Origin of the sequence: Mycobacterium sp. E1214 (assembly GCF_001666755.1) — a bacterium.
GTDB lineage: Bacteria > Actinomycetota > Actinomycetes > Mycobacteriales > Mycobacteriaceae > Mycobacterium.
Map to the genome: position 1 here is coordinate 1 of NZ_LZJC01000114.1, position 42,389 is coordinate 42,389.

Sequence of the window (42,389 nt, forward strand, 5' to 3'; positions counted from 1 at the left end):
AGGTCGTGCAGCCCCAGCACCGCGGTGATGCGTCCCGGCGCGGCGTCGACGTCGTCGACCGTGCTGACCGCGGAGTTGATGCCGGCGTCCGCCCGGGCGACCGCCACGGCGGCGCCGCCGGTCGACGAGCCGTCCCGCCCGGCGAGCAGGACCCCCGAGCCGTGCGGCGCCAGCGCCGCGGTGAAACGCGCCACGCTGGCGCCCTGGTTGCCGGCGTCCGGGGCCAGCGCGCCGCCGGTGACGACGAGCGCGGCGTTGGCCGGCCCCAGGTGCTCGGTCGGCTGATAGGTGATGAACCCGGTGTCGCGCAGCGCCGCGAGCACGGTGGCCCGCTGCGTGTCGTCCACGGGCGGCACCGCCGGATTCGGGTTGGCCAGCAGGGCGATGCCCAACAGGTCACCGGCCTGCGAACCCTGGTCGACGAGCTTGGTGCTCAACTGCTGCCCGGCGGGCAGGATCGACGAGTTCACCACGGTCAGCAATTTCTCCGCCGAGTTGGCCTCGACGAACTCCGCGGTCAGCACGGTCGACGACGTCGACGCCGCGCCGGGACGCATCACCGCGGTGCTGGGGCTGCACGACCTGCTCAACGGCGGTCACGTGGGGCAATACGGCACCGGCCACGGTGCCGCCTCGCTCACAGTCGCCCAATAACCGTGCCGTAGCGGGCGTGTTCGCCGCGGCTTGGCGCCGCTGATGTTAGGGTGGGTTTCCGTGGGTCGGCAGGCCCAACTAGTTATTCGCTAGATGAATCGACGCCCTGCCCGTCTTCACGGAGGTCGCCAGTGCGCAAGCACCCGCAATCCGCTACCAAGCACCTCTTCGTCAGCGGCGGCGTCGCGTCCTCGCTGGGCAAGGGGCTCACGGCGAGCAGCCTCGGTCAGCTCCTGACCGCCCGCGGGTTGCATGTCACGATGCAGAAATTGGACCCGTACCTCAACGTCGACCCGGGCACCATGAACCCGTTCCAGCACGGGGAGGTGTTCGTCACCGAGGACGGCGCCGAAACCGACCTCGACGTCGGCCATTACGAGCGGTTCCTGGACCGCGACCTGTCCGGCTCGGCGAATGTCACTACCGGACAGGTGTATTCGACGGTCATCGCGAAGGAGCGCCGCGGCGAGTACCTCGGCGACACCGTCCAGGTCATCCCGCACATCACCGACGAGATCAAGCGGCGCATCGTGGCGATGGCCGAGCCGGACGCCGACGGTCACCGCCCCGACGTCGTCATCACCGAGATCGGTGGCACCGTCGGCGATATCGAATCCCAACCGTTCCTGGAGGCCGCGCGGCAGGTCCGCCACGACCTGGGCCGGGAGAACGTCTTCTTCCTGCACGTGTCGCTGGTGCCCTACCTGGCGCCCTCGGGCGAGCTCAAGACCAAACCCACGCAGCACTCGGTGGCCGCGCTGCGCAGCATCGGTATCACGCCCGACGCGCTGATCCTGCGCAGCGACCGCAACGTTCCCGAGGCGCTGAAGGACAAGATCGCGCTGATGTGTGACGTCGACATCGACGGCGTCATCTCCACGCCGGACGCGCCGTCCATCTACGACATCCCGAAGGTGTTGCACCGCGAGGAGCTGGACGCGTACGTGGTGCGCCGGTTGAACCTGCCGTTCCGCGACGTCGACTGGACCGAGTGGGACGACCTGCTGCGCCGCGTGCACGAGCCGCACGAGACGGTCCGAATCGCGTTGGTGGGCAAGTACGTTGAGCTGTCCGACGCGTACCTGTCGGTCACCGAGGCGCTGCGCGCCGGCGGCTTCTCGCACCACGCCAAGGTCGAGATGGTGTGGGTGGCCTCCGACGACTGCGGGACAACCGCCGGCGCGGCCGCCGCGCTGGGCGACGTGCACGGCGTGCTGATTCCCGGCGGGTTCGGCATTCGCGGCATCGAGGGCAAGATCGGCGCCATCCGGCACGCCCGCGCCCGCGGGCTACCGGTGCTGGGGCTGTGCCTGGGCCTGCAGTGCATCGTGATCGAGGCCGCGCGCTCGGTGGGGCTCACCGAGGCCAACTCCGCGGAGTTCGAACCGGACACCCCCGACCCTGTCATCTCCACGATGGCCGACCAGGAGCACATCGTGGCCGGGGAGGCCGACCTGGGCGGCACCATGCGGTTGGGCGCCTATCCCGCGGTGCTCGAGCCGGATTCCCTTGTGGCCAAGGCGTATCAGGCCACCGAGGTGTCCGAGCGGCACCGGCACCGCTACGAGGTCAACAACAGCTATCGCGACAAGATCGCCGAGAGCGGCCTGCGCTTCTCGGGCACCTCGCCCGACGGTCACCTGGTGGAGTTCGTCGAATATCCGCCCGAGGTGCACCCATTCATCGTCGGCACCCAGGCGCACCCGGAGCTCAAGAGCCGGCCCACCCGCCCGCACCCGCTGTTCGCCGCGTTCATCGGTGCGGCCCTGGACTACCAGTCGGGCGAGCTGCTGCCGGTCGAATTCGCCGAGCACGCGTCCAACGGCACCCCGCATCGAGACAACGCGCAGCGGCAGCTATCCGAGCCCGCGGCCCGTGGCTGATCACGTCTTCGAGACGACGGCGTCCGAAACGCTCTACACCGGAGCCATTTTCGCGTTGCGCCGCGATAGGGTCCGGATGCCCGGCGGGAACGTCGCCACCCGCGAGGTGCTCGAGCACTTCGGCGCCGTGGGCGTGGTCGCCCGCAACGACGACGGCGAGATCCCGATGGTCTACCAATACCGCCACGCGCTGGGCCGGCGCCTGTGGGAGCTGCCCGCCGGCCTGCTCGACGTGGGCGGCGAGCCGGCGCACCTGACCGCGGCGCGCGAGCTCGAAGAGGAGGTCGGGCTGCGGGCACGCACCTGGCAGGTGCTCGTCGACCTCGACACCGCCCCGGGTTGCAGCGACGAGTCGGTGCGCATCTACCTGGCCACCGACCTGACGGAGGTGGACCGTCCCGCCGCGCACGACGAAGAAGCCGACATGACGCTGCGCTGGGTGCGCCTCGACGAGGCGGTGCGCATGGTGTTCGCGGGTGAGGTCGTCAATTCCCTTGCGGTGTCGGGCATTCTGGCCGCCCACGCCGTGCAGACCGGCGTCGCGCAACCCCGTCCGGTGGACACCGTCTGGCGGGACAAGCCCACCCGGTTCGGCGCCCGCAAGGCCGCGCAGTGACGACGGTGGAGCTGGACCACCAACTCCAGGGCTACCTCGACCACCTGACCATCGAGCGGGGCGTGGCGGCCAACACCCTGAGCTCCTACCGCCGCGACTTGCGGCGCTATAGCAAGCACCTGGTGGATCGCGGCATTTACGACCTGGCCAAGGTGGGCGAGAACGACGTCAGCGACTTCCTGGTGGCGCTGCGGCGGGGCGACCCGGACACCGGCGTCGCGGCCCTGTCTGCGGTGTCGGCGGCGCGGGCACTGATCGCGGTGCGCGGTTTGCATCGGTTCGCGGCGGCCGAAGGGCTGGCCGAGCTCGACGTGGCGCGGGGGGTCCGGCCGCCGACGCCGGGGCGTCGGCTGCCGAAAAGCCTGACCCTCGACCAGGTGTTGGCCCTGCTGGAGGCGGCCGGCGGCGAGAGCCCCGCCGACGGGCCGCTGACCCTGCGCAACCGCGCGCTGCTGGAGCTGCTGTACTCCACGGGCGCCCGGATCTCCGAGGCCGTCGGCCTCGACGTCGACGACGTCGACACGCAGGCCAGATCCGTGCTGCTGCAAGGCAAGGGCGGCAAGCAGCGGCTGGTGCCCGTCGGGCGCCCGGCGGTGCACGCGCTGGACGCCTACCTGGTGCGCGGCCGCACCGAGCTGGCCCGCCGCGGCCGGGGCACGCCCGCGATCTTCCTCAACGCGCGCGGCGGGCGGTTGTCGCGGCAGAGCGCGTGGCAGGTGTTGCAGGACGCCGCCGACCGCGCCGGCATTACCTCCGGGGTCTCGCCGCACATGCTGCGACACTCCTTCGCCACCCACCTGCTCGAGGGCGGGGCCGACGTGCGTGTCGTGCAGGAATTGCTGGGCCACGCCTCGGTGACCACCACGCAGATCTACACCATGGTGACGGTGCACGCGCTGCGCGAGGTGTGGGCCGGGGCGCACCCCCGCGCGCAGTAGACGTCGCCGGGCGGTGCGATGGGCCGCTCAGCCTAGGTATTCCGACTCCAGCACCAGGTCGGAGACCAGCGACTGGTATTCCAGGTGCGCCTTGTGCTCGACGGTGTTCCATGACGTGCCCTGCTGGCGGCGCATGTATTCGCGATACTTCGGCGCCCCGGGCACCCGGACGTTGTCGGCGACGACCAGCGACCCCGGATGCAGCCAACCCCGCGCCAGGATGCTCGACAGGTCGTCCAGATAGGCGTCCTTATCGTGGTCGAGGAACACGAAATCCAGTGCGCCGGAAGCGAAGCCGTGATTGGTAGCCAGCTCGTCGAGGGTCCGGCCGCCGTCGCCGATGGTGCCCACCACGCAGGTCACCCGATCGGCGACGCCGGCGTGCGCCCAGATCTGGCGGGCGTTGGCCGCGTTGGCCTCGGCGAGCTCGACCGACACCACCTGTGCGTCCGGTGCGGCCCGGGCGATGCGCAGCGCGCCGTAGCCGCAGTAGGTGCCCAGCTCCAGCGCGAGACGCGGATCGGCGCGGCGCACGGCCGCGTCCAAGATCTGCCCCTTCTCGTCGCCGACGTTGATCAGCAGCGACTCCTCGTAGGCGAACTTGTCGATGGTGGCGAGGGTGTCGTCGACGTCACCCGGCCGGGCGTGACGCAGGACGTAGTCGACCGCGGCGGCCTCGCGGCCGTCGCCGATCTGGCCGGTCGTGGTGATGTTGCGCGAGCCGAGGGCCATCCGCCAGAACGACCACCGCAGCAGGGGAACCCGTCGCTTGAGATCCATAGGCCCAACCCTAGGCCTCACCAGCCGGCCGCCGGCAGCCGCGACTGGTGCTGTTGTGACGGGTGTGAAAGCTCTGCCGGAAACTGCGTCGAAAAGGCTTTTTGTGCGCATATCAGCTGGTCGATTGCCTGCGGGTCGCCCGGTTTCGTCGCGTCGACCCGTTAGACTTTCCTGCGATGTTCACCTTCCGAACACCCCCGCCATGACCGATCAGCCGGACAGCGGCGTCGAGCTCGGGCTGACCGGGCGGCCGCCTCGGGCGATCCCCGAGCCGCAGCCGCGCACCTCGCACGGCCCGGCCAAAGTCGTCGCGATGTGCAACCAGAAGGGCGGGGTCGGGAAGACCACCTCGACGATCAACCTCGGCGCCGCGCTCGCCGAATACGGGCGCCGGGTGCTGCTGGTGGACATGGATCCGCAGGGCGCGCTGTCCGCGGGTCTCGGCGTCCCGCACTACGAGCTGGAAAAGACGATCCACAACGTGCTGGTGGAGCCGCGCGTGTCGATCGATGACGTGCTGATCCAGAGCCGAGTCCGCTACATGGACCTGGTGCCCAGCAACATCGACCTGTCGGCCGCGGAGATCCAGCTGGTCAACGAGGTGGGGCGCGAGCAGACGCTGGGCCGGGCGCTGCACCCGGTGCTGGACCGCTACGACTACGTGCTGATCGACTGCCAGCCGTCACTGGGGCTGCTCACGGTCAACGGCCTGGCCTGCGCCGACGGCGTGGTGATCCCCACCGAGTGCGAGTTCTTCTCGTTGCGCGGCCTGGCGCTGTTGACCGACACCGTGGACAAGGTCCGCGACCGCCTCAACCCCAAGCTGGAGATCAGCGGCATCCTGCTCACCCGGTACGACCCGCGCACGGTCAACGCCCGCGAGGTGATGGCCCGCGTCGTGGAACGCTTCGGCGACCTGGTCTTCGACACGGTCATTACCCGGACGGTCCGATTTCCGGAGACCAGCGTGGCCGGCGAGCCGATCACCACCTGGGCGCCGAAGTCGGCCGGCGCCGCCGCCTACCGCGCACTGGCGCGCGAGTTCATCGACCGTTTCGGCGCGTGACGGGCGGCTCAGCCGCCGGCGAGGCGCCTCCCCAGACCGGCTTTCAGGTCCGCCTCACCAATTTCGAGGGGCCGTTCGACCTGCTGCTGCAGCTGATCTTCGCGCATCGGCTCGACGTCACCGAGGTCGCGCTACACCAGGTCACCGACGACTTCATCGCCTACACCCGCGAGATCGGCGCCCGGCTGGACCTGGAGGAGACGACCGCGTTTCTGGTGGTCGCGGCCACGCTGCTGGACCTCAAGGCCGCCCGGCTGCTACCCGCCGGGCAGGTCGACGACGAGGAGGACCTGGCGCTGCTGGAGGTGCGCGACCTGCTCTTCGCGCGGCTGCTGCAGTACCGGGCGTTCAAGCACGTCGCGGAGATGTTCGCCGAGCTGGAGGCGACCGCGCTGCGCAGTTACCCGCGCGCGGTGTCGCTGGAGGACCGGTTCACCGAGCTGCTGCCCGAGGTGATGCTGGGCGTCGACGCCGAACGGTTCGCCCAGATCGCCGCGATCGCGTTCAGTCCGCGGCCCGCGCCCACCGTCGGCCTGGGGCACCTGCACGAGGTCGCGGTGTCGGTGCCCGAGCAGGCCCGCAAGCTGCTCGAGTTCCTCGAAGCGCGGGGCAGCGGCCAGTGGGCCACGTTCTCCGAGCTGGTCGCCGACTGCGGCGCACCCATGGAGGTGGTCGGCCGGTTCCTGGCGCTGCTCGAACTGTATCGCTCGCGGGCGGTAGCATTCGACCAGTCGGAGCCGCTGGGCGTGCTCCAGATTTCGTGGACCGGTGAGCGTCCGATGAGCGAAGCCTTGGTAGAAGTGCGGGACGAATAGATGAGTGAAGAGCTGTCCGACGTCGATCTCGACTCGGATCTCGCCGGCATCCCCGACATCGCCGAGGCGGCGCCCATGGACGCCGAGGAGCTCGGGTCGGTGCTGGAGGCGCTGCTGCTGGTCGTGGACACCCCGGTCGGCGTCGAGACGCTGGGCGCGGTCACCGGGCAGCCGGTGTACCGCATCGCGGCCCGGCTGCAGCAGATGGCCGAGGAACTCGCGGGCCGCGACAGCGGCATCGACCTGCGGCAGACGGGCGAGGGCTGGCGCCTGTACACCCGCGCGCGGTTCGCGCCGTACGTCGAGAAGCTGTTGCTGGACGGCGCGCGCTCCAAGCTCACCCGGGCCGCGCTCGAGACGCTGGCCGTGGTCGCCTACCGCCAGCCGGTCACCCGCGCTCGGGTGAGCGCCGTGCGCGGCGTCAACGTGGACGCCGTGATGCGCACGCTGCTCGCCCGCGGGTTGATCACCGAGGCGGGGGTCGACGACGACACCGGGGCGGTCACCTTCGCCACCACCGAATTGTTCCTGGAGCGCTTGGGATTGACGTCGCTGGCCGATCTGCCCGACATCGCGCCGCTGCTGCCCGACGTCGACACGATCGAAGACCTCAGCGAATCCCTGGACAGCGAACCGCGTTTCGTCAAGCTGTCCCGCGGTCGGGCGTCCGACGACGCGCCGACCTTCGACGTGGATCGGGATTGATGGTCGACGAAGCGCAGGGCGTGCGGCTGCAGAAGGTGTTGTCCCAAGCCGGGATTGCCTCGCGACGTGCCGCCGAGAAGATGATCATCGACGGCCGCGTGGAGGTCGACGGGCAGGTGGTGACCGAGCTGGGCACCCGCGTCGACCCGGACGTCGCGGTGATCCGCGTCGACGGCGCCCGGGTGGCGCTCGACGAGTCACTGGTCTACCTGGCGCTGAACAAGCCACGCGGCATGCACTCCACGATGTCCGACGACCGGGGGCGGCCGTGCATCGGCGACCTGGTCGAGCGGCGGGTTCGCGGCACCAAGAACCTGTTCCACGTCGGGCGGTTGGACGCCGACACCGAGGGGTTGATCCTGTTGACCAACGACGGTGAGCTGGCGCACCGGCTGATGCACCCGTCGCACGAGGTGGCCAAGACGTACCTGGCGACGGTGACCGGCACGGTCCCGCGCGGGGTCGGCAAAAAGCTGCGCGCCGGAATCGAATTGGACGACGGGCTGGCCCGGGTCGACGACTTCGCGCTCGTGGACGCGATTCCGGGCAAGACGCTGGTGCGGGTGACCTTGCACGAGGGGCGTAACCGCATCGTGCGGCGGCTGTTGGCGGCGGCGGGCTTTCCCGTGGAGGCGTTGGTGCGCACCGACATCGGGCCGGTGGCGCTGGGCAAGCAGCGCCCGGGCAGCCTGCGGGCCCTGAGCCAGGGCGAGGTCGGCCAGCTGTACAAGGCGGTGGGACTGTGAGCGACGACGTGGTGATCGCCATCGACGGGCCCGCCGGTACCGGAAAGTCTTCCGTGTCAAGGGGATTGGCCGCCGAGCTGGGCGCCCGGTACCTCGACACCGGGGCGATGTACCGGATGGTGACGCTGGCGGTGTTGCGGGCGGGGGCCGACCCGGCGGACGCTGAGGCCGTCGGGCGGATCGGGTCGGCGGCGCGGATGTCGGTCGACTACGACCCGACCGGAGACCGGTATTTGCTTGAGGGTGAGGATGTTTCGGCCGAGATCCGCGGTGACGATGTCACCCGGGCCGTCTCTGCGGTGTCGTCGGTTCCCGCGGTGCGCACCCGGCTCGTCGGGCTGCAGCGGTCGATGGCCGAGGGGCCGGGCACCGTCGTCGTCGAGGGCCGCGACATCGGCACCGTCGTGTTGCCCGACGCCCCCGTGAAGATCTTTTTGACCGCGTCGGCCGAGACCCGCGCCCGGCGCCGCAACGACCAGAACGTGGCGGCGGGGTTGGCCGACGACTACGAGGCCGTGCTGGCCGATGTCCGCCGCCGCGACCACCTGGACTCCACCCGGGCGGTGTCGCCGCTGCGCGCCGCCGACGACGCGGTCGTGGTCGACACCAGCGAGATGACCGAGCAGCAGGTGATCGCCCACGCGGTCGAGCTGGTGCAGCAACGAAGCGGAGCGATGCGGTGAGCCAGGACGGCACCTGGAGCGACGAAAGCGACTGGGAGTACGGCGAATCCGGCGGCGACGAGCTGCCGGAGGCGGGGCCCGCGCCGGTGGTGGCCGTGGTGGGCCGGCCCAACGTCGGCAAGTCGACGTTGGTGAACCGGATCCTGGGCCGGCGCGAGGCGGTGGTGCAGGACGTTCCCGGGGTGACGCGCGACCGGGTGTCCTACGAGGCGCTGTGGACCGGGCGCCGGTTCATGGTGCAGGACACCGGCGGCTGGGAACCCGACGCGAAGGGCCTGCAGCAGTTGGTGGCCGAACAGGCGTCGGTGGCCATGCGCACGGCCGACGCGGTGATCCTAGTGGTCGACGCGACTGTCGGTGCGACGTCGGCCGACGAGGCCGCCGCGCGGATTCTGTTGCGGTCGGGCAAGCCGGTCTTCCTGGCCGCCAACAAGGTCGACAACGATAAGGCGGAGGCCGACGCCGCGGCGCTGTGGTCGCTGGGGCTGGGGGAGCCGCACGCCATCAGCGCGATGCACGGCCGCGGCGTGGCCGATCTGCTCGACGAGGTGCTGGCCGCGCTGCCGGAGGTCTCCGAGGTGGCGCCCGCGCCGGGCGGTCCGCGGCGGGTGGCGCTGGTCGGCAAGCCCAATGTCGGCAAGAGCTCGCTGCTGAACAAGCTTGCGGGGGACCAGCGTTCGGTGGTGCACGACGTCGCCGGGACGACGGTGGACCCGGTGGACTCGCTGATCGAGCTGGGGGACCGGGTGTGGCGGTTCGTCGACACCGCGGGCCTGCGGCGCAAGGTGGGGCAGGCCAGCGGGCACGAGTTCTACGCCTCGGTGCGCACCCACTCGGCCATCGACGCGGCCGAGGTGGTGGTGGTGCTGATCGACGGCTCGCAGCCGCTGACCGAACAGGACCAGCGGGTGCTGACCATGGTCATCGAGGCCGGGCGGGCGCTGGTGTTGGCGTTCAACAAGTGGGACCTGGTCGACGAGGACCGGCGCGAGCTGCTGGAGCGCGAGATCGACCGCGAGCTGGTGCAGCTGCGCTGGGCGCCGCGGGTCAACATCTCCGCCAAGACCGGCCGCGCCGTGCAGAAGCTGGTGCCGGCCATGGAGACCGCGCTGGCGTCGTGGGACGCCCGGATCGCGACCGGGCCGCTGAACGCCTGGCTCAAGGAGGTGGTGGCGGCGACGCCGCCGCCGGTGCGGGGCGGCAAGCAGCCGCGCATCCTGTTCGCCACGCAGGCCACCGCCCGCCCGCCGACGTTCGTGTTGTTCACCACCGGGTTCCTGGAGGCCGGGTATCGGCGGTTCCTGGAGCGACGGCTGCGCGAGGCGTTCGGCTTCGAGGGGTCGCCGATCCGGATCAACGTACGGGTGCGGGAGAAGCGCGGGGCGCGGCGGCGCTGAATCGGGTGTGCCTTGCGGGGCCGGCGTCTTCCCGGGGGCCGGTCGTATGTCTGTCTCCCCGGCGTGTGGGCGTCTGTCTCCCCGGCCCCCGGGCGCCTCTTTCCCGGGCCCTGGGCGCCTGCCCCCGGCCCCCGGCCGCCTCTCTGCCAGGACAGGACCGAAGTGCCCGCCTCATAGCGACAACGCGTGCCGGTGCCACCCGTCGCTGCCCGTCCGCCGCGGTTGTCGCTGTGAGGCGGGCACCCGACATGCCAGATGCGGAGCCGGGGCCGCGGAGGTGAAGCGGCCTCGCGCGCATGCGGTAGGCTTTCGACCTGCTGCCGGTGATGCTGGCGGCTGCGGGCTGTGGCGCAGTTTGGTAGCGCACTTGACTGGGGGTCAAGTGGTCGCAGGTTCAAATCCTGTCAGCCCGACAAGACAACGTGGACAGCGACGTCGAGCGCGCCCCATTGGTCATACGAACCCTTCATCCACGAGTATCGCGCCCTCGTGCGTGATGACATGGGCTTGTCCTGATCCACCGGCGACGCGGCACCAACTCAGCGTTTCGACGTATCCCTGGCGCAATCTCATGTCGAAGCCTCCGTACATCCCCGGTATCGCGAACCAGACCCGCTGGTCGGGGGCTTCATGAAAGACCTCCACAGAGGGATAGCGCAGAATCTTTCGGAGGTCGCGGTCGGGGTAAAGCTCCTGTACGCGGCCATCAATGACCTGAGCCAGGTTTGTGTCGAGTGCGCGGATGCGTGCGGTTGTCAGCGGTGATGGAGGCGGAAGCAGAAGCTGACGGAGATCGTCGGGGTGATCGTGCTCCACTGCGATGTCGTACGCGGTACGTCCGTGTGCTTCTTTCAGCGATCGCAGCGCGCCGCGTTCGATCAGCTCGGAGACGACGTCCGTCGGTGCTCCATGCCAGGCCGCTTGATGCAGAACCGTGAATAGGGATTTGCCGCCGGGCCGCCATTGGTTCGCGTCGACCTGATGGTTCGTGTTGGGCGGGTGGCTGGGCTCGTCGAGCATGTTGAGGACCGTCGACCAGTCACCGACCTTCGCCGCATCGGCCAGACGGTTCCACGATTGAACCACCGGACCATCTACTAAGGACTGGTCCAGGATGCCGTGCCACGCCAATGACTCCTGCATGGAGCGAGATTACGTTTGGGCGGACGTCAGCATCTGCTGTTCGACGACGCAGGGCGGCAACGGGAATAGGCCGCACCGAGCCACGGACTCCGGTCGCCACTTGGGAAGGCGCGCTTCGCCACTCGCACATGCAGCTCGCCAAGTTTGGCGACAACTCGCGGCGATGAACACCACCGACGTTCCCGGCCGGTCAGCGGTCGTCGGGCGGGTTTATTTGAATCAGGCGTTGCGCGTCGTCGAAGAGTGACTCTTCTGCGACGCGGGTCGCTACGAGCGCTGCCAGCGCGCTGGCGGCGAGCTGCATGTACATCACCACGATTTGATAGCGGATCGCGGTCAGCGGATTGATGCCTGCCAGGATCAGTCCGGTCATGGCCCCGGGCAAGCTGATCAGCCCAACGACCTTCGTCGAGTCGATGGCGGGAATCAACACGGTGCGCAGGGCGGAGCGTTGGTAGGGCAGGATCGCCTGTCGCCCGGATTGGCCTAGGGATAGACGGGCTTCGATGGCTGGCTGCGAGTGGTGAATTTCTTGGTCGAGCCGCCCCAACGCGCTTCCCGCCGCCAGCATGGCCGACGAGACAATCATGCCGCCAACCGGAACAATCACGCGCGTCTCGGCGGCGATGACCCGTCCGGCCAACAGCGTCCCGAGGGTGAAGGCTGTGCTGGTGGCGACGCCGCTAGTGGCGGCGACCCTGGCCTGGGGCAGTTCCGGAGCGCGGCGGCCGGCGACCTGCCCGGCGATCACCACCATCCCCGTCACCCATCCGGCCGCGCCGAGCAGCCGCGTCTGCTGAAACAAGACCCGAAGAAGTGCGCCGGCTGCGACCAGCTGCACCGCGGCGCGGGCGGCAGCGACGACGATCTCCCGCGTCAGACCCAGCCGCCGCCGATAGGCGATAGTTCCGGCGACCGTGACCAACAGCAGCGATACGACCACGCCGCCCCAGGTCGGGACGGCCGGCGCCGAAGTGGCCAGCACGACAAGGGCGGACGCGGGCCGCCGAAATCGCAGGCGACGAGATCCACCCGGCTGACGACTCACCCCCGCCGCCCACAGTTTCATCGAATGAAGGCCCACACCGGTCACTTTGACCGCTACCAGCCCAAGCGGCAGAGCCACCCAGGTCCACCGCCGGCGGGGTCGGAGTGCGCAGCGCTTGACCTCGTTATCAAGCCGCCGGGGGCCGCCGGGTAGCGCGACGTCATAGCCGAGACGGTCCAGCGCCGCACGTAGCCTCTGGATCTCCGGCGGCGCCTCTGTCGCGCCGCGCTGTGGATTCAATAGCGTGTGCGTAAGCCCGCCGAGGATCTTGTTCACCACGCCGTTCTGAACGCGAGCAGAACCAGCGCGTGAAGCATGCGAGCCGCCCGGAACGTTCTGGGCCCTGGCAATCGCTGACAGAACGGCCTCGGTATCGCATTCTCGGGGCGCGTACCAGATCACTACAGATGCGGTACGCGGATATGCGCGCACCGCACGCACACCGGTCACCGTGGCGACCATCTCCTCGATGCTTGCGGCCAGGCCGAATCGTGCTGAAATCCCATGGCCTGCACCCGCATCCGCCCCGCCGCAGCGGAGACAACCGTCGGTCTGAGGCGAGGTTCAGTGCTCTGCATCGGCAGCCTCCGCGAGCCTGAATTCCGGTTGAGCCGCCGTCGGTGAACTTTGGTTATCGATGCGCTCCGCGGCCTCGGCGACGACGTCGGCGACCGCTAGTCGCGCCCGCGCGGCGCTTACCTCGGCCTCGCGCGCAACGCGCAGACCCCAAGCCGTCACGGAAACGGATGCCGCGCGTAGCGGGTTCTTCGCCGCCACCTTGCGTAACCCTTCGTAGGCCACCGCTCCGACCACCCCGGTGACCACGGTGGGTGCCGCCTTCGCTAAGACCCCTTGCCATACCATCGCGCTCGCTCCTTCCCATCGTTCCCTCGACCATTTCCGGATTCTCTACGGCGTTGCCAGCCAGCGGTCCTCGGCCGCCACTTCGCAAAGGGCGCCTCCTGCGACTAGTCGCCACCGGTTGGCGTCTCGATCATGAGGTCGTACACAGATCCAGATCGTCGGGGCAGTGGTGAGTGTCAAGGCGACCTTCGGTCAAGACCAGGATGTGCGCGGCGACGCTCTCGATGAGCGAGTGGTCATGGCTGACCAGCACCACGGTTCCGCCCGCGCAGACTTGGTTGCGTATCAGCGCGGCAATGATTCGGGTTGAGGCGTCGTCGAGCGCCGACGTCGGCTCGTCGAGCAGCAGGATGTCCGGCTCAACCGCCAGCGCCCGCGCGAGACAGACCCGTTGCGCCTCCCCACCGGAGAGTTCCGCGGTTGCGCGCTCGGCGAATTCCGGTGCCAGCCCCACGCGCTCGAGCAATTCGACCGCACCTGCCTCAGGCAAGTCGGGACGTCCGACGCGGACCTCGTCGAGCACTCGGTGGGTCAACAACACCGCGGCTTGCGCCACCAGGCCAATACGCCGCCGCAACGCCAGGACGTCCATCTCGGCGATGGGCACACCGCCGAGCGTCACGCGTCCGGCCGTGGGTTCGATGAGCCGGTTCATCAGTCGGAGCAGTGTCGATTTTCCGGCTCCGCTGGCACCCGTCACCGCGGTGCACCGGCCTGCAGGAATGCTGGCACTCACCTCCGCCAGGAGCGTAGCCGAGCCGCGGGTCACTGTGACCTGCTCGAGCCGAAGACCCTCCATGCGCATCAGCTGTGCTCTAGTTCTGCGTAACCACGGAAACAACGACCAGCCCGCAACCGCCTCTGACGGTTAACGATTCACCTTCGGTCAGGTGTCGCCGGCGCTGCCGCCCAGTGGTCCGAAGCTCAGTGGTCACCTCAAGCCTTGACGTTGTATCCGCGCGGTGATGCCCGCTGACAGCGGCCTCGTGCGAATGGGGGGCGAGTGTGCGCATATGCACGACAGCGTAGAAACGGGCCGCTGAGAAGTCGTTGAGAAAGCCGCGCTCGTTCGGTGCCGCCAATCGACCGATCACAACGCCGACGCCAACGTCGGAAACCGCGGTCATCATGCGGGGCACGCCGCTTGGAGGGCTTGGCCGGCTTTGTGGGTCTGAGCGGCGTAGTCAATGTAGGCGCGCTGGAAGTCCTGGCTCGCTGCCGAGCTGTCGCCCGATCCGTTCTGTGACTGTCCCGAAATGGTCTGGCGCCACACGGCGAGCATTCCTTCATCGAGATTGATCACAGCGTAGGCCTTTTCGCGCAAACCAGAATCGTGGATCTGGTCAGCGTATTGGCGCAGGCGGATTACGCGAGTCTGGTACGCATCCACGAGCTTCTGCGGGTCCTCGACGCCGGTTGGGATGAGATCGCGCATCCGCGCGCTCTCGGCTCTCGAGTACTTGAGCATGTCGTTGACGACCGCGCAATCAGGCTTCGGACTCGGCCTCAGGTACAGCCACACCGAAAGGCCGGCCACGGCCAGGACCAGCACGCCAGCGGCCGCCGCGGTGAGCAAGCTGCGCCTCGTCGCCACGAGTCATCGCCACAGGCTCGGGGAAACGCGTGGCGGGCTGTCGCTATCGAGGTCGAAGACGGTGTCTATGTTTTGATCCTATTCCTCACTCGCTTTGACAGCGCGCACGGTGGCAGCCAGCAGCACGGGCGGTGTGTCACCCTGGAACCAGTACTCGTCGCGCGGCGCTGGCGATGACGACGAATCCGCGCACTTGGGTCATTCACCTGGCAAATCGCGGAAGCAGCAACTCTCAATAGCGGAACGCCCGCGCGCCGGTGACCGACCAGATCGGGTGCACGTCGCCGTCGCGGACGGCCAGCAGATCCACGCCACCTGCACCGTCGGAAGTGTTGCGCAACAGCGCGATTCGACCGCATGACTCGTCGACGATCAGTCGCCGATGCACGACGTAACCCATCGCCGCAGCCCACCGCGACGCCAAGGTGGTCAGCTTCTCTCGGTCCAGGAGGTCACCGGGCGGCGGGTCCGGCGCATCCCGACGCGGACCCAGGAACGTCCAGTTTTCCCTAATGCGCTTGCCCTGCATCACGTTAACGTCGATCCCGGTCAACACGGTCGCATCGGGGAACGTGACGTCCCACAGGTAGGCGAATGCGTCGCCGTCGACCACATACAGGCGCGGGACGAAGACGTTCACTTGGCGGCCTCGATACGCGGTGACGAACGCTTCCTGTTGAGCCGGGCCGATGACGGAATCGAGGTCCGGGGCGTTGGCGAACCACTGCACGCAGTCGTCGGTCATCAACTCGTAAGCCAGCGCGGGCTTTTCGTTCCACATGCGGCACCAGCTCGTGGCCAGTTCGGTTGCTTCTGCGATATCCATGCCCATCACTGTGGCAACCGTTGGCGACAACGTCGTGTCGGTGTTTGAGGTCACATTCTCCCGACGGTCAGCCGTGCAGCGGCGCCGCCCCGATCCGGTCGAGCTCCGCGCCGAATTCCACCTCGCGCACCGGGGCGTGCTCATCGGTCAGCCTCGCCCCGACGATCCGGTCGAGCCGAAAGCCTCGCACACCGGCGCGTAGCCGGCACCAGCCGACCAGACCCCCCCGGCCGGGGCCCACAGCAGGCCCAGCGGTTCGACGTCGCGGCATGTGCGGGCGCCGTCGCGGCTCTCGTAGTCGAGGTGCAAGACCCGATCCGCCGCGATCGCCTGCGCCACGGCGTCGTTGATCGCGACCCGAACCCGTGGCGACTCCTCGCCGACCGTGTGCACGCGCGCCGCCAGCGACTCCTCGCGACGGCGCACGTCAGCGGGCAGCACCGCGAGAACCTTGTGCGCAGCGACGCGTGCCGACGCCGCGAACGGCGAATCGGTGACCGAGCGCAACGCCACACTGATCGCCAACGCCTCGGTCGCGGTGAGCGTCACCGGCGGCAGCGTGCGATCGCGGTCCAGGAAATAACCGCCGGCGCGGCCCACGCCGCCGCGGATCGCGACACCCGACTCGCGCAGCGCCGTCAGGTCACGCTCGATGGTGCGAGTGCTGATCTCGAACCGCTTGGCGAGCCAGGCGGCTGTTCGCGGCCGTGGCGACACCGCCCGCAGTTCCTCGACGATCGCGTACAACCGGTCCGCACGGTTCACCGCCCGAGCGTATTACCCCCGAAACGAACCGGCGTCAGGGCTGGGGCGGTGGGGGTGGCGGCGCCGGCGGGTTGTCCCAACTCCCTGGAGTGCCGGCGGGCACCTGCATCCCGAGCCAATTGCACGGCATCATCGACCGCCACGCGATGAACGCGCACTGTTGCTCGGGTGTCAACGGGCTGGGGCCCGCACAGGGCGGTGTTCCCGGCGTCCCGCAGATCGGGTCGGCCAATGCCGTTGGCGCGGAGGCGAAACCGGCGGCCGCGACCATCAGCGCGCCGGCGGACAGAGTGCTGGTGGTCAGACGACGGATGCGGTCCATGGTCCCTCGAATCGGTAGCCCCTGGGCGAATAGTAAGCCCAGCTCAGGCCCCGTGGTGGCGGTTTGAACGAGGGCAGCCACAACCCAGCTAGCTAATGGTGCGGCGGCCGCTCGTCGTGAAGGCGGCCCTCGTCCGACGCCGCGCGCATCTGGTCCTCGTCGCCGAACCTCTCCAAGTCCTCGGCCGTCACGCGCGGCGGCTTGGGAGCAGGCCGGGAGGGCGGGGGATCGGACGGCACGGCCGCAAGCCTACGGCTGGAAGGCCGGCAACACCGTGCCGGAATCGCGGATCTCCCAGATGCTGGCCTTGCTGATGCCGTCGAAGTTGATCTTGTCGAGCGTCGCCCGCGAATAGGTGAGGTCGATCGCCACCTGCGTCGAGGTGTTGCCGTACGGGTCGGTCATGGGGAAGGTGCCCTGCACGTTGACGGCGGACGCGTCGGGATAGGTCGCCCGCGCGTACTTGAGGATGTCGATGGTGTCCGTCCGGGCGCCGTCCCTGATCAGCTGCTCGGTGTAGTTGTCGCGGATGGCGAACCGGGCGTCGACCACATCGCCGTTCGGGCCGGGCGCGGCCGTGAAGGTGACCCCGTCCGGCTTCTTGGGGCCGGCCGGCGTCGGGGGTGCCGCCTCGGTGGGCGTCGCCGGCGCGGCCGCGCTGGGACCGACCGACGACGGCATCTGGTCGTCCTTCTTGTCGTTGAAGCCCCAGCTTCGACCGACGATGACGAGCAGCACGAGCACGCCGAGCACGGCCAGGGCCAACGCCGCCTTGCCGGGAACGCCCTTCTTCGGGGGATCGGTGGAAAAGGCCCACTCGCTGGTCCAGCTGGTGCCGTCGAAATACCGCTGCAGACCGTGGCCCACGCCCGCGGGGTCGGGGTACCAGCCCGGCGCCGACTTCGGCGGAGGCGGCGCCTGTTCAGATGGCATCTCTCTATTTTCGTCGTGACGGAGACATCGTTGCTACCCGCGTGCGGCGAAGCTCGCCTCGTGAGCCGCCATTGCTCGTGCCCTTTCAGTCCTCGCGATCCGGCTCGGTCAGTTCCGGCGCGTTCTCGCGGGTCGCCATTCCACCTTCGCGGCCGTGATCCGCGGGGCCGGGGCGACCACCCTTGGGCTCGTCCTCGTCTGACTCTGAATGCTTACCCATCGCCATTCCCCTCGATCGAAAGGTGTACCCGCGGCGGCACCATCGAAGATTCCGAGCCAGAACGCTGGGATCCCGAGCACCCGCGGCATCCAGCCTAGGCGCCGAACGCGGGCGACGGCGGCGGGCTCGACCTTGGCGAGGGCGCGCCGGCGCTACTGCGCGGCGCCGGACTCCCGTGCACGGGAACGCTGCCGCCGTGCGACGTGCAGGATCGAGTCGGCGGTCAGGTACACGGCCTTGGTTCGGTCGGCGGCTTCGACGTGCAGGCCCGCGGCGCACCGCAGCACCATCAGTGCCAGCCCGCTATGGGTCGCGTAGGAAACGACGAGCAGGTTCACCCGCTCCGCTGAGCCGTCGAAGGTCATCACATGTTGCGGGCGTTGCTCCCACCCGGGCCAATTGAAGTCGGGCGGTCGCTGCAGCGGCGACCAGTTGACGCTGATCGCGGAGATCTCGCCGAGGCGAGGAGTCAAACCGGCGATGAGCCCCGGCAGTTCGTTGGCGATGCGGTCGGCGCGGGGCCACCAGGCGCCGTCGATGTCGCCGCCCAACTCGCGGGCGAGGGAGAACCGCACAGGGTTGGCCGGATGCCAACCGCGCAGGGGAATGGTCATCGCCCGGCAACGTGTCGGGAGCGGGAAATGCGGGCGGGCTGCACGGGCGATTCCTTCGGTTGAGGCGCTCGCCGCGCGGACGCGCAGCGTGCGGAGGAATCGCGTTGCCGTGTGGTCATGGTTCGCGCGCCTGCGGTGCGCCCACCGTCGACAACGAAGTCGACAACGAAAAGGCTCACCCACCACGTTACGCCAACAGCATCGGTCCATGCGCCAGGTGGTTCGCAGCGTAGGGTGGCGTCAACAGACAGGGTGGACAACATGGCAATCGACAGCTGGTCCGACGCGTCAGAGATCCATCCGTCGAAGATCCGAGTCGGCGATGTCATCGGGACGCGGCGCCCCACCGGGGCACGCCTCACGGTCAAGATGATCAGCAGTCCGCAGGCGGGCACCCGGTTGTGGACGTTCTTCAGCCAAGACGCCAACGGCCAACAGCGAACCAGCACATTCGGCGAGGACGACATGGTGCGCAGGTACGCCGCAGCGTCGTGACGAGGTGATTCGGCGGCCGACTCCCGCTGGATTTCACGCCGATCGCTCGGCCGTGGCTCGGGGTGCGGACCGCGCCGCACCTGCATCGCGGTACCGTTTGGTTCAACCTGCGGCCAGCGGCGCCATGCCGGCCGACGCACTCAGCCCGAGTATCAACGATTAGGTTTGTATCTATGGCCGACGACGGGGGCGACTCCGCCTTCACCTGGCAGGGCCGGCGTGACCAGGTGAGCCGGGTGCACGAGCAGCTCGACGAGCTGGTCGCTGCGCGCGACCAAATGGAGCAGCTGGTCCGGGTGATCGTCCAAATCGGCTCGGACCTGGACCTGGACGTGACGCTGCACCGCATCGTCGACGCGGCCCTGGAGCTCACCGGCGCCCGCTACGGCGCGTTGGGCATCCGCGCGGCCGACGGCAGCCTGGTCTCGTTCGCGCACGTGGGCATCGACGACGACACCGCGCGCCGCCTGGGCGCGCTGCCCGTCGGCGAGGGCGTCCGGTTCAACGACGTCACCGAGCATCCGCAGGTCGCCGACCTCGTGTCGCACGGCGCACCGTTCCGGGCGCTGCTCGGCATCCCGATCACCGTGCGGGCGGCCGACTTCGGCAGCCTGTATCTCGCCGACGACCGGCCCGGCCGAATCTTCTCCGACATCCAGGAGGCCGCGGTCAGGGCGATGGCGACGGCGGCGGCGGCCGCCATCGACAACGCGCGGCTGTTCGAGCGGGAACGCGAAGCGGCCAAGTGGACCAAGGCCAGCCGCGAGATCACCACCGCGCTGCTCTCCGGCGCCCCGCAGACCGGGCCGTTGCAACTGATCGTCAACCGAGCGCTCGACCTGGCCGACGCCGAGCAGGCCATCCTGCTGGTGCCGCGGGAATCGGACCTGCCCGCCAACCACGTCGACACCCTGGTGGTGGCCGCTACCGCGGGCCGCTACAGCTCCGAGGTCATCGGCCGCGAGGTGCCCATGGACGGTTCGACCACCGGCGGCGTCGCGCGCCGCGGCCTGCCGTTGATCACCGACTCGTTCCAGTACCCGATCGAGGGCTTCACCGACGTCGGCGAGCGCTCGGCGATCGTCATGCCGCTGATCGCCGATGAGCGGGTGCTCGGCGTCATCGCCGTCGCGCGCCACCCGCTCCAACCGCCATTCGGGGACGACTACCTCGAGTTGGTCAGCGACTTCGCCCGGCACGCCGCGCTCGCCCTCGCGCTGGCGGCCAGCCGTGAGCACGCCCTCAACCAGCAACTCGCACAGGCCGATACCCTCGACGACGCGTTGCGCGCCGCGGCCGAGGAATTACGCCGCCTGTGGCGGGCGCGGCGCGTGCTGGCCGTGACCTTCCCGACCCGCAGCTCGTCGAGCGAAAACTCCTACGGAGCACCGCAAGTCGTATCCGTGGGGGAGTTCGCCCAATGGGCCGACCTGTCGGCGGAAACGCAGCGGGTGCTGGGCGTGCTGCGCGACGGGGACCTGCTCACGCCGAACGCGACGCGGCCGGGGACGGCGGGCATCGCCTTGCAACACCCCGAGGGGGTGCTGGTCGTCTTGATCGACCTCGCCGAGCAGCGCCCCTTCACCCTCGAGGACCAGACGCTGCTGACGGTGCTGGCGGGGCGGCTCGGGCAGGGTCTGCAGCGGGTCCATCAGGTGGACCAGCAGCGCGAGACCGCCCTGGCGTTGCAGCACGCCATCCTCGGGCCCGCCGAGCTGCCCAACGGGTTCGCGGTGCGTTACCAGGCCGCGAGCCGGCCCCTGCAGGTGGGCGGCGACTGGTACGACGTCGTCGACCTCGAGGACGGGCGCATCGCGATGGTGGTCGGTGACTGCGTCGGTCACGGGCTGGCCGCCGCGACCGTGATGGGCCAGGTGCGCAGCGCCTGTCGCGCGCTGCTGTTCGAAAACCCCAGTCCGGGAGCAGCGTTGGCGGGCATGGACCGTTTCGCGGCGCGGCTGCCGGGCGCCCAGTGCACCACCGCGGTGTGTGCGGTGCTCAACCCCGAAACCGGTGAACTGGTGTACTCCAGCGCGGGCCACCCGCCGCCCATCCTCGTGCACGCCGACGGCGCCACCCGCAAGCTCGACGAGGGCCACACCATCGCGCTCGGGGTGCGGGCCGACTGGCCGCGCCCGGAAGCCCGCGTCATCATGCCGCCGCGCTCGACGTTGCTGTTCTACACCGACGGCCTGGTCGAACGCCGGCGCAGCGCCCTCGAGCAGGGCATCTCGCGAGCCACCGAGTTCGTGCAGGAAGGCCGCGCCTCCCGGCTGGACCAGCTGGCCGACCAGATCATGTCCGGCCTTGCGCCCGACGGCGGCTACCAAGACGACGTCGTCCTCTTGCTCTACCGCCACCCGGCCCCGCTGGAGCTGGAGTTCCCCGCGGACGTCAGCCATCTCGCGCCGGCGCGCTCGGCGCTGCGCAGCTGGCTGACCCGCGCCCGGATCAGCCCGGACGAGACGATGAACGTGCTCGTCGCCGCGGGGGAGGCCGTCGCCAACGCGATCGAACACGGGCACCGCAACCATCCGGAGGGCATGATCTGCCTGCGCGGCACGCTCCTGGTCGACCACGTGGAGCTGACCATCAGCGACACCGGTTCCTGGAAGCCGCCGCAGCCGGCCACCAGCCAGCACCGCGGCCGCGGCATCGCGCTGATGCGCGGGCTCATGCAGGACGTCACCATCGACCCCGACACCGACGGAACCACCGTCCACCTATCCGCGAGGATCAGCTGATGGCCACGACGCTCACCCTGGACACCGCGCGCCGCAACACCGGGGAACTCGTCCTGGTCGCGGCGGGGGAGATCGACCTGAGCAACATCGACGCGTTCAACAACGCGCTGGCCTCCGCGAGCGCCGCGGCGGTCGGCACCGGCGAACCGCTGGTCGTCGACCTCAGTGCGGTCGAGTACCTCGACAGCGCCGCCATCAACGCGTTGTTCTTGCGCGCCGACCACATCCAGCTCATCGCCCACCCGCTGTTGATGTCCACGTTCACCATCAGTGGCCTGAGCGAATTGGTGTCCATCAGCGCTGCGCAGCCCAACGGCTAACCCGCCGAACAATTTTGACGGTGTTGGCGTGGGCCGCCCGGCCACCACGGCCAGGCGCCGCATCCCTACCGGCCGCCCAGGCCCTCGGCCAGCTGCGAGACGCCGACCACCGCGAACATGACCAGCAGAATCTGTAGGTGGTGGGCGCGCACCCAGTCGTGCAGCACCTGCAGCAGCGCATGGGTCTTCGCCGGCCTCGCCAGGTAGCCGACGAGGATGACCTCGACGACCGCGTACATCAGCGCGATGAACGCGAGCGCGGCCCCGGCCTGCGCCGCCAGGGACGCGCCCGAGGCCGCGATGATCGCGACGATGAACAGCACGCCGTCGACCGGCACGGAGATCATCCCGATCACCCAGGCGACCCACGAGGAACCGTCATCCCACGCGGCGCGGATGCGCCGCAGCAGGCGGCGCAGCGGCGACCCGGCCCCGTCACCGCCGTCGGCGTCCGCGGCGCGGGTCAGCAGTCGGGGGATGGGGATCGCGGTGGGCGCCGGGTCCGCGCCGCCGGTCACCGCAACGGGCGCGCGTCGACGCTGCACCAGGCGCACCGCCACCGCGGCGGCGATCAACAGCCCCACCACACCGAGGCCGATCTGGATATGCCCGAGCGTGGAGCCGCTGCCCCGCGACGCCGACCGGTGCCCGGTCGACCCGAACAGTGATGTGAAGTTGAGCACTGCCAGCGGCAGCAAGAGCTCGGGCACGCAGACCGTGAGACCGCCGGCCCAGTAGGCCAGCAGGCTCGGGCCGGGGCGGGGGCGCGAGATCATCAGGAGGGCGAGTCCGAGCCGGATCGGATTGAGCGCCGCCAGGATGCCCAGACCCAGCACTGACCCCCACATGGCCGCGACTTTACCCGCGCCCGGCGCGGGCGAAGGCTGCCGGCAGTCCGACCCTTGCTGCGGCGCGCCGGCGGACGCGTTGTGCTCGCCTGGATTCTGGACGCGCGAATTGGCATCGTGTGCAATTGGTTTCGGACACACTGCGTGACCTGACTCACACCGGCGGCGGCGCGGGGTCCAAGGTCAGCGATCGGTGTGGCACGGGCGTGGAGACGTCGACGAAAGCCACGACGGAAGCTCGGCGATGCTTCGGCTACTGTGCGACGCGCGACTGCGACCGCAGTCGCCCATGGGATGGCACGCCGGCGGCGGCCGATGCGGCCAATGTAGGCATTGTCGTAGTCGTCAATTCAAGACCGGGACAATGAGCCATTTCCGGGGAGCCGGAAGGGGCCCCGAGATGAATTCATTGGGTGTCTCGGCTATTCGTGGCGGTGTGCGGTGGCTGGACTGCCGACGCGGCGCGCGCCGGGATCGCGCGGCGGTCTCGTGCGGTGTCTAGCAAAGCGGGCCCTGGGCGCCGCCGCGCTCGTCGGAGCCCCGCCGCGGTCGCTTTCTCGCCCGTTAAGCACAGCGGTTAGCCGGCCGGCTCGTCGCCTCGGGGGCACGAAGAGCGTAGGGACGTGCGTACAATAGCTAACCCTCTGCAATCCGTTTTGCCAGAACGAATTTCGCATGTTTCAATGACAAAGATGCGGGTAACCGTCGGCCGTGGATCACGCCTTGGCCAACCGCATGGCCAGCCCAAATCGGGTGCGCTGGTCCGCCAACGGCAACACGGGCCGAAAGTGGAACGCCTGTAGCGCTTTTGACGTCGTAGTTAATTGTGCGATCCAAGGTAGGTCAAGGACGGCTTCGGTGCAGATCACCTCACGAGGTCCAGTCCCACGACCGCGCTCGCATTCGTCGTCACCGGCCCGGCGGCCGTCTCGACGTACGTGCCGAGCCTAAGCGGCTCAATCCACAGCTCTGGCAAGGCCACCCGTGCCGCGCACAGCTCACTCTCATCTTGTGTCGGTATGAAGGGGTCGTACGTTGCAGGTCCATCCGTTCGACGACGGCAGCGATCAATTTGTCGTCATGGTCAATAACGAGGTACAGCACGGTGATTGGTACGTCCCTGCCGCGGTTGCGGACGCGCATCCGATGACTCCCGGTGATCGCCCGCTGGAACGGATTTGGCCCGATGTCCGGCGGCAAAGTGTGACCGACTCGCTGGTCGTGACCGTTTTGCCTGAGTAGACCGATGTCGGTAAGAAGGATCCGGTGAAACGTGGGGGGACGCAGTGACGCTTGATGACCGGGCACTTCCGCTGACGCGGGGCCAGCTGGATATCTGGCTGGCGCAGCAAACCGGCCAGTTCGATGTGGCTTGGCAGCTGGGCGTGCTGGTGCGGATCGAGGGCGCGATCGAACCCACGCTGCTGCATCAGGCGATGCGCCAGGTGGTGGCCGAGGCCGAGTCGCTTCGGGCCTCCTTCTTCGAAGTCGACGGCCAGGTGTTCCAGAAGGCCGCGGAGCCCAACGACGTCGACCTGCTCTTCTACGACCTCACCGAGTCCGCCGACCCCGAGCGAGAGGTCCGCGAAACCGCGGCCGCGATCCAGCGCACGCCGATGCCGCTGACCGGCCCGATGATCAAGTTCTCGCTGTTCCGGACGCGCGCCGACGAGTACTACTGGTTCACGGTCTGTCACCACATCGCCATGGACGGCATGGGCATCGCGCTCATCGGCCGGCGCATCGCCGCCATCTACTCCGCCCTCGTCGCCGGCGAACCCGCCTCTCCCGCCTTCTTCGGTTCGCTGCGCGACTTGGTCGGCAGCGAGCTGGACTACGAGGCATCCCCGAAATTCGTTGACGACCAACAGTATTGGTCTGCACACCGGCCTTCGGGAAGCGGGCCCGATTACCCGGTGACCGCGGTCGACGACGGGCGCGACCCGTACATGCCTTCTCCACCAGTGCAATTGGACGAGTCGATCATCGGCAAGGTCAAGGAGCTGTCGAAGTCGCTGCGGATCCGGCGGTCGTCGGTGCTCACGGCGGCCTGCGCGCTGCTGGTGCGGGGGTGGAGCGCCGGAGGCGGTGACGAGGTCGTCCTCGACTTCCCCGTCAGCCGGCGGACGGACCCCGACGCCAAGACCCACCCCGGCATGCTCGCCGGGGTGGTGCCCCTGGTGCTCGACGCGGCGCCGCGGACTACCTTTGCCGATTTCTGCCGGCAGGTCGACCAGCGCTCGCGAGAAGCGTTGCGGCATCAGCTTTTTCCCACGCGGACGCTGGAGGGCGAGGGTGGATTCGCCGGCCCGCGACAGGCGCCCAATCGCGTCGTCGTCAACTTCGTGCCCGCCCGTCTGACCCTGAGCCTGGGCGATGTGCCGGCGACCGCGACGTACACCAGCTTCGGCCCGGTGGGCCACTTCGGGCTGTTCTTCCTGGGCTTCGGCGATCAGCAATACCTGAGCACGGTCGGCACCGGGCAACCGTTCGCGAACTTCGACGCCGCCGATCTCGGGTCGCGGCTGCAACGGGTGTTGGCGGCCATGGTGGCCGACCCGCAGCGGCGGTTGTCGTCGTTGGACGTCCTCGACGCCGACGAGCGCGCCGGGCTGGACGGCATCGGTAACCGCGCGGTCCTGGGCGGCGGATCCGGCGCGCCGGTGTCGGTGGCGGAGTTGTTCGCCATGCACGCGGCGCGCACCCCCGAGGCGGTCGCGCTGGTGCACGAGGACCGACGCCTGACCTACCGGGAGCTCGACGAAGCGTCGAACCGCCTGGCGCGCACGCTGATCGAGCGCGGCGTGGCGGCGGGGGACTACGTCGCGCTGCTGTTGCCGCGCTCGCCCGAGGCGATCGTGTCGATCCTCGCGGTGCTCAAGACCGGCGCGGCGTATCTGCCGATCGAACCGGCCTCGCCGGACTCCCGCATCGCCTTCATGCTCGCCGACGCCGCGCCCGTGGCCGCGGTCAGTACGGCCGCCCTGGCCGACCGGGTCGACGGCCACGACATCGCGATCATCGACGTCGCCGACCCGCGCGTCGACGCCCAGCCCGGCACGGCGCTGCCCCCGCCCGACCCGGCGAACGTCGCCTACCTGATCTACACCTCGGGCACCACCGGGACCCCCAAGGGCGTGGCCGTCACCAACCACAACGTCACCCAGCTGATGACGTCGTTGGGCGCCGGCCTGCCCGCCGCGGGCGTCTGGTCGCAGTGCCACTCCTATGCGTTCGACGTTTCGGTGTGGGAGATCTTCGGCGCGCTGCTGCGCGGCGGCCGCGTCGTGGTGGTCTCCGAAGACGTGGCGCGCTCGCCCGAGGACCTGCACGAGGTGCTGGTCGCCGAAGAGGTCGACATGCTCACGCAGACCCCGTCGGCCGTCGCGATGCTCGCCCCCTTGGGGCTCGACGCGGTGACCCTGGCCGTGGTTGGTGAGGCCTGCCCGGCGGAGGTCGTGGACCAGTGGGCGCCCGGCCGCGTGATGGTGAACGCCTACGGCCCGACCGAGACGACGATGTGCGTGGCGATCAGCGCCCCGCTGGCACCGGGATCCGGCACGCCCCCCATCGGTCAGCCGGTGCCGCAGGCCGCGCTGTTCGCGCTCGACCCCTGGCTGCGGCCGGTGCCGCAGGGCGTCGCCGGCGAGCTGTACGTCGCCGGTGACGGCGTGACGGCCGGCTACGTGGGACGGGCCGGACTGACCGGTTCGCGCTTCGTGGCGTGCCCGTTCGGTGAACCCGGGGCGCGGATGTACCGCACGGGTGACCTGGTGAGCTGGGGCGCCGACGGTCAGCTGCGCTACCTGGGCCGCGCCGACGAGCAGGTCAAGATCCGCGGTTACCGCATCGAACTGGGCGAGATCCAGGCCGCGCTAGCCGCGCTCGAGGGCGTCGAGCAGGCGGTCGTCATCGCCCGCGAGGACCGGCCCGGCGATAAGCGGCTGGTCGGTTACGTCACCGGCACCGTCGACCCGGCGCAGGCGCGCGCGGCGCTCGCCGAGCGCCTCCCGGCCTACATGGTGCCGACCGCGGTGGTCGGCCTCGACGCGTTCCCCCTCACCGTCAACGGCAAGCTCGACACCCGCGCCCTGCCCGCCCCCGAGTACACCGCGCGGGAATACCGGGCGCCCGGCAACGCGGTCGAGGAGATCCTGGCCGGCATCTACGCCGAGGTGCTCGGCGTCGACCGGGTCGGTGTCGACGAATCGTTCTTCGAGCTCGGCGGCGACAGCATCCTGTCGTTGCAGGTGGTCGCCCGGGCGCGCGCCGCCGGGCTGACGTGCCGACCGCGCGACGTCTTCGTCGAGCAGACGGTCGCCCGGCTGGCCCGGGTCGCCGCCGTCACCGGCGGCGCCGACGGCGTCGTCGACGAGGGCGTCGGGCCGGTGCTCGCCACCCCGATCATGCGGTGGCTGCAAACCACGCCCGGCCCCATCGACGAGTTCAACCAGACGGTGATGGTGCAGGCGCCCGCCGGCGTGACCGAGGCCGAGGTGGCGGTCGTTCTGCAGGCGTTGATCGACCGGCACCCCATGCTGCGGCTGCGGGTCGACGCCGACGACGCCGGCGGCTGGTCGCTGCAGGCGCCCGAGGCCGGCGCGGTGCGCGCGCAGGACTGCCTGCGATCGGTCGCGGAGTTGTCCGACGCGGCGCTGCTGCAGGCGCGATCGCGGCTGAACCCGGCCGCCGGGGCGATGCTGTCCGCGGTGTGGGTCGAGTCCACCGGTCAACTGGCCGTCATCATCCACCACCTGGCCGTCGACGCGGTGTCGTGGTGGATTCTGTTGGAAGACTTGAACATCGCGTGGGCGCTGCACCGCGCCGGGCAGCCGGTCGAGCTGCCCGCGGCGGGCACGTCGTTCGCCCGGTGGGCCACGCTGCTCGACGAGCACGCGCGCCGGCCCGAGGTCGTCCGGCAGCTCGGCGCGTGGAAGAAGGTGGCGGCGACCCCCGCCGCCCTGCCCGCCGCGCGGCCCGAGGCCGATACCTACGCGACCGCCGGGCGGTTGTCGGTGGAGCTGGACGCCGAGACCACCGCCATCCTGCTCGGCGAGGTGCCGACGGCGTTCCACGCCGGCATCCAGGACATCCTGTTGATCGCGTTCGCGCTGGCGTGGGCGGAGTTCCTCGGTGACGTGGCCGCGCCGATCGGCATCGACGTCGAGGGTCACGGCCGCCACGAGGAACTCGCCGCCGACGTCGACCTGTCGCGCACGGTCGGGTGGTTCACCACCAAATACCCGGTGTCGCTGAACGTCGCGGGCGCCCTGGCGGGGCTGGACTGGGCGCAGATCGCCGGCGGCGACCCCGCGCTCGGCGCCGTCGTCAAATACGCCAAGGAGCAGCTGCGGGCGCTGCCGGAGCCGGTGACCTACGGGCTGCTGCGTTACCTCAACGGCGAGGTCGACCTCGCCGGGCCGGACCCGACCATCGCCTTCAACTACCTCGGGCGCCAGGGCGCGGCCGGCGAGGCGCCGGCCGCCGGCTGGACGATCAGCCAGGACGGCCTTTCGCACATCGGCGTCGCCGCCGCGGTGCCGATGCCGCTGATGCACACCGTCGAACTCAACGCCGGCACCATCGACACCGGCGCCGGACCACACCTGCACGCCGAATGGACTTGGGCGCCTTCGGTTCTCGATGCCGCGCAAGTGACCGTGTTGAGCCGGCTGTGGTTCGAGGCGCTGACCGGCGTGTGCGCTCACGTGCGCGCCGGCGGCGGCGGGCTGACCCCGTCGGACATCGCGCCGGCCCGGTTGAGCCAGCAGGAGATCGACGAGCTGCAACGCCAGCACCACATCGCCGACATCCTGCCGCTGACCCCGCTGCAGCAGGGGCTGCTGTTCCACTCCAGCACCGCCCAGGACAGCGACGACATGTACGCGGTGCAGCTGGACTTCACGCTCACCGGACCGCTGGACCCCGACCGGCTGCACGACGCCGTCCGCACGGTCGTCAACCGCCACCCGCACCTGGCCGCGCTGTTCTGCGAGCGCTACGACGAGCCGGTGCAGATCATCCCCGCGGACCCGGCGGTCGGGTGGCGCTACCTCGACCTCGACGGCACCGCGCCGGCCGAGGCCGACCAGCTGATCGACGAGCTCTCGGCGTCCGAGCGGGCCGCCGTGCGCGACCTGACGGGCCAGGCGGCGTTTCGTGTCGCCCTGATCCGCACCGCCGACCGCGCGCACCGGTTCCTGCTGACCAACCACCACATCCTGCTCGACGGCTGGTCGCTGCCGATCCTGCTGCGCGAGATCTTCACCAGCTACTACGGGGAGCGGCTGCCGGCCGCCGGTTCCTACCGGACGTTCTTGACGTGGCTGGCCGACCGGGACCTCGACGCCGCCCGCGACGCCTGGGGACAGGTGCTGTCCGGCTTCGACACGCCCACCCTGGTCGGGCCGCAGGACCGGTTGGGCCAGGGGCGGCGGGGCTTCGAGAAGTCCCGGGTGCCCGAGCACATCACGCGGGCCCTCGGCGAGCTGGCCCGCTCGTGCCACACCACCGTCAGCACCGTCCTGCAGGCGGCCTGGGCCGTGGTGTTGACCTCGCTGACCGGCCAGCACGACGTCGTCTTCGGGACCCCGCGGTCGCGCGTCGGCCAGGAGGTCGACGACGCCGAATCGATGGTGGGGCTGCTGATCAACACGGTGCCGGTGCGCGCCGACATCCGCGCGACCACCACCACGGTCGAACTGCTCGCCCAGATGCAGGCCAACCACAACGACGCGCTCGAGCACCAACACCTGGCCCTCAGCGAGATCCACCGGGTCACCGGCCACGACCAGCTCTTCGACACGCTGTTCGTCTACGAGAACTACCCGGTCGAGGACGGCATGACGCTGGGCGCCGACGGGCTGGCCATCGCCGACATCACCAACCGCGAGTACAACCACTACCCGCTGACCGTGGAGGCCCTGCCCGGCGCCGAGCTCGGCCTGCACGTGGAATACGACGCCGACGTGTTCGACACCGCCGGTATCGCGTCGCTGCTCGCGCGCTTCCAGCGCGTCCTGGAGGCGATGACGAGCGATCCGGGCCGCCGGCTCTCCACGGTCGAGCTGCTCGACCGCGACGAGCGGGAGCTGGTGCTCTCGCGGCTGTCCGGCGCCGGCACCACCGGGCCGGTCGGGGTGGCGCCGGAGCTGCTCGCGGAGGCGCTGACGATCGCCCCGGACGCGCCGGCGGTCATCGACGGTGGGCGCGAGCTGTCCTACCGCGACCTCGACGAGTGGTCGACGCGGTTGGCGCGGGTGCTGATCGACGCGGGCGTGGGCCCCGAACGCGCCGTGGGCGTGGCGGTGGGTCGCAGCGCCGAACTGGTGGTCGCCTGGTGGGCCGTGGTCAAGGCCGGCGGCATCCACGCGCCGGTGGACCTCGACCACCCGGTGGAGCGGGTCGCCGCGGTGCTCAACGCCGTCGACGCGGTGTGCGTGCTGGCGCGCGGCACCGACGAGGTCGCCGGCGCCGGGACCCGCCCGGTCGTGCGGATCGACGGGCTGGACCTGTCCGCGCGGGCCGCGGGGGAGCTCACCGACGCCGACCGCCTGGCGCCGCTGACCCCGCGCAACACCGCCTATGTGATCTTCACGTCGGGTTCGACCGGCACCCCGAAGGGCGTCATGGTCAGCCACCTGGGTCTGCGGGGATGGGCTGCGGCGCAATGCAAGTCATGCGAGTTGACCTCCGACACGCGGGTGCTGATGGTGGCCTCGCCGACCTTCGACGCCTCGGTCGGCGAGATGTTGCTCGCCGCCGCGTCCGGCGCCGCGCTGGTCGTGGCCCCGCCGCAGGTGTACGCCGGTGAGCCGCTGACCGCCCTGCTGCAAAGCCAGCGGGTCAACGCGGCCTTCATGACCCCCACGGTGCTGTCGTCGCTGGACCGCGCCCGGCTCGCCGACTTCGACAAGCTGATGGTCGGCGGCGAGGCGTGCCCCAAGGAGCTGGTGGCCGCGTGGGCGCCCGGTCGGCGGCTGTTCAACGTCTACGGCCCGAGCGAGGCGACGGTATGGGTCACCTCCAGCGCGCCGCTGTCGGCCGACAGCCCGGTCCGCATCGGCACCCCGCTGCCCGGGGTGTGCGCGGTCGTGCTGGACGCCTGGTTGAAGCCGGTCCCGGTGGGCGTGGTGGGCGAGCTGTACCTGAGCGGCCCGGCGCTGGCGCACGGCTACATGGGCCGGGTGGACCTGACCGCGGAACGCTTCGTGGCCAACCCCTTCGCCGATCCCTCCAGCGGTGCCGGGACCCGCATGTACCGCACCGGCGACTTGGTGCGCTGGACCCGCGACGGCGACCTGGACTTCGTTGGCCGCGCCGACAGCCAGATCAAGCTGCGCGGTCAGCGCATCGAGTTGGGCGAGATCGAGAACACGTTGCTGGCCTGCCCGCAGGTCACCCAGGCCGCCGTCACCGTGCTCGACGGCGCCACCGGCTCCCACTTGGTCGCCTACGTGACGCTCGACCACACCCTCGGCGCCGACCACGACGAGGGCAACGTCGAGGAGTGGCAACACCTTTACGACGACCTCTACGGCGCGGACCTCGAGTCCGGTTTCGGGATGGACTTCCGCGGTTGGAACAGCAGCTACAGCGGTGACCCGATCCCGCTCGAGGAGATGGTCGAGTGGCGTGCCGCCACCGTGGAGCGGATCACCGCCCTGCGGCCGCGGCGCGTCCTCGAGATCGGCGCCGGCTCGGGCCTGCTGCTGTCACAGGTCGCCCCGCTCGCGGAAGAATATGTGGCGACGGACTTTTCGCCGGTGGCGATCGACAACCTGGCCCGCTCGATGGAGCGGCTGCAGCTGCCCTGGCGTGACCGGGTCCAGTTGCACACGCAACCCGCGCACGTCATCGACGGGCTGCCGCGCGGCCACTTCGACACCATCATCGTCAACTCGGTCGTCCAGTACTTCCCGAACGCCGGTTACCTTGCCGAGGTCATCGACAACGCCATGGAGTTGCTCGCGCCGGGCGGAGCGCTGTTCATCGGTGACGTTCGCAACCACACCCTGCAGGGTGCGTTCCAGACGGCCATCGCGCTGGCCCGGGGCGGCAGCGCCGCCACCGAGGCGGCCGACCTGCGCCAACGGGTCCGCCACGCGATGCTCGGTGAGACCGAATTGCTCTTGGCGCCAGAGTTTTTTACCACCTGGGCGGTCAGCTGCCCGGTGGCCGGCGGCGTCGACATTCAGGTCAAGCGCGGGTTCTCCGACAACGAGCTGAACCGGTATCGCTACGACGTCGTCATCCGCAAAGCGCCCGCGGCCGTGCGGTCCGTGGCGGACGCGCCCACCTGGTCGTGGACCGAATGCGGGGGCCGCGACGGCCTGCGCGACGTGCTGGCGTCCCAGCGTCCCCCCGTCGTCCGCGTCACCGACATCCCGCAGGCCGGGGTCGCCGCGGACGTGCGCATCGAAAAGGCGCTCGCCGCAGGGCAACCCGTGGCCGAAGCGCTCGCCGAGGCGGACGCCGTCACCGACGCCGCCGTGGCCGAGGAATTGCACCGCATCGGCGAATCCGTCGGATACCGCGTCGCGGTGACGTGGGGCGCCGATGCGGGCACGCTGAGCGCGGTCTTCGTCGGCGCCGACGACACCGCCGCGCTGACCGACCTGTACCTGCCGCCCACCGGTCACCGGCGGCGCACCAGCCACGCCAACGACCCGCGCACCAACACCAAGATCGGTGAGATCCGCGAGCGCCTGAGCGCGTGGCTGCCGGAGTACATGGTGCCGACGCACATCGTGGCGCTCGAGGAATTCCCGATGACCACGTCGGGCAAGCTCGACCGAAAAGCGTTGCCGGAGCCGGAATATCAAGACGTGGACCGGTACCGCGCCCCGTCCACGGCGGCCGAGGAAATTCTGGTGGGCATCTACGCCCAGGTGCTCGGGCTGGAGCGCGTCGGCGTCGACGACTCGTTCTTCGATCTCGGCGGTGACTCGCTGTCGGCGATGCGCCTGATCGCCGCCGTCAACACCAGCCTGAGCTCCGACCTGGGGGTGCGGGCCGTATTCGAGGCGCCGACCCCCGCTCAGTTGGCGCTGCTGGCCGGCGTGGACGCCGATCGGCCCGAGCCGTTGGTGGCGGGGGAGCGGCCCGCGGTGATCCCGCTGTCGTTCGCCCAGACCCGGCTGTGGTTCATCGACCAATTCCAAGGCCCCTCACCGATTTACAACGTCACCGTCGCGTTGCGGCTGCGCGGGCACCTCGACGCCGCCGCGCTGGCCGCGGCGCTGGCCGACGTCGTGGGCCGCCACGAGAGCCTGCGCACCGTGTTCGCCGCCTCCGACGGCGTCCCGCAGCAGGTGGTGATTCCCGCAGAGCGGATCGGCTTCGCGTGCGAGGTCGTCGACGCCCGCGGCTGGCCCGAGGAGCGGCTGCGCGAGCGAATGTCAGCGGCGGCCCAGTACGCGTTCGACCTGTCCAGCGAAAGCCCGCTGCACACCGAGCTTTTCGCGCTCAGCGACGACGAACACATGCTGGTGGTGGCGGTGCACCACATCGCGGCCGACGGCTGGTCGATCACGCCGTTCGCGCGCGACCTCGGCGTGGCCTACGCCAGCCGGTGCGCGGGGCAGGCCCCCGACTGGGCGCCGCTGGCGGTGCAGTACGTCGACTACACGCTGTGGCAGCGCGCCTACCTCGGCGACGTCGATGACAGCGGCAGCCGCATCGCCGCGCAACTCGACTTCTGGGCCGACGCCCTCGCCGGGCTGCCCGAGCGCCTGCAACTGCCCACCGACCGGCCCTACCCGCCGGTCGCCGACCACCGCGGCGCGCGACTGGCCGCCGACTGGCCCGCCGAGCTGCAACAGCAACTGCACCGAGTGGCGCGCGAGCACAACGCGACCAGCTTCATGGTGATCCAGGCGGCGTTCGCCGCGCTGCTCGCCAAGATCAGCGCGAGTCCCGACGTGGCGATCGGCTTCCCGATCGCCGGGCGCTCGGAGGCGGCGCTCGACGACCTGATCGGGTTCTTCGTCAACACCCTGGTGCTGCGGGTCGACCTGACGGAGCTGGGCGGGGACCCCACCTTCGCCGAACTGCTGGCCCAGGTGCGCCGGCGCAGCCTCGCCGCGTTCGAGCACCAGGACGTGCCGTTCGAGCTGCTGGTGGAGCGGCTCAACCCGGCCCGCAGCCCGACCCATCACCCGCTGATCCAGGTGCTGTTGGGCTGGGAGAACTTCCCCGGCGAGGTGACCGCACCCGCGGGCGGCCTGGCCCTGGGCGACCTGCAGGTCACGCCGCTGCCGGTGCACACCGACACCGCCCGCATGGATCTGACCTTCTCGCTGGCCGAGCGCTTCACCGAGTCCGGCCAGCGGGCCGGCATCGCGGTGACGGCGGAGTACCGCACCGACGTGTACGACGCCGAGACCGTCGAGGCGCTGATCGAACGGCTGCAGCGGCTGCTGACGGCCGTCACGGCGGAGCCGGAGCGCCGGCTGTCCTCGGTGGACCTGCTGGACCCGGCCGAGCACGCCCGGTTGGCCGCCTGGGGCAACCAGGGCGTCCTCGCCGAGCCGGTCACGCCGGTGTCGGTGGCGGAACTGTTCGCCGCGCAGGCGGCCCGCACGCCTGACGCGGTCGCGCTGACGTTCGCGGACCGGTCGATGACCTACCGGGAGCTCGACGAGGCGGCCAACCGGTTGGCGCACCTGCTGATCGACCGCGGGGCGGGCCCAGGCGCGTCGGTGGCGCTGATGTTCCCCCGCTCCGACGAGGCGATCGTGGCCATCGTGGCGGCGCTCAAGTCCGGGGCGGCCTACCTGCCGATCGACCCCGCGCTCCCGGCCGCCCGCGTCGAGTTCATGCTCGGCGACGCCGCGCCGGTGGCGGTCGTCACCACGGCCGCGCTGGCCGACCGGTTCGACGGGTTGGAGCTGCCGGTCATCGACGTGGCCGACCCCGTGGTGGCGGCCCAGCCCGCGGCGGCGCCGCCCGCGCCGGCGCCGACCGACCTCGCCCACATCATCTACACCTCCGGGACCACCGGCGTGCCCAAAGGCGTTGCCGTCACCCAACACAATGTGGCCCAGCTGTTCGACGCGCTGCGGATCGGCATCGAGCTGTCGCCGCAACAGGTGTGGACGCAGTTCCACTCGTATTCCTTCGACTTCTCCGTGTGGGAGATCTGGGGCGCGCTGCTGCACGGCGGTCGCCTGGTGGTGGTGCCCGACGCGGCGGCCCGATCGCCGGAAGAGTTCCACGCGCTGCTGATTCGCGAAGGCGTCACCGTCTTGACCCAGACCCCGTCGGCGGTGGGCGTGCTGCCCACCGACGGCCTGGACGGGACGGCGCTGGTGATCGGCGCCGAGCCCTGCCCGCCCGAACTCGTCGACCGCTGGGCGCCGAACCGGGTGATGGTCAACGTCTACGGCCCCACCGAGACCACCATGTGGGCGTGCAAGAGCGCGCCGCTGCAGGCCGGTTCGGGTTTCCCGCCGATCGGTGCTCCGGTGACCCGCGCGGCGTTCTTCGTCCTCGACGAGTGGCTGCGGCCGGTGCCCGCCGGCGTGGTCGGCGAGCTGTACCTCGCCGGCGCCGGGGTCGGCGTCGGGTACTGGCGCCGCTCCGCGCTGACGGCGTCGCGATTCCTGGCGTGCCCCTTCGGCGAACCGGGAGCGCGGATGTACCGCACCGGCGACCTGGTCTGCTGGGGCCCCGACGGTCAGCTGCGCTACCTGGGCCGCGCCGACGAGCAGGTCAAGGTCCGCGGCTACCGCATCGAACTCGGCGAGATCCAGGCCGCCCTGGCCGCCATCGACGGCGTCGAGCAGGCCGTCGTCATCGCCCGCGAGGATCGCCACGGCGACAAGCGGCTGGTCGGCTATGTCACCGGCTCGGCCGACGTCGCCAAGGCCCGCGCCGCGCTGGCCGAGCGGCTGCCCGCCTACATGGTCCCCACCGCGGTGGTCGCGCTGGACGCGCTGCCGGTGACGGTCAACGGCAAGCTCGACACCCGCGCGCTGCCGGCGCCCGACTACCGCGACGCCGACACCTACCGCGCCCCGAGCACCGCGATCGAGGAGATCCTGACCGGCATCTACGCCCAGGTCCTGGGCGTGGACCGGGTGGGCGTCGACGACTCGTTCTTCGACCTCGGCGGCGACTCGCTGTCCACGATGCGCCTGATCACCGCGATCAACGCCGCGCTGGGATCGGACCTGCCGGTGCGCATCGTGTTCGAGGCGCCCACCATCGCCCAGCTGGCGCCGCGGATCACCGAGAGCGCGGGCCGACTGGAGCCGCTGGTCGCCGGCGAGCGCCCGGACGTGGTCCCGCTGTCCTTCGCGCAGAACCGGCTGTGGTTCATCGACCAATTCCAGGGTCCCTCACCGCTGTACAACATGGCGGCCGCGCTGCGGCTGCGCGGCCAGCTCGACGCCGACGCCCTGGGCGCGGCCCTGGCCGACGTGGTGGCCCGCCACGAGAGCCTGCGCACGCTGTTCCCGTCGCACGAAGGCACCCCGCAACAGCTGGTGTCGCCGGTCGAGCGCGCCGAATTCGGCTGGGACGTCGTCGACGCGACCGACTGGCCGGCCGACCGACTCGACGAGGCCATCACGGCGGCGACGCGCCACACCTTCCACCTGGCGTCCGAAATCCCCATGCAGGCACGGCTTTTCGCCGTCGCCGCGGACGAGCACGTCCTGGTGATCGTGGTGCACCACATCGCCGCGGACGGCCTGTCGCTGGCGCCGCTGGGCGCCGACCTGAGCGCGGCCTACGCCAGCCGCTGCGCCGGCCAGGCGCCCGACTGGGCCGACCTGCCCGTCCAGTACGTCGACTACACCCTGTGGCAGCGCGCCCAGTTCGGCGACATCGAGGACCGGGACAGCCGCATCGGCGCCCAGCTCGCCTACTGGGAAGACGCGCTCGCGGGCATGCCCGAGCGGCTGCAACTGCCCACCGATCGGCCCTACCCGCCGGTGGCCGACCAGCGCGGCGACAGCGTGGTCGTGGACTGGCCGGCCGAACTGCAGCAGCAGGTCCGCCGCGTGGCGCGAGAGCACAACGCGACCAGCTTCATGGTGGTGCAGGCCGCGCTGGCGGTGCTGCTGTCCAAGTTGAGCGCGAACAACGACGTGGCCGTGGGCTTCCCGATCGCCGGGCGGCGCGACCCCGCGCTCGACGCGCTGGTCGGCTTCTTCGTCAACACCCTGGTGCTGCGGGTCGACCTGGCCGGTGACCCCAGCTTCACCGAACTGCTCGGGCGGGTGCAGGCCCGCAGCCTGGCGGCGTTCGAGCACCAGGACGTGCCGTTCGAGGTGCTCGTCGAGCGGGTCAACCCGACGCGCAGCCTGACGCACCACCCGCTGGTCCAGGTGATGCTGGCCTGGCAGAACTTCACCGGGCACGACGACCCGTCGGCGGCGTTGGCGCTGCCGGGCCTGGAGGTCACCTCCGTGCCGGTGCACGACCAGTCGGCCCGCATGGACCTGGTGTTCTCCCTCGCTGAGCGGTGGACCGCGGCCGGTGCGGCCGCCGGGATCGGCGGCCGGGTCGAGTTCCGCACCGACGTGTTCGACGCGGCGAGTATCGAGGCGCTGATCGGGCGGCTGCAGCGGGTGCTGCTGGCCATGACCGCCGACCCGGCGCAGCCGCTGTCCGCGGTGGACCTGCTCGACGACGCCGAGCGCGCGCGCCTCGACGCCCTGGGCAACCGGGCCGTGCTGGGCGCGCCGGCGCCGGCGCCGCAGTCCATCCCGGCGTTGTTCGCCGAGCAGGTGGCCCGCGCGCCGGAGGCGGTGGCGGTGGTCTGCGACGGCCTGGCGCTGACCTATCGGGAGCTGGACGAGGCGTCGAACCGGCTCGCGCACCTGCTGGCGGCCGCGGGCGCGGCCCCGGGCGGGGTGGTGGCCGTCGTGTTCACGCGGTCGGCGGAGGCCGTCGCGGCCATCCTGGGTGTGCTCAAGACCGGCGCGGCCTACCTGCCGATCGACCCGGGCCTGCCGGCCGAGCGCATCGCGTTCATGCTCGCCGACGCCGCCCCGCTGGTCGCGCTGAGCACCGCCGAACTCGCCGGCCGGCTGGCCGGCCACGGCCTGCCGGTGATCGACGTCAACGACCCCGTCGTGCACACCCAGCCCGGCACGGCGCTGCCGGTGCCCGGCGCCGACGGCGTGGCATACCTGATCTACACCTCCGGCACCACCGGCGTCCCGAAAGGCGTTGGCATCACCCATCGCAACGCCACGCAGCTGCTGGCGGCGCTGGACGCGGGCCTGCCTCGCGCGGGGGTGTGGTCGCACAGCCACTCGTTGGCCTTCGACGTGTCGGTGTGGGAGATCTTCGCGCCGCTGCTGGGCGGCGGCCGCCTGGTGGTGGTGCCCGAGCCGGTGACGCGGTCGCCCAAGGACTTCCACGCGCTGCTGGTCGCCCAGCGCGTCAGCGTGCTGACCCAAACCCCGTCCGCCATCGCCATGCTCGAGCCCGAGGGGCTGGAGTCGGTGGCGCTGGTCACGGTCGGGGAGGCGTGCTCGGCCGAGGTCGTCGAGCGCTGGGCGCCCGGGCGGGTGATGGTCAACGCCTACGGCCCCACCGAGACGACGATGTGCGTGGCGATCAGCGCGCCGCTGCGGGCCGGGACGATCGGGCCCGTGCCGATCGGCGCGCCGGTGCCCGGCGCGGCGCTGTTCGTGCTCGACGAGGCGCTGAACCCCGTGCCGCCCGGCGTGGTCGGCGAGCTGTACGTGGCCGGCGCCGGCGTCGGGGTCGGCTACCTCGGCCGGGCCGCGCTGACGGCGGCGCGGTTTGTCTCCTGCCCCTTCGGCGGGGCCGGGACGCGCATGTACCGCACCGGGGACCTGGTGCGCTGGAACTCCGGCGGCGAGCTGGAATACCTGGGCCGCGCCGACGAGCAGGTCAAGATCCGCGGCTACCGCATCGAGCTGGGCGACGTGCAGGCCGCGCTCGCCGCGCTGGACGGCGTGCAGCAGGCCGCCGTCGTCGCGCGCGAGGACCAGTCCGGCGTCAAGCGCCTCGTCGGTTACATCACCGGAACCGCCGATCAAGGCGCGGTGCGGACCGCCCTCGCCGACCGGCTACCCGCCTACATGGTGCCCGCCGCGGTGGTGGCGCTGGACGCGCTGCCGCTGACGTCCAACGGCAAGCTCGACGTCCGCGCGCTGCCGGCGCCGGAGTACGCGGTCGCCGACTACCGCGCCCCGCAGACCCCCACCGAGGAGCTCCTGGCCGGGGTGTACGCCGAGGTGCTCGGCGTCGAGCGGGTGGGCGTCGACGACTCGTTCTTCGACCTGGGCGGCGACAGCATCACGGCGATGCGCCTCATCGCGGCGATCAACGCCGCCTTGGATGCCGACCTGGCGGTGCGCACGGTGTTCGAGTCGCCGACGGTCGCCCAGCTGGCCCCGCGGATCGGCGAGGGCGCCGACGGGCTGGAGCCCTTGACCGCTGGCCCGCGGCCCGCCGTGGTCCCGCTGTCCTTCGCGCAGAACCGGTTGTGGTTCCTCGACCAGTTGCAGGGCCCGTCGCCGGTGTACAACATGGCGGCCGCCCTGCGGCTGCGCGGCCCGCTCGACGCCGACGCGCTCGGCGCGGCGTTGGGCGACGTGGTGGCCCGGCACGAGAGCCTGCGCACGCTGTTCGCGGCGCCCGAGGGCACCCCGCAGCAGATCGTCCTGCCCGTCGCCCGCGCCGACTTCGGTTGGGCCGTGGTGGACGCCACGGGTTGGACGGCCGGTCAGCTGGCGGAGGCCGTCGGCACCAGCGCCCGCTACGCCTTCGACCTGGGCGCCCAGATACCGCTGCGCGCACAGCTTTTCCGGGTTGGCCGGGACGACCACATGCTGGTCGCGGTGGTCCACCACATCGCCGCCGACGGCATGTCGATCACCCCGCTCGTGCGCGACCTGGGGGCGGCGTATGCCAGCCGGTGCGCCGGGCGCGCCCCCGACTGGGCGCCGCTGGCCGTGCAGTACGTCGACTACACCCTGTGGCAGCGCGCGCAATTCGGCGATCTCACCGACGCCGACAGCCGGATCGCCGCGCAGCTGACCTACTGGGAGGGCGCGCTGGCGGGCATGCCGGAGCGGCTGCAACTGCCCACCGACCGGCCGTACCCGATGGTCGCCGACCAGCGCGGCGCCACGGCCGAGATCGACTGGCCCGCCGCGCTGCAGCAGCGCGTGGCCCGGGTGGCCCGGGCGCACAACGCGACCAGCTTCATGATCGTCCAGACCGCGCTGGCGGTGCTGTTGTCCAAGATCAGCGCGAGCACCGATGTGGCCGTGGGCTTCCCGATCGCCGGGCGGCGCGACCCCGCCCTCGACGACCTGGTCGGGTTCTTCGTCAACACCCTGGTGTTGCGCGTCGACGCCGCCGGGGACCCGACCTTCACCGAACTGCTCGCGCAGGTCCGCCAGCGCAGCCTGGCCGCCTACGAGCACCAGGACGTGCCGTTCGAGGTGCTCGTCGAGCGGCTCAACCCGACCCGCAGCCTGACGCATCACCCCCTGGTCCAGGTGATGCTGGCCTGGCAGAACTTCGCCGGGCACGACGGCGGCCCCGCCGCCGGACTTTCCCTGGGCGACGTCGAGGTGACGCCGGTGCCGGTCGACACCCAGACCGCCCGCATGGATCTGACGTTCTCGCTGGGGGAGCGCTGGACGGAGTCCGGGGAGCCCGCCGGGATCGGCGGCACCGTGGAATTCCGCACCGACGTCTTCGACGCGGCCAGCATCGAGGCCCTGATCGGCCGGCTGGAACGGGTGCTGCTGGCGATGACCGCCGATCCCGAGCAGGCGTTGTCGGCGGTCGACCTGCTCGACGGGGCCGAGCGTGACCGCCTCGCGGCGGTGGGCAACCTCGCGGCGCTGACCGCCCCGGTGCCCACCCCGGAATCGGTGCCGGCGCTGTTCGCCGCGCAGGCGGCCCGCACACCGGACGCCGTCGCGGTGGTGTGCGGCGGCGCGTCCATGACCTATGGCGAGCTCGACGAGGCGTCGAACCGGTTGGCGCACCTGCTGGCCGAGCGCGGCGCCGGCCCGGGACGGATTGTGGCGCTGCTGTTTTCGCGCTCCACCGAGGCGATCGTGTCGATCCTGGCGGTCCTCAAGACCGGGGCGGCCTACCTGCCGATGGACCCGGCGCTGCCCGACACTCGGATCGGCTTCGTGCTCGGCGACGCCGCGCCGGTCGCCGCCCTGACCACCGCGGACCTGGCGCCCCGGCTCGGCGGCCACGGCGTGACGGTCATCGACGCGCGCGACCCCGCGATCGCCGAGCGGCCCGCCGCCGCGCTGCCGGCGCCGCGACCGGAGGACCTCGCGTACCTGATCTACACCTCGGGCACCACCGGTGTGCCCAAAGGCGTTGCGGTGACGCACCGCAACGTGGTCTCGCTGCTGGCGGCCGGGGACAACGGCCTGCCCAGCGAGGGCGTGTGGTCGCAATGGCATTCGCTGGCCTTCGACGTCTCGGTGTGGGAGATCTTCGGTGCGCTGCTGCACGGCGGCCGGCTGGTCGTGATCCCCGAGTCGGTGGCGCGCTCGCCCGAGGAGTTCCACGCCCTGCTGGTCGCGGAGCGGGTCAGCGTGCTGAGCCAGACCCCGTCCGCGGCGGGCGTGCTCGCGCCGGAGGGCTTAGAAGCGGTGATGCTCGTGGTGGCCGGCGAGGCCTGCCCCGCGGAGCTGGTGGACCGGTGGGCGCCCGGGCGGGCGATGATCAACGCCTACGGTCCCACCGAGGCCACCGTGTACGCGGCCATCAGCGCGCCGCTGGAGGCCGGCGGGCCCGGCGTGGTCCCGATCGGCGCGCCGGTGCCGGGCGCGGCGGTGTTCGTGCTGGACGAGTGGCTGCGGCCGGTGCCCCCGGGCGTGGTCGGCGAGCTGTACATCGCCGGCGCCGGGGTGGCTAGCGGCTACTGGCAGCGCGCGGGCTTGACCTCGTCGCGCTTCGTGGCCTGCCCGTTCGGGGCGCCCGGCGCGCGGATGTACCGCACCGGTGACCTGGTGCGCTGGGGCGCCGACGGCCAGCTCGACTATCTGGGCCGCGCCGACGAGCAGGTCAAGATCCGCGGCTACCGCATCGAGCTCGGCGACGTCAGCGCGGCCCTGTCCTGGGTCGACGGCGTCGACCAGGCCGTCGTCGTCGCCCGCGAGGACCGGCCCGGCGACAAGCGGCTGGTCGGCTACGTGACCGGGACGGCCGACCCCGCCGACATCCGCTCCGCGCTGGCCGATCGCCTGCCGGGCTACATGATCCCGACCGCGGTGGTGGTGTTGCAGTCCCTGCCGCTCACCCCGAACGGCAAACTCGACACCCGCGCGCTGCCGGCGCCGGACTACTCCGACGCCGACCGCTACCGCGCCCCGGACAACGCGGTCGAGGAGCTCCTG

Annotated in this window: 27 protein-coding genes, 1 tRNA gene and 2 pseudogenes; 16 read left to right on the forward strand and 14 right to left on the reverse strand. The window is 70.8% G+C overall.

Features of this window, described 5'->3' with window-relative positions; all coding sequences use genetic code 11:
- A pseudogene (locus A5700_RS15990) lies at nt 1–521 on the reverse strand (copper transporter); the annotation flags it as partial.
- On the opposite strand from A5700_RS15990, the pseudogene A5700_RS25435 reads away from it, so the two are divergent.
- The 4 genes and pseudogenes from A5700_RS25435 to xerD all read left to right on the forward strand — a co-directional run.
- Nucleotides 517–654 (forward strand): annotated as a pseudogene (locus tag A5700_RS25435) (copper transporter); the annotation flags it as partial. The pseudogenes A5700_RS15990 and A5700_RS25435 sit on opposite strands and share 5 nt — an antisense overlap.
- Before the next feature lie 131 nt (nt 655–785).
- A complete protein-coding gene (locus A5700_RS15995; RefSeq protein WP_068074531.1) occupies nt 786–2,537 on the forward strand; it encodes a CTP synthase in 1,752 nt (583 codons plus the stop codon).
- Nucleotides 2,530–3,153, forward strand: coding sequence for an NUDIX hydrolase (locus A5700_RS16000; protein ID WP_068074528.1), 624 nt, complete (start codon nt 2,530–2,532; stop codon nt 3,151–3,153). The genes A5700_RS15995 and A5700_RS16000 overlap by 8 nt, the downstream gene beginning before the upstream one ends.
- Nucleotides 3,150–4,091, forward strand: a complete 942-nt coding sequence (xerD, locus tag A5700_RS16005) for a site-specific tyrosine recombinase XerD (RefSeq protein ID WP_068074525.1) — start codon at nt 3,150–3,152, stop codon at nt 4,089–4,091. Before A5700_RS16000 ends, xerD begins: the two co-directional genes overlap by 4 nt.
- Before the next feature lie 27 nt (nt 4,092–4,118).
- Here xerD and A5700_RS16010 read toward each other — a convergent pair whose 3' ends face one another.
- The gene (locus A5700_RS16010) at nt 4,119–4,871 is read right to left on the reverse strand and encodes an O-methyltransferase (protein WP_068074521.1); all 753 of its coding nucleotides are present in this window, start codon (nt 4,869–4,871) and stop codon (nt 4,119–4,121) included.
- Between the two features lie 202 nt (nt 4,872–5,073).
- Between A5700_RS16010 and A5700_RS16015 the strand changes: the two genes are divergently transcribed.
- From A5700_RS16015 to A5700_RS16045, 7 genes are all read left to right on the forward strand, one after another.
- Nucleotides 5,074–5,937, forward strand: a complete 864-nt coding sequence (locus A5700_RS16015; protein WP_068074518.1) for a ParA family protein — start codon at nt 5,074–5,076, stop codon at nt 5,935–5,937.
- Nucleotides 5,934–6,752, forward strand: a complete 819-nt coding sequence (locus A5700_RS16020; RefSeq protein WP_068074513.1) for a segregation/condensation protein A — start codon at nt 5,934–5,936, stop codon at nt 6,750–6,752. The genes A5700_RS16015 and A5700_RS16020 overlap by 4 nt, the downstream gene beginning before the upstream one ends.
- Nucleotides 6,753–7,457, forward strand: a complete 705-nt coding sequence (gene scpB, locus A5700_RS16025; protein ID WP_068074510.1) for an SMC-Scp complex subunit ScpB — start codon at nt 6,753–6,755, stop codon at nt 7,455–7,457.
- A complete protein-coding gene (locus A5700_RS16030) occupies nt 7,457–8,203 on the forward strand; it encodes a pseudouridine synthase (RefSeq protein ID WP_068074507.1) in 747 nt (248 codons plus the stop codon). Before scpB ends, A5700_RS16030 begins: the two co-directional genes overlap by 1 nt.
- Complete coding sequence (gene cmk, locus A5700_RS16035; RefSeq protein ID WP_068074504.1) at nt 8,200–8,886, forward strand: (d)CMP kinase; 687 nt, start codon at nt 8,200–8,202, stop codon at nt 8,884–8,886. Before A5700_RS16030 ends, cmk begins: the two co-directional genes overlap by 4 nt.
- Complete coding sequence (gene der, locus A5700_RS16040; RefSeq protein ID WP_068074500.1) at nt 8,883–10,283, forward strand: ribosome biogenesis GTPase Der; 1,401 nt, start codon at nt 8,883–8,885, stop codon at nt 10,281–10,283. The genes cmk and der overlap by 4 nt, the downstream gene beginning before the upstream one ends.
- Nucleotides 10,284–10,622: 339 nt before the next feature.
- Nucleotides 10,623–10,696, forward strand: a tRNA-Pro gene (locus A5700_RS16045).
- A gap of 40 nt (nt 10,697–10,736) precedes the next feature.
- Here the strand turns inward: A5700_RS16045 and A5700_RS16050 are convergent.
- The 11 genes from A5700_RS16050 to A5700_RS16085 form a co-directional block, all read right to left on the reverse strand.
- Nucleotides 10,737–11,426 (reverse strand): ankyrin repeat domain-containing protein, encoded by a 690-nt coding sequence (locus A5700_RS16050; protein ID WP_068074497.1) that lies wholly within the window; start codon nt 11,424–11,426, stop codon nt 10,737–10,739.
- A gap of 190 nt (nt 11,427–11,616) precedes the next feature.
- Nucleotides 11,617–12,936, reverse strand: coding sequence for an ABC transporter permease (locus A5700_RS16055; protein ID WP_231973927.1), 1,320 nt, complete (start codon nt 12,934–12,936; stop codon nt 11,617–11,619).
- A 102-nt stretch (nt 12,937–13,038) separates the two neighbouring features.
- A complete protein-coding gene (locus tag A5700_RS25440) occupies nt 13,039–13,338 on the reverse strand; it encodes a DUF1490 family protein (protein WP_082960666.1) in 300 nt (99 codons plus the stop codon).
- A 130-nt stretch (nt 13,339–13,468) separates the two neighbouring features.
- Nucleotides 13,469–14,143, reverse strand: coding sequence for an ATP-binding cassette domain-containing protein (locus A5700_RS16060; RefSeq protein ID WP_082960665.1), 675 nt, complete (start codon nt 14,141–14,143; stop codon nt 13,469–13,471).
- Between the two features lie 321 nt (nt 14,144–14,464).
- The gene (locus tag A5700_RS16065) at nt 14,465–14,914 is read right to left on the reverse strand and encodes a hypothetical protein (RefSeq protein WP_231973926.1); all 450 of its coding nucleotides are present in this window, start codon (nt 14,912–14,914) and stop codon (nt 14,465–14,467) included.
- Nucleotides 14,915–15,164: 250 nt separating this feature from the next.
- Entirely contained in the window at nt 15,165–15,758 is a 594-nt protein-coding gene (locus A5700_RS16070; RefSeq protein WP_068074538.1) for a hypothetical protein, read from the reverse strand.
- Nucleotides 15,759–15,825: 67 nt separating this feature from the next.
- On the reverse strand, nt 15,826–15,948 hold the full coding sequence (locus A5700_RS27435) for a hypothetical protein (protein ID WP_369828275.1): 123 nt from the start codon (nt 15,946–15,948) through the stop codon (nt 15,826–15,828).
- Nucleotides 15,906–16,523: a YafY family protein gene (locus tag A5700_RS16075; protein ID WP_197502949.1), complete on the reverse strand. Its 618-nt coding sequence runs from the start codon at nt 16,521–16,523 to the stop codon at nt 15,906–15,908. The genes A5700_RS27435 and A5700_RS16075 overlap by 43 nt, the downstream gene beginning before the upstream one ends.
- Before the next feature lie 34 nt (nt 16,524–16,557).
- On the reverse strand, nt 16,558–16,845 hold the full coding sequence (locus A5700_RS25445; RefSeq protein WP_082960663.1) for a hypothetical protein: 288 nt from the start codon (nt 16,843–16,845) through the stop codon (nt 16,558–16,560).
- Between the two features lie 249 nt (nt 16,846–17,094).
- Complete coding sequence (locus A5700_RS16080) at nt 17,095–17,778, reverse strand: DUF2510 domain-containing protein (protein WP_068074494.1); 684 nt, start codon at nt 17,776–17,778, stop codon at nt 17,095–17,097.
- Nucleotides 17,779–18,150: 372 nt separating this feature from the next.
- Nucleotides 18,151–18,612 (reverse strand): DUF5994 family protein, encoded by a 462-nt coding sequence (locus A5700_RS16085; protein ID WP_068074491.1) that lies wholly within the window; start codon nt 18,610–18,612, stop codon nt 18,151–18,153.
- Nucleotides 18,613–18,873: 261 nt separating this feature from the next.
- Here A5700_RS16085 and A5700_RS16090 point away from each other — a divergent pair, with 261 nt between their 5' ends.
- From A5700_RS16090 to A5700_RS16100, 3 genes are all read left to right on the forward strand, one after another.
- Nucleotides 18,874–19,107: a hypothetical protein gene (locus A5700_RS16090; protein ID WP_068074534.1), complete on the forward strand. Its 234-nt coding sequence runs from the start codon at nt 18,874–18,876 to the stop codon at nt 19,105–19,107.
- 173 nt (nt 19,108–19,280) lie between these two features.
- On the forward strand, nt 19,281–21,851 hold the full coding sequence (locus A5700_RS16095; protein ID WP_068074488.1) for a SpoIIE family protein phosphatase: 2,571 nt from the start codon (nt 19,281–19,283) through the stop codon (nt 21,849–21,851).
- Complete coding sequence (locus tag A5700_RS16100; protein ID WP_068074485.1) at nt 21,851–22,171, forward strand: STAS domain-containing protein; 321 nt, start codon at nt 21,851–21,853, stop codon at nt 22,169–22,171. Before A5700_RS16095 ends, A5700_RS16100 begins: the two co-directional genes overlap by 1 nt.
- A gap of 65 nt (nt 22,172–22,236) precedes the next feature.
- On the opposite strand, the gene A5700_RS16105 is transcribed toward A5700_RS16100, so the two are convergent.
- Complete coding sequence (locus tag A5700_RS16105) at nt 22,237–23,019, reverse strand: GAP family protein (protein WP_068074482.1); 783 nt, start codon at nt 23,017–23,019, stop codon at nt 22,237–22,239.
- Nucleotides 23,020–24,054: 1,035 nt separating this feature from the next.
- Here A5700_RS16105 and A5700_RS16110 point away from each other — a divergent pair.
- Nucleotides 24,055–24,261: an MbtH family NRPS accessory protein gene (locus A5700_RS16110; RefSeq protein WP_068074479.1), complete on the forward strand. Its 207-nt coding sequence runs from the start codon at nt 24,055–24,057 to the stop codon at nt 24,259–24,261.
- Between the two features lie 44 nt (nt 24,262–24,305).
- Nucleotides 24,306–42,389, forward strand: an 18,084-nt coding sequence (locus A5700_RS16115) for a non-ribosomal peptide synthetase (RefSeq protein ID WP_156671248.1), incomplete at its 3' end; no start/stop codon positions are given.

Coding starts and splice junctions, on each gene's coding strand:
- A5700_RS16010 (WP_068074521.1), bottom strand. CDS start 4,871: ATGGATCTCAAGCGACGGGTTCCCCTGCTGCGGTGGTCGTTCTGGCGG.
- A5700_RS16015 (WP_068074518.1), top strand. CDS start 5,074: ATGACCGATCAGCCGGACAGCGGCGTCGAGCTCGGGCTGACCGGGCGG.
- scpB (WP_068074510.1), top strand. CDS start 6,753: ATGAGTGAAGAGCTGTCCGACGTCGATCTCGACTCGGATCTCGCCGGC.
- A5700_RS16030 (WP_068074507.1), top strand. CDS start 7,457: ATGGTCGACGAAGCGCAGGGCGTGCGGCTGCAGAAGGTGTTGTCCCAA.
- A5700_RS16050 (WP_068074497.1), bottom strand. CDS start 11,426: ATGCAGGAGTCATTGGCGTGGCACGGCATCCTGGACCAGTCCTTAGTA.
- A5700_RS16055 (WP_231973927.1), bottom strand. CDS start 12,936: ATGGTCGCCACGGTGACCGGTGTGCGTGCGGTGCGCGCATATCCGCGT.
- A5700_RS25440 (WP_082960666.1), bottom strand. CDS start 13,338: ATGGTATGGCAAGGGGTCTTAGCGAAGGCGGCACCCACCGTGGTCACC.
- A5700_RS16060 (WP_082960665.1), bottom strand. CDS start 14,143: ATGCGCATGGAGGGTCTTCGGCTCGAGCAGGTCACAGTGACCCGCGGC.
- A5700_RS16070 (WP_068074538.1), bottom strand. CDS start 15,758: ATGGATATCGCAGAAGCAACCGAACTGGCCACGAGCTGGTGCCGCATG.
- A5700_RS25445 (WP_082960663.1), bottom strand. CDS start 16,845: ATGGACCGCATCCGTCGTCTGACCACCAGCACTCTGTCCGCCGGCGCG.
- A5700_RS16080 (WP_068074494.1), bottom strand. CDS start 17,778: ATGCCATCTGAACAGGCGCCGCCTCCGCCGAAGTCGGCGCCGGGCTGG.
- A5700_RS16085 (WP_068074491.1), bottom strand. CDS start 18,612: ATGACCATTCCCCTGCGCGGTTGGCATCCGGCCAACCCTGTGCGGTTC.
- A5700_RS16090 (WP_068074534.1), top strand. CDS start 18,874: ATGGCAATCGACAGCTGGTCCGACGCGTCAGAGATCCATCCGTCGAAG.
- A5700_RS16095 (WP_068074488.1), top strand. CDS start 19,281: ATGGCCGACGACGGGGGCGACTCCGCCTTCACCTGGCAGGGCCGGCGT.
- A5700_RS16100 (WP_068074485.1), top strand. CDS start 21,851: ATGGCCACGACGCTCACCCTGGACACCGCGCGCCGCAACACCGGGGAA.
- A5700_RS16105 (WP_068074482.1), bottom strand. CDS start 23,019: ATGTGGGGGTCAGTGCTGGGTCTGGGCATCCTGGCGGCGCTCAATCCG.